At 55.1% G+C, this 57,032-nt stretch carries 56 protein-coding genes (2 of these 56 only partly in view); 16 read left to right on the forward strand and 40 right to left on the reverse strand.

Annotated elements, in window-relative coordinates; genetic code table 11:
* The 3 genes in view from LJN55_RS20155 to LJN55_RS20165 are tightly spaced (each overlapping or abutting the next) and all read left to right on the forward strand, a layout consistent with a single transcriptional unit that may run on beyond the window.
* Positions 1–1,069, forward strand: partial view of a DNA cytosine methyltransferase gene (locus LJN55_RS20155; protein WP_227535136.1) — the 3' portion only. Its footprint begins 215 nt before the window's first position; 1,069 of the gene's 1,284 nt are visible here — the last part of the coding sequence; the start codon falls outside the window, past its left edge; it ends in the stop codon at positions 1,067–1,069.
* On the forward strand, positions 999–3,968 hold the full coding sequence (locus LJN55_RS20160; RefSeq protein WP_227535137.1) for an ATP-binding protein: 2,970 nt from the start codon (positions 999–1,001) through the stop codon (positions 3,966–3,968). Before LJN55_RS20155 ends, LJN55_RS20160 begins: the two co-directional genes overlap by 71 nt.
* On the forward strand, positions 3,961–5,751 hold the full coding sequence (locus tag LJN55_RS20165) for a response regulator receiver domain (protein WP_227535138.1): 1,791 nt from the start codon (positions 3,961–3,963) through the stop codon (positions 5,749–5,751). Before LJN55_RS20160 ends, LJN55_RS20165 begins: the two co-directional genes overlap by 8 nt.
* 108 nt (positions 5,752–5,859) lie before the next feature.
* On the opposite strand, the gene LJN55_RS20170 is transcribed toward LJN55_RS20165, so the two are convergent.
* The gene (locus tag LJN55_RS20170) at positions 5,860–6,861 is read right to left on the reverse strand and encodes an NADP-dependent oxidoreductase (protein WP_227535139.1); all 1,002 of its coding nucleotides are present in this window, start codon (positions 6,859–6,861) and stop codon (positions 5,860–5,862) included.
* A 178-nt stretch (positions 6,862–7,039) separates the two neighbouring features.
* Here LJN55_RS20170 and LJN55_RS20175 point away from each other — a divergent pair, with 178 nt between their 5' ends.
* From LJN55_RS20175 to LJN55_RS20185, 3 genes are all read left to right on the forward strand, one after another.
* A complete protein-coding gene (locus tag LJN55_RS20175) occupies positions 7,040–8,080 on the forward strand; it encodes an aldo/keto reductase (protein ID WP_227535140.1) in 1,041 nt (346 codons plus the stop codon).
* Positions 8,081–8,164: 84 nt separating this feature from the next.
* On the forward strand, positions 8,165–8,749 hold the full coding sequence (locus LJN55_RS20180; RefSeq protein ID WP_227535141.1) for a TetR/AcrR family transcriptional regulator: 585 nt from the start codon (positions 8,165–8,167) through the stop codon (positions 8,747–8,749).
* A gap of 181 nt (positions 8,750–8,930) precedes the next feature.
* The gene (locus tag LJN55_RS20185; RefSeq protein WP_227535142.1) at positions 8,931–9,296 is read left to right on the forward strand and encodes a hypothetical protein; all 366 of its coding nucleotides are present in this window, start codon (positions 8,931–8,933) and stop codon (positions 9,294–9,296) included.
* A gap of 53 nt (positions 9,297–9,349) precedes the next feature.
* On the opposite strand, the gene pqqF is transcribed toward LJN55_RS20185, so the two are convergent.
* From pqqF to LJN55_RS20315, 26 genes are all read right to left on the reverse strand, one after another.
* On the reverse strand, positions 9,350–11,728 hold the full coding sequence (gene pqqF, locus LJN55_RS20190; protein ID WP_227535143.1) for a pyrroloquinoline quinone biosynthesis protein PqqF: 2,379 nt from the start codon (positions 11,726–11,728) through the stop codon (positions 9,350–9,352).
* 3 nt (positions 11,729–11,731) lie between these two features.
* The gene (gene pqqE / locus LJN55_RS20195) at positions 11,732–12,880 is read right to left on the reverse strand and encodes a pyrroloquinoline quinone biosynthesis protein PqqE (RefSeq protein WP_159336838.1); all 1,149 of its coding nucleotides are present in this window, start codon (positions 12,878–12,880) and stop codon (positions 11,732–11,734) included.
* Positions 12,867–13,124: a pyrroloquinoline quinone biosynthesis peptide chaperone PqqD gene (gene pqqD, locus LJN55_RS20200; protein WP_238337039.1), complete on the reverse strand. Its 258-nt coding sequence runs from the start codon at positions 13,122–13,124 to the stop codon at positions 12,867–12,869. Before pqqD ends, pqqE begins: the two co-directional genes overlap by 14 nt.
* Positions 13,125–13,144: 20 nt before the next feature.
* Entirely contained in the window at positions 13,145–13,900 is a 756-nt protein-coding gene (gene pqqC / locus LJN55_RS20205) for a pyrroloquinoline-quinone synthase PqqC (RefSeq protein WP_227535144.1), read from the reverse strand.
* Positions 13,897–14,808, reverse strand: coding sequence for a pyrroloquinoline quinone biosynthesis protein PqqB (gene pqqB / locus LJN55_RS20210; protein WP_200641782.1), 912 nt, complete (start codon positions 14,806–14,808; stop codon positions 13,897–13,899). Before pqqB ends, pqqC begins: the two co-directional genes overlap by 4 nt.
* Positions 14,809–15,040: 232 nt before the next feature.
* Positions 15,041–15,112: a pyrroloquinoline quinone precursor peptide PqqA gene (gene pqqA, locus LJN55_RS20215; protein ID WP_072166356.1), complete on the reverse strand. Its 72-nt coding sequence runs from the start codon at positions 15,110–15,112 to the stop codon at positions 15,041–15,043.
* A 180-nt stretch (positions 15,113–15,292) separates the two neighbouring features.
* Complete coding sequence (locus LJN55_RS20220) at positions 15,293–16,327, reverse strand: dipeptidase (RefSeq protein ID WP_227535145.1); 1,035 nt, start codon at positions 16,325–16,327, stop codon at positions 15,293–15,295.
* Between the two features lie 99 nt (positions 16,328–16,426).
* A complete protein-coding gene (locus LJN55_RS20225; protein WP_133842455.1) occupies positions 16,427–16,645 on the reverse strand; it encodes an ogr/Delta-like zinc finger family protein in 219 nt (72 codons plus the stop codon).
* Positions 16,646–16,720: 75 nt separating this feature from the next.
* Positions 16,721–17,860 carry a contractile injection system protein, VgrG/Pvc8 family gene (locus LJN55_RS20230; protein WP_227535146.1) on the reverse strand — a complete coding sequence of 380 codons (1,140 nt, stop codon included), beginning with the start codon at positions 17,858–17,860 and terminating at the stop codon, positions 16,721–16,723.
* Entirely contained in the window at positions 17,857–18,330 is a 474-nt protein-coding gene (locus LJN55_RS20235) for a phage tail protein (RefSeq protein WP_167863324.1), read from the reverse strand. Before LJN55_RS20235 ends, LJN55_RS20230 begins: the two co-directional genes overlap by 4 nt.
* Before the next feature lie 3 nt (positions 18,331–18,333).
* Entirely contained in the window at positions 18,334–19,821 is a 1,488-nt protein-coding gene (locus tag LJN55_RS20240; protein ID WP_227535147.1) for a phage tail tape measure protein, read from the reverse strand.
* A 2-nt stretch (positions 19,822–19,823) separates the two neighbouring features.
* Complete coding sequence (locus tag LJN55_RS20245) at positions 19,824–19,946, reverse strand: GpE family phage tail protein (protein ID WP_197931249.1); 123 nt, start codon at positions 19,944–19,946, stop codon at positions 19,824–19,826.
* A gap of 14 nt (positions 19,947–19,960) precedes the next feature.
* A complete protein-coding gene (locus LJN55_RS20250; RefSeq protein WP_133842460.1) occupies positions 19,961–20,257 on the reverse strand; it encodes a phage tail assembly protein in 297 nt (98 codons plus the stop codon).
* Between the two features lie 168 nt (positions 20,258–20,425).
* Complete coding sequence (locus LJN55_RS20255) at positions 20,426–20,935, reverse strand: phage major tail tube protein (protein ID WP_133842461.1); 510 nt, start codon at positions 20,933–20,935, stop codon at positions 20,426–20,428.
* 12 nt (positions 20,936–20,947) lie between these two features.
* Positions 20,948–22,117: a phage tail sheath protein gene (locus LJN55_RS20260; RefSeq protein ID WP_159336832.1), complete on the reverse strand. Its 1,170-nt coding sequence runs from the start codon at positions 22,115–22,117 to the stop codon at positions 20,948–20,950.
* A 240-nt stretch (positions 22,118–22,357) separates the two neighbouring features.
* The gene (locus LJN55_RS20265) at positions 22,358–23,386 is read right to left on the reverse strand and encodes a phage tail protein (RefSeq protein ID WP_227535148.1); all 1,029 of its coding nucleotides are present in this window, start codon (positions 23,384–23,386) and stop codon (positions 22,358–22,360) included.
* 10 nt (positions 23,387–23,396) lie between these two features.
* Positions 23,397–23,924: a phage tail protein I gene (locus LJN55_RS20270; protein ID WP_167863320.1), complete on the reverse strand. Its 528-nt coding sequence runs from the start codon at positions 23,922–23,924 to the stop codon at positions 23,397–23,399.
* A complete protein-coding gene (locus tag LJN55_RS20275; protein WP_227535149.1) occupies positions 23,917–24,825 on the reverse strand; it encodes a baseplate assembly protein in 909 nt (302 codons plus the stop codon). The genes LJN55_RS20270 and LJN55_RS20275 overlap by 8 nt, the downstream gene beginning before the upstream one ends.
* Positions 24,826–24,827: 2 nt before the next feature.
* On the reverse strand, positions 24,828–25,175 hold the full coding sequence (locus tag LJN55_RS20280; protein WP_133842469.1) for a GPW/gp25 family protein: 348 nt from the start codon (positions 25,173–25,175) through the stop codon (positions 24,828–24,830).
* Positions 25,172–25,762 carry a phage baseplate assembly protein V gene (locus tag LJN55_RS20285; RefSeq protein ID WP_227535150.1) on the reverse strand — a complete coding sequence of 197 codons (591 nt, stop codon included), beginning with the start codon at positions 25,760–25,762 and terminating at the stop codon, positions 25,172–25,174. Before LJN55_RS20285 ends, LJN55_RS20280 begins: the two co-directional genes overlap by 4 nt.
* A gap of 19 nt (positions 25,763–25,781) precedes the next feature.
* Entirely contained in the window at positions 25,782–26,240 is a 459-nt protein-coding gene (locus LJN55_RS20290; protein WP_227536420.1) for a phage tail protein, read from the reverse strand.
* The gene (gene lysC / locus LJN55_RS20295) at positions 26,173–26,487 is read right to left on the reverse strand and encodes an Rz1-like lysis system protein LysC (protein ID WP_133842471.1); all 315 of its coding nucleotides are present in this window, start codon (positions 26,485–26,487) and stop codon (positions 26,173–26,175) included. The genes LJN55_RS20290 and lysC overlap by 68 nt, the downstream gene beginning before the upstream one ends.
* A 273-nt stretch (positions 26,488–26,760) precedes the next feature.
* Entirely contained in the window at positions 26,761–27,270 is a 510-nt protein-coding gene (locus LJN55_RS20300) for a lysozyme (protein WP_133842472.1), read from the reverse strand.
* On the reverse strand, positions 27,254–27,481 hold the full coding sequence (locus LJN55_RS20305) for a phage holin family protein (RefSeq protein WP_133842473.1): 228 nt from the start codon (positions 27,479–27,481) through the stop codon (positions 27,254–27,256). The genes LJN55_RS20300 and LJN55_RS20305 overlap by 17 nt, the downstream gene beginning before the upstream one ends.
* A 3-nt stretch (positions 27,482–27,484) precedes the next feature.
* Complete coding sequence (locus tag LJN55_RS20310; protein ID WP_133842474.1) at positions 27,485–27,688, reverse strand: tail protein X; 204 nt, start codon at positions 27,686–27,688, stop codon at positions 27,485–27,487.
* A 334-nt stretch (positions 27,689–28,022) separates the two neighbouring features.
* Entirely contained in the window at positions 28,023–28,211 is a 189-nt protein-coding gene (locus tag LJN55_RS20315; protein ID WP_133842475.1) for a hypothetical protein, read from the reverse strand.
* A gap of 467 nt (positions 28,212–28,678) precedes the next feature.
* Between LJN55_RS20315 and LJN55_RS20320 the strand changes: the two genes are divergently transcribed.
* The gene (locus LJN55_RS20320; protein WP_227535151.1) at positions 28,679–29,287 is read left to right on the forward strand and encodes a phage repressor protein CI; all 609 of its coding nucleotides are present in this window, start codon (positions 28,679–28,681) and stop codon (positions 29,285–29,287) included.
* 57 nt (positions 29,288–29,344) lie between these two features.
* Here the strand turns inward: LJN55_RS20320 and LJN55_RS20325 are convergent, their stop codons facing one another.
* From LJN55_RS20325 to idnD, 6 genes are all read right to left on the reverse strand, one after another.
* Entirely contained in the window at positions 29,345–30,823 is a 1,479-nt protein-coding gene (locus LJN55_RS20325; protein WP_167863315.1) for a SulP family inorganic anion transporter, read from the reverse strand.
* Positions 30,820–31,488 carry a carbonic anhydrase gene (locus LJN55_RS20330; protein WP_213202145.1) on the reverse strand — a complete coding sequence of 223 codons (669 nt, stop codon included), beginning with the start codon at positions 31,486–31,488 and terminating at the stop codon, positions 30,820–30,822. The genes LJN55_RS20325 and LJN55_RS20330 overlap by 4 nt, the downstream gene beginning before the upstream one ends.
* Before the next feature lie 394 nt (positions 31,489–31,882).
* A complete protein-coding gene (idnR, locus tag LJN55_RS20335; protein WP_200641801.1) occupies positions 31,883–32,878 on the reverse strand; it encodes a DNA-binding transcriptional regulator IdnR in 996 nt (331 codons plus the stop codon).
* Between the two features lie 88 nt (positions 32,879–32,966).
* Positions 32,967–34,286 (reverse strand): gluconate:H+ symporter, encoded by a 1,320-nt coding sequence (locus LJN55_RS20340; protein ID WP_062745501.1) that lies wholly within the window; start codon positions 34,284–34,286, stop codon positions 32,967–32,969.
* Between the two features lie 173 nt (positions 34,287–34,459).
* Entirely contained in the window at positions 34,460–35,224 is a 765-nt protein-coding gene (gene idnO, locus LJN55_RS20345; RefSeq protein ID WP_227535152.1) for a gluconate 5-dehydrogenase, read from the reverse strand.
* A 9-nt stretch (positions 35,225–35,233) separates the two neighbouring features.
* Positions 35,234–36,265: an L-idonate 5-dehydrogenase gene (gene idnD, locus LJN55_RS20350; protein ID WP_227535153.1), complete on the reverse strand. Its 1,032-nt coding sequence runs from the start codon at positions 36,263–36,265 to the stop codon at positions 35,234–35,236.
* Positions 36,266–36,505: 240 nt separating this feature from the next.
* Between idnD and LJN55_RS20355 the strand changes: the two genes are divergently transcribed.
* Positions 36,506–38,503 carry an NADPH-dependent 2,4-dienoyl-CoA reductase gene (locus LJN55_RS20355; RefSeq protein WP_227535154.1) on the forward strand — a complete coding sequence of 666 codons (1,998 nt, stop codon included), beginning with the start codon at positions 36,506–36,508 and terminating at the stop codon, positions 38,501–38,503.
* 115 nt (positions 38,504–38,618) lie between these two features.
* Entirely contained in the window at positions 38,619–39,332 is a 714-nt protein-coding gene (locus LJN55_RS20360) for a polyphenol oxidase family protein (protein WP_227535155.1), read from the forward strand.
* A gap of 902 nt (positions 39,333–40,234) precedes the next feature.
* On the opposite strand, the gene rlmG is transcribed toward LJN55_RS20360, so the two are convergent.
* Positions 40,235–41,362 carry a 23S rRNA (guanine(1835)-N(2))-methyltransferase RlmG gene (gene rlmG, locus LJN55_RS20365; protein ID WP_171149270.1) on the reverse strand — a complete coding sequence of 376 codons (1,128 nt, stop codon included), beginning with the start codon at positions 41,360–41,362 and terminating at the stop codon, positions 40,235–40,237.
* A gap of 82 nt (positions 41,363–41,444) precedes the next feature.
* Here rlmG and LJN55_RS20370 point away from each other — a divergent pair, with 82 nt between their 5' ends.
* A complete protein-coding gene (locus tag LJN55_RS20370) occupies positions 41,445–41,948 on the forward strand; it encodes a M48 metallopeptidase family protein (RefSeq protein ID WP_159336820.1) in 504 nt (167 codons plus the stop codon).
* A 19-nt stretch (positions 41,949–41,967) separates the two neighbouring features.
* Here the strand turns inward: LJN55_RS20370 and LJN55_RS20375 are convergent, their stop codons facing one another.
* The 3 genes from LJN55_RS20375 to LJN55_RS20385 form a co-directional block, all read right to left on the reverse strand.
* The gene (locus LJN55_RS20375; RefSeq protein WP_159336819.1) at positions 41,968–42,900 is read right to left on the reverse strand and encodes a TPM domain-containing protein; all 933 of its coding nucleotides are present in this window, start codon (positions 42,898–42,900) and stop codon (positions 41,968–41,970) included.
* A 9-nt stretch (positions 42,901–42,909) separates the two neighbouring features.
* Positions 42,910–43,524 (reverse strand): LemA family protein, encoded by a 615-nt coding sequence (locus LJN55_RS20380; protein ID WP_227535156.1) that lies wholly within the window; start codon positions 43,522–43,524, stop codon positions 42,910–42,912.
* 72 nt (positions 43,525–43,596) lie between these two features.
* Positions 43,597–45,297, reverse strand: a complete 1,701-nt coding sequence (locus tag LJN55_RS20385; protein WP_133842489.1) for a chloride channel protein — start codon at positions 45,295–45,297, stop codon at positions 43,597–43,599.
* A gap of 133 nt (positions 45,298–45,430) precedes the next feature.
* Here LJN55_RS20385 and LJN55_RS20390 point away from each other — a divergent pair, with 133 nt between their 5' ends.
* From LJN55_RS20390 to sstT, 3 genes are all read left to right on the forward strand, one after another.
* Positions 45,431–46,414, forward strand: a complete 984-nt coding sequence (locus tag LJN55_RS20390) for a Gfo/Idh/MocA family protein (RefSeq protein ID WP_133842490.1) — start codon at positions 45,431–45,433, stop codon at positions 46,412–46,414.
* 374 nt (positions 46,415–46,788) lie between these two features.
* Complete coding sequence (locus tag LJN55_RS20395) at positions 46,789–47,751, forward strand: TerC family protein (RefSeq protein WP_227535157.1); 963 nt, start codon at positions 46,789–46,791, stop codon at positions 47,749–47,751.
* A gap of 163 nt (positions 47,752–47,914) precedes the next feature.
* On the forward strand, positions 47,915–49,153 hold the full coding sequence (gene sstT, locus LJN55_RS20400; RefSeq protein WP_133842492.1) for a serine/threonine transporter SstT: 1,239 nt from the start codon (positions 47,915–47,917) through the stop codon (positions 49,151–49,153).
* Between the two features lie 417 nt (positions 49,154–49,570).
* On the opposite strand, the gene LJN55_RS20405 is transcribed toward sstT, so the two are convergent.
* From LJN55_RS20405 to uxaC, 3 genes are read right to left on the reverse strand one after another with little or no spacing between them, the layout of a single operon-like run.
* Positions 49,571–51,061, reverse strand: coding sequence for a UxaA family hydrolase (locus LJN55_RS20405; protein ID WP_227535158.1), 1,491 nt, complete (start codon positions 51,059–51,061; stop codon positions 49,571–49,573).
* The gene (locus LJN55_RS20410) at positions 51,045–52,520 is read right to left on the reverse strand and encodes a tagaturonate reductase (protein ID WP_227535159.1); all 1,476 of its coding nucleotides are present in this window, start codon (positions 52,518–52,520) and stop codon (positions 51,045–51,047) included. The genes LJN55_RS20405 and LJN55_RS20410 overlap by 17 nt, the downstream gene beginning before the upstream one ends.
* 11 nt (positions 52,521–52,531) lie before the next feature.
* A complete protein-coding gene (gene uxaC / locus LJN55_RS20415) occupies positions 52,532–53,941 on the reverse strand; it encodes a glucuronate isomerase (protein WP_167864335.1) in 1,410 nt (469 codons plus the stop codon).
* Positions 53,942–54,310: 369 nt separating this feature from the next.
* Here uxaC and LJN55_RS20420 point away from each other — a divergent pair, with 369 nt between their 5' ends.
* The 3 genes from LJN55_RS20420 to LJN55_RS20430 form a co-directional block, all read left to right on the forward strand.
* On the forward strand, positions 54,311–55,618 hold the full coding sequence (locus tag LJN55_RS20420) for an MFS transporter (RefSeq protein WP_133842496.1): 1,308 nt from the start codon (positions 54,311–54,313) through the stop codon (positions 55,616–55,618).
* Positions 55,619–55,781: 163 nt separating this feature from the next.
* The gene (exuR, locus tag LJN55_RS20425; RefSeq protein WP_133842497.1) at positions 55,782–56,558 is read left to right on the forward strand and encodes a transcriptional regulator ExuR; all 777 of its coding nucleotides are present in this window, start codon (positions 55,782–55,784) and stop codon (positions 56,556–56,558) included.
* A gap of 317 nt (positions 56,559–56,875) precedes the next feature.
* Positions 56,876–57,032 carry the 5' end (the start) of a DedA family protein gene (locus LJN55_RS20430; protein WP_133842498.1) on the forward strand. It continues 518 nt past the right edge of the window, so 157 of the gene's 675 nt are visible here — the first part of the coding sequence; the start codon lies at positions 56,876–56,878; the stop codon falls past the right edge of the window.

Raw genomic sequence — 57,032 nt, forward strand, 5'->3', positions numbered from 1 at the left:
AGGTTTAAAACAAGATGAACTCGATCTTTTGCTCGGTGGCCCGCCATGCCAGGGATTTTCCTCACACAGAATCAATGATGCAGGCATAAACGATCCAAGAAATTCCTTATTACTCCGCTACTTTGATTTCGTCAGGAAGCTAAGGCCCAAAGTTTTTTTGGTTGAAAATGTACCAGGGCTACTTTGGCCTCGCCATGCTGAATATCTTGACAATTTTATCAGCCTGACAAGAGAGCACGGCTACCAAGTCATTGGTGATAAACCTTACGTCTTAAATGCCAGAGACTATGGTGTACCACAGAACCGCAAACGAGCATTTATTCTGGCAGTCAGAGACGATATTCAGACTAATGACTTATTATGGCCACCAGAAGCAACGTACACCAAGACTGGCCAGCAAATTTGGCCCACGGCGTCCTCTGTTTTTGAACGCCCTGCTCAGTCAATATTGATTGAATTTAAAGAACGGTTAGTTGAAAAATTTAATTTCACGGCTGAAATGGCAGAAAGTTGTATAGATCAACTGCAATGGGGGTCACCGATAGCACAAGATGATTCTTGTGCTATTCACATGATACATTCAAAAGAAATGACTACTCTTTTCGAAAACACCCCACTAATGGGAGATAGAATCGAGTCCGGTAGGCAACTAAATTGCCATAAAAATTATGGTGGTCATTTGGATGTATATGGCAGGATTTATCCTCACTTTCCATCAAATACTATAACAACAGGATGTAACAATCCATCTAAGGGGCGTTTCGTTCATCCCTGGCTACCACACGGTATTTCATTGCGTCATGCTGCCCGCTTACAAACATTTCCTGATGATTATACTTTTGTGGGCGGAACGATGGCGATAGCAAAACAAATTGGTAATGCGGTTCCGGTAAAGCTTGGTGAAGCATTACTCGGTGCGATAATAAAGCTGTTATCAAAACAGCCCTCCCTAAGCAGCAAAGATGCCAGGGAGGTCAATTGTAATAAGGATTATACATATGACGAGGCACGTCACGTTTCAGACTCGGGCAAGGACAATCGATCATCTTGGGCGGGAACAAATAGCTGACTGTCCGACGGCAATCTCCGAACTATGGAAGAATGCTTATGATGCTTATGCTCGGCAAGTAGGACTTCACATTTTTGACGACGAGCTGAAAATCGCCGCTATTGTGGATGATGGTCATGGTATGAACCGGACTGAGTTTGAGTCTAAGTGGCTAATCGTAGGCACTGAGTCTAAAACCAATGGTTTTGACATCCCTGAGGATGACCGCGACGGTTTACCTAAACGCCCCAAGCAAGGCCAGAAAGGTATTGGTCGTTTATCCTCTGCGGCACTTGGCCCCCTATTGTTATTGATTTCTAAACGTAGGAATAGTGATTTTGTTGCAGCATTAATTGACTGGCGGTTATTTGAAAACCCTTTTCTTTATCTCAATGATATCCGGATACCCGTCAGGGAATTTAGCAAAAAAAACGATCTATCTGAGGTGTTGCCACAGTTATTTGACCAGATGATGGGAAATATCTGGGGAGAATCTGATGATCCAGCACGTACTATTCGTATAGCTGATGCATGGCATGCTTTTAGTCAGCAAGAAAAAGAAGATGGACAGGAAAACACCACACAAGAAAAAATTGAAAAAACTCTAATTGAAGAAATCTTCCTAGATAAACACTTTAACAAGTGGCCAGTATGGTCAGGTGAGTCTTCGCATGGCACAGCTATGTTTATGGCTGATGTACAGTATGATTTATATGTACAGCTATCAAACACTCCCCTTGAGCAAGCAGAGGATACTGAAAAAAGTACTCGGGAACGATTTTTTCAGACATTATCTAACTTCACCGATCCATTTTCACGTGACAACGAACCATTAATTAACGATTTTAACTACAATGTGTTCGGATGGATAAGCAATGTTCCGCGTACAATTATTGGACAAGATAGAGAATTTGACATTCGTAATCTTGAAAACCTTGAACATATTATTGAGGGGACAGTTGACGGCAATGGATATTTTAGGGGTAGAATTCGAGTTTTTGGGGATTGGATTGAAGACTATGTAATCAAGCCTAAACAAATTTACAAGACCCGTAAGGATAGTGCCTTTGGTATTTTTCATCTGCGCATTGGATCATTCGAACATAATTTCAACAGTTCATCATTAAATGAAGGACAACATGCCAGTTTTAAAGAACAAACCGAAAAATATGGTGGATTAAGAATTTATCGAGATGGGTTGCGTGTGATGCCTTATGGGCGAGCAGATAGTGATTATTTTTCTATTGAAGAACGCCGCTCAAAAAACGCCGGTCAATTCTTCTGGTCCGGCCGCCGAATGTTCGGACGTATTGCTATTAGTCGAGAGCACAATCCAAATCTGAAAGATAAAGCGGGCCGCGAAGGATTCATAGAGAACCGAGCATCAAAATTATTTCGTGAAATAGTTGAAAAAATACTTATCGACTCTGCCGAAAAGCACTTTGGTCGAAAAGCTAAAGACAGAAAAACAACAATTGAAGACTTAAAAGAAAGCAAAGCCTTATTAAAAGCAGAGGAAGATAGAAGTAAATTACTCACTAAAGAAAGAAACCGTATCCGCACTTCAATAAAACGTAATTCAAGCTCTCTTACATCACTAGTATCTATCATTTCAGAATTTCGCGATAACTTGCAGGGAAGGATAAATTTAAATTCAATTGATGAACTGCACTCATTAAAAAACACAATTGATAAATACTCCGAGACAATTCAGGAATACTCCCTCAGTCCTATACCAACAAGCTTAGGACGCCTTGAAGACGATTACCGTGCTTATAGGAAAGAAGAACTTTATTGTAGAGAAGTAATAAAATCACTAACTTTTGTAATCAATAAAGCGATTACTGACTCTACACAGAAAAGTGATTATGAAAAAGCTTATGAAGTGTACCGTAGTAAACTTTCAACGATAAACAATGCAATTACTCGCTATGCTGGACGTGGTAAAGAGATGCTCCTTAAACAGCAGGTAGAGTTAGAGGAACTTATCAAGTATTGTCGAGAGCAATATAAATTGGTGATGGAAGATAGCCTTGAGGATCTCAAACTTTCTCGGGCCGCATTACCTCAGGTTCTTGACAAACTAGATTCGGAACAGCAACGCATAGAAATTGAGAATGCTCAGAAGCTTTCACCTTATATCACTGCACTTGAACGTATTAACGAACAAATCGATCTGGAAAGTTTGGCCATACATAGTATGAATGAGACAACAAGGCACCGTGAGGAACTTGCACGTCTCCACTCACTGGCTCAGCTTGGAATAACAGTTGAAATTATAGGCCATGAGCTTGAAGGGTTAGATCAAGAACTGACTCATTCTTTGAAATCTATTAATAACGGGCAACTTTCTCAATCCCAACAAAGAAACATTGACACTGCGATAACATGTCACAATTCATTAATGGAAAAATTAAAATTCCTATCACCTCTAAAATTATCGGGTAAGAAAGAGATAAGGAAAATAACTGGGCATGAAATTGAGAAATATACCTCTACATATTTCTCAAAACAGTTAGATAATGCAGATATAAAACTATCATTTACACCTGAGTTCAGAAAAATAAGCATCATTGATCTCCCATCAAGAATACTACCAGTATTTATAAATACAATAAATAATGCAATGTACTGGGTTCAACGTAGAGATGACAATAAAAAGGAGATATTACTATCCTTCGTTAACAATGAAGTCCTTATTAGCGATGATGGGCCTGGTGTTGACAAAGACGATCTTGATAGCTTATTTACTTTATTTTTCACACGAAAGCAGAAGGGTGGAAGAGGTGTAGGCCTGTATCTCTGCAAACAAAACCTCATGGCAAGCGGACATAGTATCCGTTACGAAGTAAGAGATGATTTTAAAGCACTTAATGGTGCAAATTTCGCTATTAAATTTAAAGGATTAACTCATGACTGAAATGACACAGGCATATTCAAATCTGATAAAAGAAGCTTTTATAACACCGATCCGAACGGTCACAGTCATTGATGACGAATATCCTACTTTTTTATCCTTACTAGATTCACAAAAGCAAGTATCTTTGGATGTAAAATCAGCCTCCTCAAATACTGATCGCTTAAAAAAAATCATCGCCATGTGTCATTATAAACGCCATTGGAGTATTGATGTTTTAGACGGGAGCACTCCTAATGTTGGTGGAAAAGTTCCTGTTCCTTCTCACATCCGTCACAGCGACTTAGTCATACTTGATTATCATCTTGATGGTGATGGTTCCGTCGATGGTGGTAAACGCGCCCGCAGAATCATTCAGCAATTGGACCAAAGTAACCACTACAACCTCACTTTGGTACATACAAAAGGTCAAGACGATGACATAAAAATAGTTTTCACTGAAATCCTTAAAGATTTCATTTGCATTAGCAATGACAACCAAACAATTCCATCTGAAGCTACCATTGAAAAAATCAACAACTGGCTTGATGAAAATGAAGATGGCATTAAATATCAGTGGATCACTGAAAGCATAAACTTAGTAAAAGTTCTTAAGATATTTTTATCACCTGAGTCTTTGCGCTGTATTAACCCACGAGTAAAATCTCACCCGCTACATGCATTTTCATCGGAAATAAACCACGTAGCAAAACAAGCGGGATTATCAGACGTTGAGTTGATGCAATGGCTCTTCACAGATATCCTGACCAAAAATGAAATTGTTTTTGGTCAGGATACACGTATGGATCTACAGTTTGATTGGAGTGAGGAAACAAATTTCATCAGCACTGGTAAAATATTTATTTCTGTAATCAGAAAAGAAAATACAGAAGACCTTGAAGAAGAACTGATTGGTTCGCTGAGCAGAGCACTGACAAAACATAATGCATCTCCAATGCAACTGCTAATGGCAAAAATTCGTTTTGAACTTGATGAAAAAGGAATTGAACAAGCATCTAAAATAATTAGCAATCGATATGCCCAAGCTGGATGGCTCTATAATCTTCTCAAAAATTCCAATGACGATTCAGCTCATGACAAAGCAATAAATCTTCATTGGGAACAGCTTGCAACTGCATCACGTTTAGAATTAAGAGATTTCTCTAAGAAAATAATGAATATTGCCAGAGAAACTTTCCCCTCTGATGAGAAAAAATTTGTTAAACATTTCTTTAATGAATGCATGACCGAGCAAGATATTACCTTAGGCCATCTGAATGCATTTTCATGCTCAATGCCAGTATGTAATAGCCACTTGATGACAGGAACTGTACTTGATATTGAGGGTGAGAAATGGGTTTGTATAACTCCTGCATGTGATTTAGTCCCCGGCCAGAAAAAAACACAATGGGAATCTCGCATTGGTGAGTCTTATTTGGTTTTTAAAGCCGTAAGGTTTGAAAAGGCAAATCTTAACACCGCAAATAAAAAAGCGAACTTTAATGACTATATTTACCTTAACGTAGATGATAAGCCTGAAGCTTACTGTCTTGGTGGAGAGAATCCATGCTGGGACACATTCTATGCTGTTAACCAAGGTCGTTATGTTAATAGTTCGCAACTATGCATTCTCTCTGTAAGGGAAAACAACAACCCTGACGCCAAATTTCCTCTTGAGATGAAGGAGTTGCAAGTTAATGTAATTGCTGAGTTACGCTATGAATATGCCTTAAATCTATTACACAAATTCGGCTCTTCACAAACAAGAGTTGGGCTAGACTTTCAAAATAAAGAAAGCATGTGGTAGTTTATAACATTATAAATAGCTGCTTAATCAAAAAATATTAAGCAGCTTCATTTCTGATGAATAATATAAAGAGTATAATCCCCCCTCACGACTAACAAATCCAGGTAGCTACTCCACCCGCACCACCACCTTCCCTTTCGCTCGCCCGGTCTCAATATAGGCCAGCGCGTCTTTGATCCCGGCAAAGGGAAATACCCGGTCCACCACTGGCTTAATCACCCCGGCCTCCACCAGTGCGCTAATCTCACTGAGCTGCGCCCCGCTGGCGCGCATAAAGACAAACGAATAGCGTATGCCGCGCCGTTTAGCCTGCCTCCGGATGCGGTAACTCAGCAGGCGCATCACCTGCTTCAGCCCCCAGGAGAGCCCCTGTTCCGTGGCAAATGCCGGGGTTGGCGGGCCGGAGATGGAGATCAGCTGGCCGCCGGGTTTCAGCACCTGCAGCGATTTTGCCAGCACATCACTGCCCAGGCTGTTCAGCACCACATCATAGTCATGCAGAAGGGTGGAAAAATCCTGCGTTTTATAGTCGATAACCACATCAGCCCCCAGCGCTTTCACCCATGCCACATTGGCTGTGCTGGTGGTGGTGGCAACGAAAGCGCCAAGATGTTTGGCAAGCTGGATGGCAATGGTGCCCACGCCGCCGGAACCGGCATGAATCAACACCTTCTGCCCTTTTTTCAGTTTTGCGGTCTCCACCAGCACCTGCCAGGCCGTCAGGCTGACCAGCGGAAGCGAAGCCGCTTCTTCCCGACTGAGATTGTCAGGTATTAACGCCAGGTCGTTCTCGTTAACCGCAATGTACTGCGCGAAGGTGCCAATTCGCTGCTGGGCAGGCCGCGCATAAACAGGATCGCCAGAGCGAAATCGGGTCACCTCAGGCCCGACACTCACCACCACGCCCGCCACGTCGTTACCCAGAATCAACGGCAGTTTATACGGCAGAATCAACCTGAACTCGCCTTTACGAATTTTGGCATCCAGCAGATTCACGCTGGTTGCCTGCACCCGGATCAGCACGTCATCCGCCCGCAGTTCGGGTTCAGGTCTCTCAGTGAGGCGCCCGATGTTTTTGCTGCTGTAACCCTCAATAATAAAGGCTTTCATCACTGTTCAGACCTCGATGTCGCAGGGGGCAACGGTGATCAGAACGGCAGGGATCGTGTTCATCGTTGCTCTCTTCTGTGGAATTTATAGATGACGATTATCATCATTGTGTTTTTAGATGATGTATGACATATATAATAAATGTCAAACAACATTTAAAACCCACAAGGGCAATAGCATGAACTACACCACGTTTGGTCGTAACAGCGGTTTACGCGTTTCTGCACTGGCACTGGGCACCGGAAACTTCGGCACTGGCTGGGGTTATGGTTCGGAGAGAGAAGAAGCAAAACAGGTCTTTGACCGCTACGTCGAAGCCGGTGGAAACTTTATTGATACCGCAGACGCTTACCAGTTTGGGCAGTCTGAGGAGATAGTCGGGGAGTTTATCGCCGCAGAGCGCGACCGCTTCGTTGTCGCCACAAAATACAGCTTAAGCGCCTCACCAGAACCGGGGATCTCGCGTACCGGCAACAGTCGTAAAAATATGATCCAGTCGGTCGAAAACAGCCTTAAGCGACTGAACACCGATCGTATTGATCTGCTGTGGGCACATTTTGACGACCAGCTAACGCCACTTGAGGAGATCGTGCGTGCCTTCGACGATCTGGTGCGCGCAGGCAAGATCCAGTACGCCGGATTGTCTAATTTCCCCGCCTGGCGTATTGCCAGGGCAGACACAATCGCGGAACTGCGCGGCTGGTCGCGCATTGTCGGCATTCAGGTGGAATACAGCCTGGTGCAGCGCACCGCCGAGCGAGAGCTGCTGCCAATGGCTGAAGCACTTGGGCTGGCAGCGACACTCTGGTCACCCCTTGGCGGCGGCCTGCTCACAGGAAAATACCGTCAAAGTAACGAAGGACGCCTCACCGGATTCGGCGGGCGGCTGGTGCATACCGAGCAGGACACCACGCTGCTGGATACCGTTTTTGCCGTCGCCGGGGAGCTGAATATCCTGCCGCTTCAGGTGGCCATCGCCTGGCTGCAAGACAAAGCCGCACATTCCACAACCAGTCTGATCCCCATCCTTGGTTCCCGTAATCTGGCACAGTTAAACGATACGTTGCAGGCGCTGGATGTGAGGTTAGAGAAAGATCAGATCGCCCGGCTGGATGCTGTCAGCGCCATTTCAGCAGGCACACCACATGACCAGATTGCCAGCACTCTGCCGAGAGCCCAGGGCGGCGGCGAGTTTGTCAAAGCCTGGCCGCGGGCCTGAATGAAGTATTGATGAAGGGCATCATCTATTGATGGTGCGAGACGCATCCCCTAAGATGATGCCCTCAAAAAGAAGGAGAAGACGATGGCCCGTGTATCGAAACAGCAGATGGAGCGTCACCGCGAGGAGATTATCAACGCCTCTTCGCAGCTCTTCCGTGAGCGGGGATTAAACGGCGTCAGCGTCAATGATTTGATGGCCGCAGCCGGGTTAACGCACGGCGGTTTTTACGGCCACTTTGAGTCAAAAGATGAGCTGGCCGCCATCGCCAGCCGCAAGGCCTTTGACGACTCTGCGGCGCGCTGGCAGGCGATCAATCAGCAGCCGAGCCATCACACGTTGCGCACACTGGCCGAACATTATCTTTCTCCCGCTCATCGGGATGGCGTACAGGATGGCTGTGCCATTACGGCATTAGCCAGTGATGTCGCCAGGGAAAGCGCGGATAAACCGGTGCGTGATGTCTATCTCGACGGCGTGAAAGGAATGCTGGGAATGCTGGAGTCGCTTTCGGATGTGGAAGATGACGCGCAGCGCCGTCAGCATGCGCTGATGCAGTTTTCCCTGCTTATCGGCGCACTGACGCTGGCACGCGCCACGTCCGGGGACAGCCTGTCCGATGAATTCCTGACGGCCGCTAAAACAGCGTTGCTGGCAGAGAAGGAATAGCCTCTGCGCGTCTGGGGGTTCAAAAAAACCTCAGCCAACGCTGACGGCCACATCGACCTCATCGATAGCCATAGGTAAAAATCTGAGAGAGCCCCCCCCCTCTCCCGGTCAGTGATCGGCACTCATTTTGATGTTAAAATTCCGCCGCACAGCTAATAATTTAATGACATGGAAGATTTAAATGAAAAAGATTCTGGGCCTTGCCCTGCTTGCGGCCACGTTTACCACTCACGCCGCGTTCGTTAATCCTCTGGATTTCGATGGTTCCGCCGCGCAGCAAAAAACCGTTATCGAATACATTCAGGGCAAAGTGAAGAAAGAGTACTGTGAAGGTCCTGTTGATATGTGCCAGCCAACCACCCTACGCATGATGGAAAAACAGAACCTGAGTGCTTTTAAGACACTGACAAAGGCAGAAAATCGCCCGGTGTTAGATAAGGTGATTGCGGATTACTGGCACGGACCGATTGATATGTGTAATTACAGCACCCTCAATATGATGTACCAGCAGAACCTGAAAGCCAGCGGTGAAAAACTGACCTGGTAACGATAATGAGCGGGCTGCCAGCAGGTGGCCCGTTTTGCATGAAGCCTTTTCCATCAGGATAGCCGTTGGTTAACCAGATAGAAGGCGTGCCGCCCGTCGGCCAGCAGGCGCTGATGGAACGCCAATACGCTGTCAGGCGTCAGCGCCCGCAGGTCATTGATATCAGGCTGAGGAATCATCTGCTGTGCCCGCAGCCAGCGATAGCGGCTGGCCTCCAGCGCCCCGGTTGGCACCTGCTGCTGTTCCTTCAGCACTATCTGGCATGTTTCCCACAGCGCCTGCGGGCTGAGCGCCGCCAGCTCGGTATTCATCTGCACTAAGAAGTGGTCAATGCGTGCCACCAGCTCCGCCGTCGTGAGATGCGGGGATTGCAGCGCAAACAGGATGCCCGAACGCCCCGCCGCCTGATAAAAACGACAGCTCACCACATAGCCAATGTTCTGTTCCACACGCAGGCGCTGGAAAAACAGCGGCTGATAAATCATCGCCAGCAGCTGCCAGGCGGCCAGGCACGCGGTACTCTCCTCCACCAGCGGGCAGAAGCGCAGCAGTGCGGCCTCCGGGCTGCGTGTCGCCACCTGGTATTCAGGCTGTGGGGGTAAAGCATCAGGCAGCGCACGTACCGCCGGGTTAATGGCAGCCGGAAAGGCACTCAGCAGGCAGGCGAGTTGCCGGTGCAGCTCGTGGTCGCCGCCATCCAGTACTGCACGCCAGGGGAGGTTGAGCGGCGTCTGGCCGCCTGCGGGATTGTGCAGCGCCTGCAACGTTTCCGGCAGTGCACCGAGTAATGCCCGCACGGCAATATCATCGTGCAGCGCCTGACGCTGGCGCAGAGACTCACGCTCACCGCGTGCGATCACCCCAGGCGGGATATCCGCCAGCAGCGCATTTAGCGATGCCAGCGTGCTGACCATCAGCGCCGCCTCCCCCTGTAACTGGATCAGCCAGTGTCCCTGCGGGCAACCGATCGCCAGTTCGCCCCCGCGATGAGCGCAGCTCGCCGCCAGCGCACGCAGACGGGCCTGCACGATCTGCCCCCAGGGCGCTGGCAGGTTGTTTTCAGGGCTGAGCAGCAGCACAGCGGGCGATTCATCGCGGCGATGATGGGCCAGTGTTGCCTGACGCGCAGGCAACGTGGGGATGGCAGGCGGCAGGGGTTGCGGGAAGAACACGAACGCCTCACCTGATGTATCAGGCTGAACCGGTGCCCGCACGCCCGGCTGGCAGGCCAGCGTCCAGCCCTGCACGTCGAGCTGATCCAACGGGGGGCTGTCAGCAATCCACAGCCGTAATAATGGCGCGGCAGACAGCAGTGAGAACAGTATTGCGCCCTCATCATCCCCGGCCGGAGCAAACCCAAAGGCACTTTCACGCAACTGATCCATCACGGGTAACTGCACGAAGTGGCGGCTGGCCAGCTGCGCGTAATGAGCACGCTGCGTTGTCGTCAGTCGAGCCAGCTGTGCCAGCCAGTGATGTACGCGCGCTTCAGCCCGGTCGGCATCCCCGGCTTCCACCAGTACCAGTTCAAGGGTGATCACCGTCTGCTGTGCGCTGCGATACGGTAACAACAAGCGGGCACCGTCGCACAGTTCCTGCTCGCGCAGCGAGGCCATCAGGCTGCCCGCCGCTTCGTCCAGCAGCAGCTGGCGCAGCAACGCCAGCCCGCCGTCGATCCGTTGATTCAGCAAAAAGGAGAGACGCAGGCGCGGTGCACCGTTCAGTTGCAGGGCGATATCACACTCAGCAGCAGCCGCTAATGCAGGCAGCGCGGGGGGGAGCACCGCGCCCACCGGGAAAGCGTCGGCGACCTGTTGGGCCAGTTGCCATAGCACCTCGATCGGCGGCGGCCCCTGCAGCCACAGCGTCACCGTATCCGCATGGTAATAGCGCTGATGGAACTGTTGCAGCGCCGCACGCAACTCGGTTGTGTCGTTACCAAAAACCGCCGCATTGCCCGTCTGGAAGCGCTGCCACGGATGGGCAGCAAAGGCGGCACTCAGCGCCGCGTCACACAAGGTGTCCTGATGATCCGCCAGCAGGCGGCACTCGGCATCAATGGTTGCCACTTCCTGGCGGATGGCGGTGGCAGACAACAGCGGCGCCGCCAGCATATCCGTCAGACGGGGCAGCGTTTCTGGCAGTTGTTCAGGGGCGCACTCGAAAAAATAGGCGGTGCTGCTGCCGAGGGTGGTGGCGTTCAGCCGTCCTCCCCTGGCGGGCAGCCAGGCCATCAGTCGTTGATCATCCTGAAACCCCTGGCTGCCTGCAAACAGCAGGTGCTCAAGCAGATGCGCCAGCCCCGGCCAGGCATCCGGCTCATGATGGCTTCCCACATCCACCTGCATCAACGCGGCGGCACGCGTGGCCTGCGGGTCTGAGATCAACTCAACCCGTAAACCGTTGTGCAAGCGCCGCTGTTGATGCTGCATGCGTCAGACCTTGAAGATCAGCTGAGCATTCACCCGCTCAGAGTTAGCGCGGTTGCGGAACTGCAGCTGGCTGACCTGAATATTGGTGCAGTTGGCCTGTTCACGCGCTTCCAGGATCATATGGTGATGCTCTGATTTGCTGCACACCGGGTCGGCATTATCCGCATCGCCAGTCAGCATAAACGCCTGGCAGCGGCAGCCGCCGAAATCCTTCTCTTTTTCCGAGCAGGAGCGGCAAGGCTCCGGCATCCAGTCAAAGCCGCGATAGCGGTTGAAGCCAAACGAGTTAAACCAGATGTCCTGTAAGCTCTGCTCCAGCACCGACGGGAACTGCACCGGCAGCTGACGCGCACTGTGGCACGGCAGCGCCATCCCTTCCGGCGTCACGCTGAGGAAGATCGCTCCCCAGCCGCCCATGCAGCCTTTCGGGCGTTCTTCGTAATAATCAGGCGTGACAAACAGCAGGTTGGCGAGGTTATCGCTGGCGGCCATTTTCTCGCGATAGCGGTGCACCACGGCTTCCGCCCGCTCAATCTGATCACGCGTGGGCAGCAACCCTTCACGGTTGAGCTGCGCCCAGCCGTAAAACTGGCAGGTCGCCAGCTCAACGTCGTCCGCTTCCAGCTCAATGCAGAGTTCGATAATCCGGTCGATCTGGTCAATATTGTGGCGATGCAACACAAAGTTCAGCACCATCGGATAGCCGTGCGCTTTCACCGCGCGCGCCATCTCCAGCTTCTGCTGGAAGGCTTTCTTCGATCCGGCCAGCGCCGCATTCAGCACTTCATCGCTGGCCTGGAAGCTGATCTGAATATGATCCAGCCCGGCTTCGGCAAAGGCATCGATCTTCTTCTGCGTCAAGCCGATCCCGGAGGTGATCAGGTTGGTGTAAAAACCCAGATCGCGGGCGGCTTTGATCAACTCGGGCAGATCTTTACGCACCAGCGGTTCCCCGCCGGAGAAGCCGATCTGCACGGCACCCATCGCCCGCGCCTGTTTAAACACCTCGATCCACTGCGCGGTGGTCAGCTCTTTTTCCTGCTGCGCAAAGTCCAGCGGGTTAGAGCAGTACGGGCACTGCAACGGGCAGCGATAGGTCAGCTCGGCCAGCAGCCACAGCGGCGGTTTTACAGCAGGATTAAGCGGGTTCACGGAAAATAATCCACTTCTGTTCACGCGCGGCGGCGAAGAAATCTTTCACATCATCATCCACGCCGCCCGCTTCCGGGAAACGGGTGTTCAGCGCCTGGATAATCTCTGCCAGCGTACGTTGCCCATCCACCAGCTCGAGGATCATCGTGGCGCTGTCGTTCAGTTTTGCCATGCCTTCCGGGTAGAGGATCACATGGCAGCCCTGCACTTCTTCCCACTGCAGGCGGTAACCGCGACGAAACATCGGGGTAGTTTGTTCATTGATCACAGCAGTTTTCCTTTGTGCCAGACCGGCTGATCCGTGACGGTATGGTACGGCGGGCGGTTAAGGGCGTAAGCCATGGTCATGGCGTCCAGCATGCTCCACAGAATATCGAGTTTGAACTGCAGGATTTCCAGCATACGTTGCTGTTTTTCTACCGTGTCGCAGTATTCCAGCGCCAGTTGCAGACCATGCTCCACGTCGCGGCGTGCCTGGCTGAGACGACCACGGAAATAACCGTAACCCTCTTCTTCAATCCAGGTGTAGTGCTGCGGCCAGCTATCCAGGCGCGACTGGTGGATCTGTGGGGCAAAGAGTTCGGTCAGTGAGCTACAGGCGGCTTCCTGCCAAACGGCGCGGCGGGCGAAACTCACATAGGCATCAACGGCAAAGCGCACGCCCGGCAACACCATTTGTTCAGACAGCAGCACCTCGCGATCAAGACCGACCGCCTCACCCAAGCGCAGCCAGGCTTCGATACCGCCATCGCTGTCACCCTGACCATCATGGTCAAGGATGCGCTGTACCCATTTACGCCGGGTTAGCGGGTCCGGGCAGTTCGCCATAATCGCCGCATCTTTCAGCGGAATGCTGGTCTGGTAGTAAAAGCGGTTCGCTACCCAGCCCTGGATCTGCTCACGCGTTGCTTCGCCGTTATGCATGGCGATATGGAACGGGTGGTGGATATGGTAATAAGCACCGCGATCGCGCAGCGCCTGTTCAAACTGTTCCGGGGTCATCAACGTCGGATTGGTCATAGGTCAATACTCATGCCGTCATAACTGACCTCAATGCCACGCCGGGTCAGCGCCTGGCGCTCAGCGGAGGACTCATCAAGGATCGGGTTGGTGTTGTTAATATGGATCAGGATTTTACGCTTCGCAGGCAGCTCGCTGAGTACCGCCATCAGCCCCTGCTCTTCGCCCAGCGCCAGATGGCCCATATCACGGCCGGTATTACGCCCGACGCCGGTGGTAGCCAGCTCGTTGTCCTGCCACAGCGTGCCGTCGATCAGCAGGCAGTCGGCCTGCGCCATCAACGCCAGCAGCGCAGCATCCGGTTCACCCAGGCCTGGCGCATACAGCAGTTTGCTGCCAGTGGTGGTGTTTTCAATCATCAGCGCAATATTGTGGCCGGGCAGCGGTCGCCCGCGATACGGCGAATACGGCGGCGCATTGCTGAGGATCGGGATCGCGGTAAAACGCAGTGCCGGGCAGACGGCCACGGAAAAGGGTTCCGCGGGCTGGATGGCGTGATGCACTAATCCACCGTTCCAGTGCTTCAGCATGGTAAAGATCGGGAAGCCACTGGTCAGATCCGCATGCACTTCCGGGGTACACCACACGGAATGCGGGCAGCCTTCACGCAGGTTCAGCAAGCCGGTGCAGTGATCGATCTGGCTGTCGGTAAGGATAATCGAGCCGATCGCCGTACCGCGCAATACGCCCTGTTTATGCAGCTCAGGGTTGGCCGCAATCTGGTGGCAGATATCAGGCGAGGCATTACACAGCACCCAGTCGGTGCCGTTATCACTGACCGCAATCGAGGATTGGGTACGTGCGGTGGCCGGAACGCTACCGTCACGGACACCCTGGCAGTTGGGACAATGACAGTTCCACTGCGGGAAACCGCCGCCTGCCGCAGAGCCGAGGACTTTGATTTTCATGGGTAAACCGGAAGAAGGAATAAAAATGCCTGCTACAGCGCAGGCATCCACATTACTTGCCTGAATCGTTCGAGTTACAGTTGCAGCTCAAGGTATGATGACCAGGCATTAGCCTAAATAATTCGAGTTGCAGCAAGGCGGCAAGTGTGAGAATCCCGGGAGCTTACTCAGGTAAGTGACCGGGGTGAGCACACGCAGCCAACGCAGTTGCAGCTTGAAGTATGACGGCGAATTAGCGGTTGGAGATGTACAGAGTTACTTCTAAGCCCAGACGCATATCGATAAAGGTCGGTTTAGTCCACATAGTAATATCCTCAAGGTGTTTAAAAAACAGGCGATATACTCCAGTTTCGTAGAGTAATCGGCATGTTGTCAAATTACAGGAATTTGGCGGCACAGATGTTGCGCCTATGATAAATCGATATCAACCCTAAAATCTGCACGGTTTATGCTGTTTTGAACTATTTGGTTCAAAAATCAGGCGTTATTCTTTCCAGGTTTTTCGCAATACCCGCAGCCAGTTAGCGCGACACAGCTTGTTCAGCAGCGCATCGTCATAGCCCGCCTGACGTAGTGCGGCCAGCAGACGGGGCAGCCCGGTGACGTCACCCAGATCATCGGCCAGGTTGATACCGTCAAAATCAGAACCAAAGGCGACACGGTCCTCCCCCAGTTTCTCCAGCAGGTAATCCAGATGCTGCACCATGACGCTGAGCGGCATATCGCCGTCACGTTTGCCATCGCTGCGCAGAAAAGAGGTACCGAAATTCAGCCCGACCAGTCCGTCGCTGTCGGCAATCGCGACCAGCTGCGCATCCGTCAGATTACGTGGCTGAGGGCATAAGGCGTGCACGTTGGAATGGCTGGCGACCAGCGGTGCTGTACTCAGCCGCGCCGTTTGCCAGAAGGCTTTTTCGTTCATATGCGACAGATCGATCATCAGCCCACGCTGGTTGCAGGCCCGGATCAACCGCTCTCCGGCGTCAGTCAGCCCTGCTCCGGTATCCGGCGAGCCAGGGAAGCTGCCGTTAATGCCCACGCCAAAACGGTTAGGCAGATTCCAGAACGGCCCGATGCTGCGCAATCCGGCCTGCTGCCAGCGATCCAACTGGCTTAAGTCATCATCCAGCGCTTCCGCCCCTTCAATATGCATCACCATCGCCAGCACGCCGCTGGCGATACAGTGTTCAATCTCGCTGACGCTGCGGCAGATTTTTGCCTGGCCTGCCGACTGTGCTTCCAGCTGCTGCAAAATCGCCATCTGCTGTTCGGTGATCGCCAGCGGATCATGCACCTCCGCCTGGCGCGTGGGAAATTTCGCCACGTAGTCAGCGGGGGGCACAAAGACGGCAAACAGCCCACCCGCAAAACCGCCCTCACGCATCCGCGCCAGGTCGAGATGCCCGCTCAGACGCCGATGCAGAAACGCCGCAACCGGGTTTTCAGGATGATGCAGCCACAGGTGCAGCAGTAGATCGTTATGGCCGTCAAAGATGGGAGTCGGAGAAGTGTGTGTCATGGGGGCGCCAGCGATGTCAGGAAGACAGATGATGATAGCGCAGATTAGGCGGAACAGGGGAATGCAAAACCAGGGCGGGCGCGAACCCGCCGCTGGCGGTTAACTTCCAAGACGGCTGGTGCGGGTTTTCACCGGCGCCACAGGCGGCGGCGTAGCCTCCAGCGGGCGGGCAACAATCCCGGTGATACTCTCCATCGACTTGAAGGTACAACTACAGTTCAGGTTCTGGCACTGATGATAACGCTCCTTGGTTTCGCTGCTGAGAATACGGCTGGAACGGGCATGGCTGTTATGTTGGCAAATCGGGCATGGCATCATGGTTGACCTCCAATGGTCATCAGTTAAACTCACACATTGTGAATAAAACTAATTATATTCACTTTAAGTGAATCATCAAGTGGTTTTTTCACTTCCTGTGACTTTACGCGGTTTAACGTCAATGTCCCAGGTTTCACCACCCACCGATTTTTCCAGGTTCACCGTTGTACGAAATCCATTATTATCAATCACATGATTCACTTTGATTACTGTCCACTGTTGGGCATCAATCATCGTTTTGAACCCGCTCAACCGTATCGGTGTTTCCGGTATCAACACCGGCATTCCTTGAGCAATCACAAAACTCATGCTGGCGGTCATCGCCTGGCGTTTCTTCCAGTCAGCCTTCGCGGCTTCCATCGCCTCTTCCTGGGTTTTAAATACCCCAGGTATCAGAGCATAACGTTCATAAAGCGGCTGCGGGATGTCCTGCCTGGCCGCGCCGGGAAAACGATCGGGTTGGTTTTCAGGAATGACTCGGAACACTCTCACCGTGCCACTGCTGGCTTTATCGAGCTGCATCCATTTGGCCTTAACGCCACTAAAATGCATCTGTGATACCACCTGATAATCATGCTTATCACCGTCTTTACGTGTGAGCAGAAGTTGTGGGATCGCCTGCCCGCTGACGGTTTTGTTCGCCCCCCGTACCAGCATCAACACTTTGTCCTTCTTGATCGTGACCGTTGCACCATATTTTGTCGCCATCGTGGTCAGAAATTGCGCATCGGTAAGACCACTCTGATCTTCATGATCAATCTCAATTGAGGCCAGTTCATCAGCCACTTCTGCCCCAAGTTCATTGCGTTTCGCAATCTGCAATACCATGGCCCCCAGCGTGGTCTTATCGTATGAATGGTTTCCCTTTTCCATTAACGAATCACTCAGATTGGCGCTGCGCCCGACCAGCTTCAACTGATCGGGAGCACCGCTGTGATGCAACTCTTCAATAACAAAATCCCCTTTGCAGAACAGTGGCCTGCCCTGCCAGCCGATATACACCCGCAGGATAGCGCCACGCTGCGGCATCATGATCCTGCCATCACTGTCATCCAGTAACAGCGTCAGCGCGTCAGCTTCTAAACCGCGAGCATCATCAATGGTCATACTCAGCAGGCGTGGCCGCAGGTTCTCAGTAATATCCAGATTATTCAGTAGGATCAGATAATCAGGTGCCAACGGCGCACCGATATCCACCGGTAAACTGTTATTCATAAGATGCTCCCTGCCAGGGTTGAGACCTGGGAACTCACATTGCCGTAAATTCGCTCCGCCTGCTGTTTGAGATCACCAAACATGGCACTTCTCGATTCATCGACTCGTTTCAGTTTTAGCGTAAAATTGATCTTCCGGGCCGTGCCGTTTTCCAGTAAGTCAGCATGCACACCGTTGATATTTTCAATGACAAACATGCCATAAAGAAATCCTTCACCATTGAGTAAAGGCCATGCCTGCCCCGCTTCTGCTATATCCATCAGCGCCGCCAACGCAGGAGCTCCCCCGGTGATTTCCGGGCGTAACTCGCCCTGCAACGTGATGTTTTCATCGCCGACACCGAGAAACTGTTGTGCCGGGCGAGTACCAATACGGCTGCCCGCTGCCCAACGATACGCACTTTCCTGCGTCATCGTCTGAAATGGCAAAGTGCGACGTTTAAAAATAAACATGCCGAGTATCATCATCATGGTTTATTGCCCCCAGAAGCTGCTGCGTTGGTTGATAGCGGCACGCGCCTGCGTTTGCTGCTGATGGTTGTCGATCATCGTGCGAACCTCCGCTTCCCCCATGCTTGTAGGAACGTTGATCACATAGCTGCTGTTAAAGGTGTTCTGCTGGCTGTTGCTGGCGCTGCCCGCAGTGACGGGTTGATAGCGGGCACCGCCAAAGGCGACAGGCGCGGGAGTATCCGGCGCAGCAAAGTCTGCGCCCCCCAAGGCGACCGAGGGACGTTGTGCTGACGGATCGTCATTCAGCGAGATTTTGGCATCGGACGATTTTTTATCGATGACTCCGAGTTTTTCCAGCAGCCAGCTGACTTTCCCACCGAGCGTACGTAAAATCGTCAGGGGTAAACTCAATCCATTTACCAGAGCCTCACCGACAAAACGCCCAAGATTCCCCAACTGCTCCAGCTTCTGCGCCGTCATTTCAATCGGTGAGAAAAACGCCTTTATACTGTCAAAAGCACTGTCAATCTGCTTACCTGCCTCATCAAAAATGACCGTTAACGGTTTAAATGCCTCGAATAGTGGCGTCAGCACAGCACTGATCCCTTCAACCACCCCGCCAAAGAACGCGCTGAGCGGCTCCCAGTACTGGTAAATCAACGCAGCAGCGCCGACGATAGCAGCAATCACAATCCCTATGGGCAACGTGATCGCCCCCAGCGCCGCAACAATCGCCCCGCCAGCAAAAGTAAACACGCTACTTAGAATCCCGGCACCCGCCATCAACAGATTCAGGCCACTGAGTACCGGCACCACCACGGAACCGATCCCGCCGAGTGCGGCAATCAGCAGCCCGCCCCCCGCCACCAGTTGGGTGATCCCGCCTGCCAGCGTAGGGTTGTCCTGGATCCATTGATCAACGCCGGTTAACAGCCCGGTGGCGGTCTGCGTCAGGGAACGCAGCGTACCGTCCAGTTGGGTGAACACCGTCAGGCTGATGCCGTCAATGGCTGCATTGAGCTGACCGATGTCCCCTGCCAGGTTATCAGCCTGCGGTACTACAGCGGCTCCTGACGCTGCACTCACCGGTGCAGTACCGGCAGTCGCCTGTTCATAGCCCGGTTTCAGCAGCTTTGCACCAAAGGAGGCAACGCCCATTGCCCGGCTGCTGACGCTGCTGACTTTGTCCACGACCGCCTGCCCGGCCTGATAGCGCTGGCCGACATTATCCATACCCTTACTTAGCGTCTGCCGCCGCTCGCTGGCCTGCTGACGCCGTTCGTCTGTCCGCTGACGGGCGATCTGCTGCAACCGCTCCTCACTCAGCTTCAGCCCCTCTTTACGATGGCGCTGGTTGACCTCATCACTTAACGTGGCCGCCTTCAGGGCGATACGCTGCTGAAACATCGCATTACCGAGGGATTTGGTCTCCCCCGGCAGATCATTGAGGAACAAATTCGACCGGATCACCGCTTTGCGCAGGCCGTCCAGACCAAGGTTAATACTCATCGCTATTCTCCACTCTGCATGCCGCTGCGCACGATCGCCTTATGCCGCCAGTCGATCAGTTCCGCCAGCGACATGGGGTTCATTTCTGATGGCGGCCAGTGAAAAACGGTCGCAATGTCGGCCATCAGATCATCCACCGTCAGGTCGTCGGGCCAGCGGACGTGTCCGGCTTCGCGGATAAAAAACCGATCACCCGGCCACCGAGTTCGATCAGATCGACCGGGTCCAGATTCAGGCATTCTGATTTGGTCAGGTTCGGCAGGGTGATGCGTGGCAGCACGGTGATCAGTGCCTCAACGTCCGATCCGGCCAGATCCACCAGCCGGGTTCCGCGCAGTGCACCGGCGTTGGGTTTGGTCACCTCTACGCTGGTAATCAGGGTTTCACCACGGGCAATGGGGGTCACCAGGGTGACCAGGTTGTCTTGCTGTTGCATGGACTTTCCTTACGTTTAGAGAGAATGCGGGTCGGGCATGCCCAACCCCTACGAATTGCCGATGTGGGGCGGGCAGGCCCACCCCCTGCGGGTTAACCAATGTGGAGCGGGTATGCCCGACCCCTGTGGGTTGGCCAATGCGGGTCGGGCATGCCCGACCCCTGCGGATTACGCCAGACCGATGTTCTGACGGTGCTGCGCCAGACGATCGACGCCGTTCACGATCTCAACCATGTTGATGGTGTCAATTTCGATCAGCGCCTTACCGTTCCAGGTCAGCTTGTAGTAAGTGCATTTGGTGGTGATTTTGGTTTCACTCTCTTCACCCTGCTTGCTCTCACCGAAGTCGAACTGCTGGTGCTTACCGCGCAGCTCTACTTCAACCGCCACCGTCTCATCGGTGTCGTCACGCTGATAAGAGCCCATAAAACGCAGCGGCACCGTTGCTCCCCCCCACTGGCTGAGAATGCGGTCATCCAGCCCGGCAATGGTCCATTCCAGATCCAGCGCATCGTCTTCCAGACCGTTATCAATGTGCGCCACGCCGTTCATACCGCCGCCGCGATAAGGGTCGAGTTTGCGTGCCAGTTTTGGCAGCGTCAGCGAGGTCACAACGCCCTGGTAGCTGTTGGCATCGTTAAACAAATTCAGGTATTTCAGTTTTTTTGGCAGTGCCATAAGAGTGTCTCCTTAGCTGTTGACGGAAGCGGCAAAGTTCGCCAGATAGCTGTCAGTAATGCGCTGGCGCAGCGTCATATCTTCCAGCGGCGGCACCGGGGTGTAGTCGTAGTCGATAAACAGTTTGCCCGCCTTCAGGGTTTCCTGAGTGTTGGCGCTTTCGTCGTACCAGCAGTTGGCGCCCAGCAGATAGCCAGCGTTGATCAGCTCGCGGAATTTGGCATTGATGCCGGCGATAATGTCGCGCACCAGCGTCGGTGACAGCGGTTTATCGTTGGCCCACATGTGCGCATCGGCCATCGTGTCAGCAATCACCTGCGCCGAGCGGGTGTAGTTTTCAAAGGCAAACAGCGGGTCATCGCTACAGGTGCGGTTGCCCCAGAAGCGGAAACCGTCTTTGCGGATCAGCGTGGTGACGCAGGCTTCGTTCAGCAGATCGGCATCGGTCCCTTCCTGTTGCAGGTCCCAGAATACCGAGGCGGAGACGCCCGTTACGCCGTTAACGCCAACGTTGGACAGGGTTTTATGCCAGCCGGTGTCGTTGTCGATTTTGGCGCGCAGGCCCAGCGCACGTGCGGTGGCATAAGCGGTATCTGCCGCGCTGGTCGTGGTGTTCCAGGCCACAAAGTCCGGCCAGATCACCATCAGCTCACGCTGGCTGAAGTTCTCGCGGTAAGCGATTGCCTCGGTAATGGTTTTGCAGCCATACGCCGAGATATAGCCGAAGGCGCGCAGCTGCTGGCAGACCGCTGCCAGTGCGGTAGACACTTCAAGAGAGTCATGGCCCGGTACACCGAGGATGCGCGGCTTAACGCCGAGATCGGTCTGCGCACTGAGCAGGGCTTTCATACCGGTATAGCGGCCGTTGGCATCGCTGCCGCCGATGATATTGCTGGTGGTTTCGGCAGCGTCTTGACCTTCCGCGACACGAACGACCACGGTGACCGGTTTGCTCTGGTCAGCAATGGCACGCAGCGACTGTGCCAGCGTACCTTTGGTACCGGCTTTGCCCACGGCGGCCAGTACATCGGTGATCAACACCGCGGTATTCAGCGGGAAGGTGGTGGCATCGGCATCTTCTGCGGTACAGATCATGCCGACAATGGAAGTGGAAACCGTTGAGATACTGCGGGTTCCGTCATTCACTTCTACGACGCGGACGCCGTGGTGATAATTAGCCATCTTTATTGCACTCCGTTGTTGGGGTGAGGTCATGATGACAAGAATTTAATATGCAGGCATGCGATGGGCGTTGTGGGGAGTAAGGGACAACGTGGAATTTAAAAGTCATTTAAAAACAGAAATTTATATGGATAAGAAAATAAATAAAGATCTGCTTTTACACGCATGGAACCAATAAAAAGGCTCCCCTGAGTTGCCAGCAGGGGAGCCGTATTGAAATAACACGTTTTAGGTAAGAGATTACGCGCTGCGATACCAGCCCATCAGTTTAATAAAACTGTTAGTAACATTAAACTCTAGTCCCGAACCCATAATTTCTGTATTACCCGAAAATGTGTGATCATGAACACCACTATTTGACGTATTTCCTGTCCATGATTTAGATGCATCAAAATTAAAGCCATCAGAATTACTCGACATACTTGCAACGCCATCCAATCCTGATCTGTAAGAGCTAAATGCCCCTGTAGCCCTCCCACCACCAACTTTAGTTAGCTGATTTGCTTCAATATTCCCCGTAATATTCATTGTGCCGCGTGTATGAGTATGCCCCCCGTTTGATGACGTTCTGCCGGATAAGCCCAATGAAAGTGACGGTAAATGATTCTTTTCAATCTGATAAATATCCTTACCCCCGATTGTCATCACATCACTGCCGTCCGCTTTCGCTAACCGGATAGTTTTATTCTCACCGATAGAGTTCCAGGTCGTATTGGGGAACAGGGTGTTCGGGTTTTTATTATGCGCAAACCAGGTGACGATGCCGACAGGATAAATCTCATCAACAACATTTCGTGCAGCAACCTGCTGATTCACATACTCTTCTGTCGCGAACACCAGGCTGTCATCCAGCGTCAGCGCTATCGCCTCGCTCCCGCTAACGGCGATCACCATGCGCAGGGTTTGCGTACGGCCAGATCCCTCTTCCAGCGCAGGCTTATAGGTTTCTGCCATATTACACACCGCCAGCAGCGTACCGTCTCCCGCCAACAGCCCCAGCTCACGCATCCAGAAACCACCTGCGCTGGCAGGGATGATCACCTCCGTCACCAGCCAGTTTTTGTGCGTCTTATCGACTTTGACCGAGTTAACCGCCTTGCGATATACCTCATGGACCAGAGTCGTCTGGCTGGAGCTCGGTGTGGTGGGCTGGCCGTTGCCGTCCCCCACGACCATGGTTTTGATATCAACCTGAGTACCGCCCTGCATCGCAGCGGCGATGCGTGCCTGCCCTGCCGTTGTTACGACAGACTTATATTTTACAGCCATTTAAAACCTCTCAAGCGGGAAAAATAGTGACCGTTTCAGCGTCATACTGAACGGCGCCTGTCCAGACGATGCCCTGAATATCCTGGGTGATCGTCAGGGCGGTTAAGTGACGGCTGACTGCTTTTGCATCTGCGATCAGTCGTTCCATCTCGTTAAACATGGCTTCATCAATGCCGGAATCCAGCACGCCGATATCCAGGCGAAACGTGCCAGGTGGCTCACTGGTTTGCCACCATTCATGCACATTGATCACATACCCCAGCGGTTCCACCACGCGTCGGATCGCAGCAATAGTGCCTTTACGGCGGTGAACGAACTGCGAGGAGGCAACCACCGCGCGCTTCGTCTCCTCCGGCCAGGTTTGATCCCAGCGATCAACTGACCAGGCCCAGGCCAGGTAGGGCAACAGCGCGACCGGGCAGGTTTGCGGATTCCACAACGTGCGCAGCGGCACCGGCAGCTGCTGGAGGCTGGCGCAGGCTTCTGCGGCCGCGACTTCCAGCGCAGACGACCCGACAGGCAGCAGACGATCACTCATCGGAACCTCCCACGCTGATCGCACGCCCGGTGCACCAGCCCGCCTGAGTTTTATCCAGCACCACATCCTGCGCGGGCTGGGCCAGTTCCACGCGCTGCACCCCTTCCACATGCAGGGCGGCGAACAGGGCTGAGCGGCGGATATCACGTCCCAGCCGGCTTTGTGCGGTGACAAAGGCGGCAAGCCGTGCTTCCGCTGCGGCGCGGATCGGCTCGGCCTCCGGGCCGGGGTAGAGGAACAGCGTGGCATCAACGCTGTACTCAACGATGTTGGCGGACTGCACGCTGACGCGATCGGCCACCGGGCGCACATTTTCATCGTTAAGAGCAATATTGACCGCGGACAGCAGCGCGGCACTGGCCTCCCCACGCCCTTCACGTGACAGCACGGTGATCAGCACTTCCGCCGGAGCCGGGCTGGTGGCGCTGACGTCAGCAATACGTCCATCGGCACTGCGGGCATGGTATTCATAAGCCCCCGCCGGCCCCGCCACGCTCAACCCTTCAAAAGCCTGAGCAATGCGCAAACGGAAGTCCTCATCCTTTTCCATCACCGCAGCGGTCGGCGGCAGCGTGCTGCTGTCAGCCGGGGTCAGCACCAGGCGGGTCACGCCGTTGTTCATTCCCAGCTGATCGAGATCGCCTCCGGTAGCCCAGGCCACCATCGTGGCTTTGGCGGCTTCATTGATGCGCTGTCGCAGGATCAGCTCGCGGTAGGTGTTCTCCTGCAACAGCTTGACGATGGGCTCTGACTCAAGCTCAAGGGTCCGGGTTATCGCCGCCTGCTGGTCGGCCGGATATAGCGCCACCAGCGCGGCCTTGCGCGCCTGCAACAACGTTTCAAAATCGAGCGCCTCAACAACGTTCGGCGCAGGTAGCTGACTTAAATCAATCGTGGCCATAATCATTCACTCACTGGAATGGAAAGAGAAAAAGGGGACTGGCTGAGGCTGCCCTGCAGCGCCACCACCATGCTGCCGTCGAATCCGGGCTGGTAGCTGATGCTGTCCAGCGCAATGCGCGGCTCCCACTGCAATAACGCCACATAGCAGGCCGACATAATTTGCAGGCGCAGTGCCTCGTTTTGTGGCTGGTCGATCAACATCGACAACAACGATCCATAGTTGCGGCGCATCACCCTGCTGCCCTGAGGCGTGAGCAAAATGTCGCGTACCGACTGACGGATATGATCCCGATCCGTCAGGGCCAGACCGCTGTCACGTTGCATACCGAGATAGTTTTCTGTACTCATTGCGGCCCCGCTGTTTTGCTGCCGCCACTTTCCACACCCGCGTGGACGTGACTGTGAACGACAATGCCGTTAGACGACAGGCTGCCCCCGCTGTGGCTGATATTGCCCTTCAGGGTGCCTCCCCCGGTCAGTTCAAACGTCGCGGCTTTCAGCTGCTGCGTGCACTCCACCAGCGGCGCATCAAGGGTGATGCTGACCGCCGCCGTGATACGCGCAGACTGAATGCCACTGGCCGTCAGTGCCCCGCTTTCCGGTTCATAGGCCAGTTGCGCGCCATCGGGAAACGTCCAGTGCACCGCATTCTGTGAGGCCGAAGGGGCCGGAAAGGCATCCGAAAAAATGCCCGCCAGCACAAAGGCGGTGTTCAGCTCTCCCCCCAGAGCGAGCAGAAGTACCTGCTCCCCTGGAGAGGGGGCATGCCAACTGCGGACCTGCCCTGCACTCCCGCTTAACCAGGGCAGCCAGGCGGTGAGGTTGCCTTCACTTTGCACCCGACAGCGTGCCCGGACGGTATCCACCTCGCTGACGGTGCCAATGCGCAGCAGGTTGTGCAGCTGGCGCCGGGTTTCACTGACAAATTCATTCATAACGCTCTCCTCCGTCATCTCAGATAGCGGGCCATTCACTGACCAGTTGTTGGTTGATATAAAGTTTCCAGGGGCGGGAAACGGCTTCCGGCGGCAGCGGTTCCGGGACGTGCGTGACGTGCAGCGCCCCGTCGTCTTCGCTGACCAGCACCCGCTCGGTCAGCAGGGTCACCACGGTGAAATCGCCGTTGGTAGTGCTGCTGAACACCATGCCGTTCTCGCGCCTCGCAGGGGTGGTCATCAGGTCAGGCTGGTTCTCCCGCAGCCACAGCAGCAGGGCTACCACCAGAGGGTCGATGTCACCACCGGACTCGCTGAGGGTGATGCGTAACGGGTACTGATATTCAAAACTCAGTGAGGCGGCGGGCGTGCAGGCCACTACGCCCTGTTCCAGCGCGATTGTCAGCCGTTCAGGGTGATCCTTGAGTTGCGGTACGCGGGCCAGTAACGCCTCGCGTAGCTGGTTGGGCTTTAACATCATGTTGCTCCTGACACTGTTTAAGGGTTTCGACTTGCAGGCCGCACGTCAGCAGTGCCTGCTCCAGCTGGCGGATCGTGTTCAGCAGATCCCCCTGTGTTTCCGGCTGACTGGCCGGGATCGAACAGCTGCTGACGATCGGACAACCACGCCAGATAATCGTTGGGGGTGGCGAAAGCGGGGTGCTGCTGCAACCGGATAATGCCGTCAGGCAAAGCAGCATCGCTCCAGCGTTGAAGTGCTTCATTGCTGCGTATGATCCTTTGATCGTTAAGTTGTTGTTTCATTGTGAGATCGCGTGCGCTCAGGAGTGACTGACGCAGCGTGCGTTCTGCCTCGGCCTGGCGGGCGATCTCGCCCTGTAGCTGTGTGATCACCTCATCGCGTTGGATCATTCCTGTGGTGAGCTGCGCATTCGTCCGTTGCAGCGCAATCTGCTCGCTGTGCAGGTGCGCCATATAAAGGGCTGCGCCGCCCAGCATCCCCATCAGTAGCAGGAGCAAAACAATCCACAGGCGATTCATTGCGCCCCCTTCAGGCACAGGGCGCGCTCTGCCGTTCGCCGCGTCTCAATCCCCTTATTGCGCACCCCCTTCACATAGACCCAGCGCATCAGTTGATCGCAGGCCGCCGCCCACTGTTGTTGATTGATCAGCCGGGCGTAAGTCGAGCGGCAAACGGCACCCACTCCGACGTTAAACGCGAAAGAGACCGTGGCGTCATACACCCCCTGCGGCATGGCAACGGGCATACAGCGTGCAATACCGCTTTCCACTCGCTGTACGTCATCAATCAGATTTACCGCGATCTGCCGTTCATTCACCTCCGTGGTCGGTATAACGCCCCGGGTATGTCCAATCCCGTTAGTCCAGACGCCGGCGCTGCACTGATACGGCGAGGTACGGCAACCTTCGGCGTTGGCCAGCAGCAGCAATCCTTCGCTGGAGATGGTTAGCGTGGAAAAGGAAGGCAGTGAGATCGCCAGTGCCATCACCACCAGCACCGCACACTTCTTAGCTGTTGAATTCATCCACATTCCTGCCCGTTTGCCGCTGTTGCATCAGCCGCCAGGCCTTACGGCGGTAATGCCAGTTGATAAAGAAATTCGCGATGTTGATGCCCAGCGTGATGACCGCCACCAGCGCGCCCACCATAAAAGCGATGTCCTGCACCGTGTGGCGCCCTGACCACATCATGATCGCGCTGACCAGGTACCCAATCAGGGAGCTGTTTTTTTCCATCAGTCAGCTCCACAGATTCAGCGTTTCATGCGTGGCTGACAGTGAAAGCGTTGGAAGTTCTACCGGATAGCCATGAGGCAGCAGTGCCCCCCGTTCAGCCAGCCCGGGGTTGGCAGCGTAAACCTGTTCCACGACCTGCCGCGTACGGCCATAGTGGCGAAAACAGATCTCATCGACGCTGTCGTCCTGCAGGGCATAAATTTTCATGTTTCACTCCCCCGTAACGGGTATTGCGATAATAGAAACGGCAAAGCGTGGGAACGGTCACCTCACCGCAATCTCACTCTGCCGGGTAAGCACAATCAGTGTGCGTTTTCGACGATCGCGGCTCAATCCGGGGCTGTTGTAGGGAGGGTGTGACAACGCAAGGGCATCAGACAGATGAGATGAGTCGCCTCTGAACGGCAAAAAAAAGGCAAAAAAAACCCCCAAACGGGGGCATCAGCAGAACATCGCGCAGAGGGGGTGGGATCCGTTCCGGGTACGCGAGGGCCTGCACCCGCGGGGAACAATGTGTACCCGCCAGGCTGTCAGGAAGGCGTTAGCACTCAGGCGGTGGAGAAAAGACGACCGAAAACTGCGTGTTTTTGAGCTCGACGCCACGGGCAATATCGGCAATCAAATGCAGTGCTATCTCGCGGTCACGCTCCCGGCAGGTGCCTTCAGAGGTTAATCTTGCTATCAGTTCTACGCGTTCCAGAATGACGCGTTCAGCTAATTCTTTGTCCACAACTCCCCCTCCGTATCACTGTACATACATACAGTATCATAGCGCTTAACAATAAGAAAAGTTTTTTGCTTGTACCGCAGACAATCTTTATCACCATGATAATTATCAAATTATTAATATTGCTCTAAAGAAGAAACATACCATCGCCTGCCGTGTTTATTTCAGGCCTGAACGCCCGCCATGGGGGTTTCAGCGTATGAAAATGAGATTCATACGGGTGAAATAAATTAGCGTTGCTCACGTTATACGGGGGCGAACGGGCTGTTCACTCCCGGATGAACTCGCCTATTCACTAAAGATGAATGTGAGAGCCGTACTGACAAAGACAGCGGGTTTACAGGTTGTAAAAACACCCATCATCGGGCAAAATCTTTTATAATTGATGTGCTCGCCGTCCTGATGTGCCCATAAAGCTACAATTCAAATTGCACACTCCCCAAAAAATGAAATAAACCAGGAGTTTGAGCGTGAGCCTAAAAATCGATTTTCAAAGCGGTGCAAAAGAGGTGCTGGATCGCGTGCTCCAGGCCTACGGCTTTACCACGAAACTGGCGCTGGCTGAGCATTTAGGGATTGCCAGCAGCAGCCTGGCGAATCGCTATTCGCGCGGTTATTTCCCCTCAGATATCGTCATCCGCTGCATGGCCGATACGCAGGCCTCATTGCAGTGGCTGGCAACCGGAGAGGGTGAGCAGCCAGGCCCGGCAGAAAACCGCACGCCGCCCTCGCAAAACGGAAATACCCAGACGCTTGCCCGTCAACGCCTGGACGCCGGAAAGCTGACAACGCTCACCAGCATTGCCGTCGACGCGGCGTTCTTTGAGGCCTGGCCCAGCGCCATTGAACAGCCGCTGGTGATTGTTGAAGGCAACCAGCAGTTTATTGCTGAGCAGGCATTCAGTGAGGTCCTGGATGGTGACTGGCTGGTGTCGCTGGAAGGCCAGGTGAGTATTCGCAGCCTGACGCGTATTCCTCCCGGACGCGTGCGCGTTGCTAGCGGTCAGCAGCAGTTTGAATGCGCCCTGAATGAGCTGGTCCCGCTGGCCCGTATCGTGATTGCCTGCACCCCGTTGTAAGCAGGCCAGCCGCAAAAAAGGCCACCCCCTGTGGCCTTGTCAGCTAAGTGACGCGGATTACGCCAGTTTCACCGGCCACTGATTCAGCTGGATCCCCCGTTTTTTCGCCCCCTCGCCGAAGTCCTGTAATATCGCTTCCACATCAGGATCGATGTATTCGGCATTATCGTGGTCCACAATCACCACGCTGTTCTCCGGGATCTGCGCCAGCAGGCCTTTGAGGCGCGGATTATGCATAAAGGTCAGGTTCTGCTGAAAACGCAGCACATAATGATCGTCATAGCGCGTCAGCAACATCGCATTACGATGGCTTTTATAGATGCTGAACAGGATCTGCGTCGCCAGACCAATGCCAATCCCCGCCAGCATTCCGAAAATCAGAATACCGCCGATGGTCGCCATAAACGGCACCCACTGCGGCGCTCCCTGGCGGATTTGTGACACAAACAGCCCCGGCGTAGCCAGCTTATAGCCTGTATACAGCAGCACCGCCGCAAGGCTCGCCAGCGGGATCGCATTCAGCAATCCGCTGAACCACAAGCCGCACACCAGCAGCAGCACACCGTGAATCAATATGGAAAGTTTACTGCGAGCGCCCGCGCTGACGTTGACCGAACTGCGCACGATAACGGCAGTGATCGGCAGCCCCCCCATAAAGCCGGACAGCAGGTTACCGATACCCTGAGCGCGCATCTCCTTATCAGGAGAGGGGGCCGGGGTTTGCGTACGCAGTTTCTTCAGCGCTTCCTGACTAAGCAGGGTTTCCAGGCTGGCGACAATCGCCAACGTGGCGGCAACGATATAGACCGCCGGGTTCTGCCACGCCAGCCAGTCCGGCCGCTCCAGCTCCCCGGTTAACGTGGCAATACTGTCAAAAGCGGGCAGCGAGATGCGCGGCAGATGGCTGGCGATATCCGGGAAAAAACGCCCTCCAAGCACCGTCGCCAGACAGCCGAGCAGCACCGCCACCAGCGGGCCGGGCATCCATCCCAGCCAACGATTCCGCTTGATAGCAGGCGTGGTCCACAGCCCGAGCACCAGTAGCCCGGCAAATGCTACCGCTACCGCAGGAAGTGACACATTGATTGCCCCCTCATGCAGCAGTGATGACCAGCCCTCTTCACCCGCAGCACCCAGCGCCACCGGTATTTGCTGAATAATCAGCAGGATACCAATCGCGGCCAGCATCCCTTTGATCACGCTTCCCGGCACCAGCGAGATAAAACGCCCGGCACGCAATGCGCCCAGCAAAAACTGCAATACGCCAGCGATCATCAATGCCATCAGCAGTGCGGAGAACGATCCCAGGGTCTCGATAGCCCCCGTCACAATGGTCACCAGGCCCGCCGCAGGGCCACTGACCGCAAATTTCGACGGGCTGAAGGTGGTGACCACCAGGCCACCGATGACGCCCGTCAGCAGCCCGACGAAGGGTGGCAATCCGCTGGCCTGAGCAATCCCGAGGCACAGCGGTAGCGCCACGAGGAAGACCACCAGCCCCGCTGGAATATCCTGACGTAAGGTATTCAGATTCATACGCTGCCCTCTTCTGCCTGCTGGATTAGTTCCTTCAAATGCCCGCTGTGCAGATCGTACACACAGCCGAACACATCCAGCGCCACGCCGTCACGCCAGGCTTTCAGCACCGGGGCGGTTTTCACTAACTGGCTGAACTGTGTCAGAACATTGGCTTCCACCAGCCGGTTCAGATGATCCCCCGGCAGTTCTTCTGTACTCAGCGGCGCAAGTTCGGAGGCGATGCCGTGGCGCAGCTGAGTGATGCGCCGCGCCAGCGCTGAGTTTTCATCCCCCAGCGGAATATCCGGCAGCGTCAGCGCCGCCTGCACGCCGCCGCAGCCGTAATGACCACAGAGAACAATGTGTGAAACCTTCAGATATTCAATCGCATACTGCAATACGCTCATAAAGTTGTCGTCATTGCTGACCACCATATTGGCAATGTTGCGATGGACGAAAAGCTCGCCCGGGTGGGCGCCGGTCAGCACCTCCGCCGGTACACGACTGTCAGAGCAGCCGATCCACAAAGAGTGAGGCTGCTGCCCGTCCACATTTTGCCGGAAATAGTGCGGATCACGTTGGCGTCGCTGTAAAGCCCAACTGCGGTTTTTAGCTAACAGGGGTTTGAGGGTCGTCAAAATAGAATCTCTCTTCCGGGGAAAATGTGAAATAAGTTCTAACATCTTAGTTAACCGGAAGTGATTAAGATTAATCTTAAGTGATAATAAATAACCGAAATGTAATGTTAATTAAATGTGCTTTATTAAATTGAGTTAAACAGGCATGGAAATAAAATAAGATAAACTTATTGATGAATGAAATCATTGATAATAAAAAAAATATAGCCATTTATCATATAGATGATACGAACAATAAAGGAGCGAAATAAAATAAATCAGGAAACACGCGTCTAATATAAAAACGTAAATCTCTTTATGTAACTAATAAAAGTGACACTAACTCAGAAGAGGATAAGAAGGAATAATTATCTCTCTGCTTCTGCTCGATTTATTAATTAGTGACGTGATTTATCAATTACTGTCAGCAAAGTTGATTTTATTTAATCAGATTTACACTTCAGATCGTTTCACCCATAAATATCTGGTAACTCAGGTCCACCGAGTCGGCCGAAAAGCGGCTGTCGCCAATCTTTTTCAACAGCAGCTCGGCCGCGGTATACCCAATGGCGTAACGCGGGGTAATCACACTGGCCATTGTCGGGTACATTTCGCGGCTGATATCCAGCCCATGGAATCCGGCAATCGCAATGCGGCCCGGAACGGCGATGCCGTGGCGCTGGCAGTGCAGTAATGCACCGAGTGAAAGGTCGTCGTTAGTACAGAAAATCGCATCGAGGTCAGGGAACTGCTCCAGCGCGCTGGCCAGCATCGCCGCGCCCAGTTTCTGCGATGAGATAGCCTTCGGGTTGACCCGATTCCCGCTGCCACCGCGCTCCTCCATCGCCTGACAGTAGCCGCGATAGCGAAACTCATCACGCCGATCGTCCTGGGAACCGAAGTAGATCACCCGTTTACGCCCCTGATCGAGCAGCGTGCGCGTCATATCGTAGCCTGCGCTAAAGTTGTTAAATCCCACCTGCATATCCAGGCAACTACCCTGGGTATCCATCACTTCGACAATCGGGATCTGCGCCGCCCGCAGGTACTTCACCGCACGCAGGGTATGGTCCTTTTCACTGAGGATAATGCCATCAATGTTGTACGAGAGCAGATTGATGATCTGCTCCTCTTCGGCCTGTTTGTCGTAGTTGTAGTTAGCGATCAGCGTCTGGTAACGCCCTTCTTTGGTGGCTGCCTCTATCCCGCTGAGGAGATCGGCGAAAATCTGGTTTTTAAACGATGGGATCAGTACACCGAGCGTGTAGCTCTTCGAGCTGAGGAGCATCTCCGGCGCACGGTTGGGAATGTAGTTAATCTCTTCGATAATTTGCGCGATTTTCGCCCCGGTTTCTGGCGACACGCGATCGGGCGTACGCAGATAACGGCTGACCGTCATTTTCGTGACGCCCGCCAGTGTGGCGATGTCCTGGAGCGAGATACGGTGCGCGCGCATTGGAGGTTCCATTTAAACGTGAAAAAGGGCCAGGCATGCCTGGCCCCTGATAAGGGTAACGGGGTAGTCGGGCACGCCCGGCCTGATATTAATGAATAATCGCGTTCAGGATCAACACACCTGCCAGGCCGAGGAAGGAGATCAGCGTTTCCATCACCGTCCAGGTTTTCAGCGTCTCAATCACGCTCAGGTTGAAGTAACCTTTAAACAGCCAGAAGCCTGGGTCATTGACGTGGGAAGCGATCACGCTGCCGGAACCTACCGCCAGCACCATCAGCGCCGGATCGGCGTGGGTAATGGCGATGATTGGCGTAACGATACCGGCAGTGGTAATCGCCGCGACGGTCGCAGAGCCGAGCGCGATACGCAGCATAGCCGCCACGGTCCAGCACATCAGCAACGGAGAAAGCGATGAGCCTTTCATCATGTTAGCGATGTAGTCACCCACGCCGCTGTCCACCAGCACCTGCTTGAAGGCACCGCCACCGGCAATGATAAAGACGATCATGGCGATAGCCGCAATGGAGGAGCTGCACATCTCCATCACTTCTTCCATTTTACGCCCGTTGCGCAGGCCCAGCGTGAACACGGCGATCACCACAGAGATAAACAGCGCGACCGCCGGGTTACCGACAAATTCGAAGAACTGGCGCAGCACATTCTCTTTTGGCGTGGTCAGCTCAAACACCGCCGCGACTGCCATCAGGATCACCGGGATAACCGCCGCGAAGATACTGGTCCAGAAGCCTGGCATTTCATGATCTTCAAAGATTTTCGGGTTATACAGCCCTTCCGGTGGCGATTTTTCAAAACCTTTCAGGAATTTCGAGAAAATCGGACCGGCGATAATCACCGTTGGAATGGTGATAATCATGCCGTACAGCAGCGTGGTCCCCAGGTTCGCACCAAAGATGGTGGCAATGGCTGTCGGGCCCGGATGCGGTGGCAGGAAGCAGTGGGTGACCGACAGTGCGGCCACCATTGGCAGACCCACATACAGCATCGGCATCCCTGAAGCAGCTACCACGGTAAATACCAGCGGCAGCAGCAGTACGAAGCCAATCTCGTAGAACATCGCCAGACCAACGATCAGCCCGGTCACCATCAGCGCCCACTGCACGCGCTGCTTACCAAAGGAGGCAATCAGTGTGGTTGCCACGCGTTGCGCCGCCCCGGTGTCCGACACCAGTTTACCGAGCATCGCCCCGAATCCGAGAATTAACGCCAGGCTGCCGAGCGTGCCACCCACGCCTTTCTGAATCGAGGCGATAACGGCCAGCGGTGTCATCCCTTCGGCAACCCCGACCACGGCAGAAACAAAAATTAAGGCGATAAAGCCGTTGACCTTGAAGACGATCATCAGCACCAGCAGCAGGATTACGCCAATAGCTATTATTGTAATGGGCATAAAGCACTTCCTTTAAAAAGTAGAGGTACAGGGTTTGATAAGCGTGCTTATCCGAAAGATTTCTGGTTGCAGCAAGGCGGCGACGAAGCAAATCCCCGGGAGCTTAGTCAACTACGTGACCGGGGTGAGCGCAGGAAGCCAACACAGCTGCAGCCTGAAAGATAAAGGATAAACTAAACGGCGACGCGCATCCCGCCGTCTACAAAAAGAAGATGTCCGTTAACAAAATCAGAGGCTTTAGAGGCCAGAAACACCGCCGCCCCAATCAACTCCTCAGGATTACCCCAGCGCGCCGCAGGCGTGCGTTTGCATAACCAGGAGGTGAAGGCTTCATCATCGGCCAGTGCCTGGGTCATTTCGGTTTTGAAATAGCCCGGTGCAATGCCGTTGACCTGAATATTATGGCGAGCCAGTTCGACGCACATGCCGCGCGTCAGCATCGTCACCGCCCCTTTTGAGGCCGCGTACGGGGTAATGGTGTCGCGCCCCAGCTCGCTCTGCATCGAACCGATATTGATGATTTTGCCTTTCTGGCGCGTCACCATCTGGCGGGCCACCGCCTGAGAGACGAGGAACACTGCTGTCTGGTTGACGGCGATCACATCGTTCCAGTCCTGCTCCGGGAACTCCAGGAATGGGCGACGACGCTGAATACCGGCGTTATTGACCAGCACATCGATAGGACCGATTTCACGTTCAATCTTCTCAACGGCGGCATTCACCTCCGCTGACTGCGTGACGTTAAAGGCCACGGCATGGGCCTTAAACCCCTGCTGTTGCAGGTCTGCTGCGGCTTTTTCAGCCCCTTCCTGGGTGGTGGCGTTGATGATCACTTCAGCACCGGCCTGTGCCAGCCCTTTCGCCATCAGAAAACCAATGCCGCGGCCAGAGCCGGTGATCAGTACACGTTTGTTATTGAGCGAGAAAAGCGTCGTCATGGTCATCCCTTAAAAAGTCAGTTGCACTTTGGCGGCCTGGGTTTTGTCACCGGCAAATTGCAGCGCAGCGTCAATGTTCTGGTAGTCGTATTCCCCGCTGAACAGCGGCAGCGGGTTGACGGTGCCGTTGCCCAGCCACTCCACGGCGGTGTTGAACTCGAAGGTGAAGCGGAACGATCCGACCAGTTTGATCTCTTTAGCAATCAGCATCATGATCGGGAAACCCGGGACATCGCCGCCCATGCCCACCTGCACTAACGTGCCTTTTGCACGGGTCACTTCCAGGCAGCGCGTCAGTGAAGACGGATGACCGGAGGCTTCAAACGCCACGTCGAAGTAACCTTTGTTGGCCAGATACGGGGTGAAATCGCCGTTGGCCGCGTGGATCGTGTGGGTGGCGCCCATCGCCGTTGCCATCGCCAGCGAACGCTCACTGACATCCGCACAGACCACTTCTGCTGCGCCTTTCGCTATGGCTGCCGCCGCAATCAGGCAACCGATTGGGCCCACGCCAGAGATAAAGACTTTTTTGCCCTGCAAATCGCCGCCCTGGTTAGCCGCATGAATGCAGACCGCCAGAGGTTCAGCAAAGACCATCACTTTATCGTCAGCGGCATTGTCGAAAGGAATGCACTGGCTGCTATCCACCACTTTGTACTGGGTGAAACCGCCGTCCACATGCGGGTAATACATCGCGCTGCCGAAGAAACGCATGGTGGTGCACTGGTTCTCTTCATCCGCCAGGCAGTATTTGCAGTGGCCACAGGGTTTTGACGGGTTAACCGCCACCTTTTGGTTCTCTTTAAGCGCTGGGTTGTCGCTTTTCACCACATGACCGATCACTTCATGACCGAGGATCATCGGCATTTTTACCGCAAAGCTGCCCACTTTACCGTGCTGATAGTAGTGCAGATCCGAACCGCAGATACCGCCGCGCGTAATGCGCACCAGCGTGCCTTCACCCTGGTAATTGACCTGCTGGCTGATGACTTCAACCTGCTCTTTGCCGTTAATCATGCAGGACTGTGTGGTGGTGCTCATGGTGTTCTCCAGTACGTGTCAGTTCATGGCGCCTATCAAATCGATGTTTAACATGCAAAACTGTGAATCAGATCACTAAAATTCATGTTACTAAATCAATGTTACGCATAACGTGAACCACGTTGCCCTTTCTCCCCGATGTATTCAGTGGCATTCATCACAAACCGATTAACTGCACTTTCATCACGGTCATTTGATCGCTACAGTTAACTCATCCGACCACTTCAGAGATCGCTTGCGATGAGCCTGTCACTGTTCACCCCGCTGGACCTGGGTTTTACCCAACTCAAAAATCGTTTTCTGATGGGTTCCATGCATACCGGGCTGGAAGAGCATCCGGATGGCGCGGCCCGGCTGGCGGCGTTTTATGCCGAGCGGGCACGCGCCGGGGTGGCGCTGATTGTCACCGGCGGCATTGCCCCTTCACCGGAAGGCGTGGTGAGCCAGGGGGCCTCGGTGCTGAATGATGCATCACAGCTGGCGCATCATCGTCAGGTGACGGATGCCGTCCACCAGGCGGGTGGAAAAATTGCCATGCAGATCCTGCACGCGGGCCGCTACAGCTACCAGCCCGCACTGGTCGCGCCCTCGGCCATTCAGGCGCCGATCAATCCCTTCTGCCCCCGCGAACTGTCGCATGACGAGATCCTGCAACTGATTGCCGACTACGCGCACTGCGCCCGTCTGGCACAGCAGGCGGGCTACGATGGCGTTGAGATTATGGCCTCTGAAGGCTATCTGATTAATCAGTTCCTGGTGGCGCACACCAACCAGCGCAGCGATGAATGGGGCGGCAGTGAGGCGCATCGCCAGCGCTTTGCCCTTGCCATTCTGCGGGCAGTGCGTGAAGCGGTGGGCCACGAGTTTATTATTATTTTCCGCCTGTCGATGCTCGACCTGGTGGAACAGGGCAGCACGCTGGAGCAGACCATTCGTCTGGCGCAGGCGGTCGAACAGGCTGGTGCCACGCTGATCAATACCGGCATCGGCTGGCATGAAGCGCGCATCCCCACCATTGCAACGGCGGTGCCACGCGCTGCTTTTGCCTGGGTCACCCAGGCACTCAAAAAACACGTCAGCATTCCGCTGATTGCCACCAACCGGATTAACCATCCGGATGTGGCCCAGCGCGTACTGGATGAAGGCTGTGCCGATATGGTGTCAATGGCCCGCCCGTTCCTCGCCGATGCCGAGTTTGTGCTGAAAGCGCAGCAGGATCGCAGCGATGAGATCAATACCTGCATCGGCTGCAATCAGGCCTGCCTCGATCAGATTTTCGCGGGCAAGCTCACTTCCTGCCTCGTCAATCCGCGCGCCTGCCATGAAACCGAAATGACGCTGACGCCCGCCGCACAGGTGAAGACGCTGGCGGTGGTCGGTGCCGGCCCTGCCGGACTGGCCTTTGCAGTCAATGCCGCCCAACGCGGTCACCGGGTGACGCTGTTTGATGCAGGGCCTGAGGTGGGCGGACAGTTCAATATTGCCCGCCAGATCCCCGGTAAAGAGGAGTTCAGTGAAACGCTGCGCTACTTCAGACGCCAGCTTGAGCTGCATCACGTCACGCTGCGGCTGGATCATCGCGCCAGCGCAGACGATCTCACCGCCTTTGATGAGGTGGTGCTGGCAACGGGTATTTTACCGCGCACTCCGCCGATTCCGGGCATCGACCATCCGTCGGTACTGAGCTATCTGGAGGTCATCCGCGATAAAAAACCCGTCGGCAAACGCGTGGCCATTATTGGTGCAGGCGGCATCGGGTTTGATACCGCCGAATATCTGGTCGCTCACGGGCAGGATCTCACTGCGTTCTGTCGGGAGTGGGGCATTGACCGCACCCTCACCCAACCGGGAGGGCTGGTGCCGCCAGAGCTTCCGGTGAGCGAGCGTCAGGTCTGGCTGTTACAGCGCACACCGGGCAAACCGGGCGCCGGGCTGGCAAAAACCACCGGATGGATCCATCGCGCCAGCCTGCAAATGCACGGCGTGCAGATGTGGGGAGGCGTTGAGTATCAGCGGATTGATGATGAAGGCCTGCACCTGCGGGTCAATGGTGAAGCACACCTGCTGGCCGTGGATAACGTGGTGATTTGCGCCGGGCAAGAGCCGGACCGTTCACTGGCTGATGCGCTGTCAGCGCGGGGGAAAGTGCCGCATATTATTGGCGGTGCGGATGTCGCCCGCGAGTTGGATGCACGCCGGGCGATTGCTCAGGGGACGGCGCTGGGGCTGGCGATTTAAATGATGCTGCCGGGCGGACCAGAAAAGCGCTCCGCCCCCAGGATGACATCCATGGTCTAAATACCGTTTTCGCGCTAGCATCAATGACGCCACACTGACTGACCAGGAGCTCTTGATGTCATCCCCCTATTTCTCTCCGCTACTCTCGCGCTTTGACTGGCTTGATCACGCCTTTATGGCCGCAGGCGAACGCCCTGCGGCAGGCACGCGTTACAATCAGCAGCGCCACAGCGCCCGGGTCATCCTCGATGTTGATGCCCTGCCGGTAAAAAGCCAGGACGCGGATGGACTGATTGGGACGGGTCAGGATGCCGTGGCGATTTACACCGCTGACTGCCTGCCGATCCTGTTAGCCGATAGCCGTCAGCAGCAGGTTGCAGCGGTACACGGTGGTTTAAAAGGGATTCTGGGCGGGGTACTGATTAACGCAATAACGCATCTGTGTGAACGCGGAGCAACGCCGGACAGTCTGTTTATTGCCATCGGCCCGGCGATTGGTCCCTGCTGTTATGAGCTGGGACAGGATGTGATAGACCGGGCAGAACAAGATGATCCGCATCAGCTGGCCGCACTGATGTCCTGGTCTGCCCACCCCTGGCCTAATCCGGCATCGGTACGTCCACAGGCGCAGGGAACCACCGCAGGCGTGTGGTTTGACCTGCCGTTGCTGGCAAAACGTATTGCGTTGCGTGCGGGTGTGCCGGAAGAGCAGATTGAGCTGTCGCAGATCTGTACCTACTGCATGGCGGAGGAGCAGGCCAGCTATCGCCGCAACAGCCATGTTCAGCACGGTTATCAGCAGCGATTTTCGTGGATTGCCAGACGATGAAGGCGCGGGCGAGGCATGCCTCACCCCTACGGAGTACAGTTTACGGAATGCGGTGTGCGTAGGGGGCGGGCATGCCCGACCCGCAGGCTGACGCGGATTGAGGGCGCAGGCGAGGCGTGCCTCACCCCTACGGAGTACAGTTTACGGAATGCGGTGTGCGTAGGGGTCGGGCATGCCCGACCCGCAGGCTGACGCGGATTGAGGGCGCAGGCGAGGCGTGCCTCACCCCTACGGAGTACAGTTTACGGAATGCGGTGTGCGTAGGGGGCGGGCATGCCCGACCCGCAGGCTGACGCGGATTGAGGGCGCAGGCGAGGCGTGCCTCACCCCTACGGAGTACAGTTTACGGAATGCGGTGTGCGTAGGGGTCGGGCATGCCCGACCCGCAGGCTGACGCGGATTGAGGGCGCGGGCGAGGCATGCCTCACCCCTACGGAGTACAGTTTACGGAATGCGGTGTGCGTAGGGGGCGGGCATGCCCGACCCGCAGGCTGACGCGGATTGAGGGCGCAGGCGAGGCGTGCCTCACCCCACGGAGTACAGTTTACGGAATACGGTGTGCGTAGGGGTCGGGCATGCCCGACCCGCAGGCCGACGCGGATTGAGGGCGCAGGCGAGGCGTGCCTCACCCCTACGGAGTACAGTTTACGGAATGCGGTGTGCGTAGGGGGCGGGCATGCCCGACCCGCAGGCTGACGCGGATTGAGGGCGCGGGCGAGGCGTGCCTCACCCCCACGGAGTACAGTTTACGGAATGCGGTGTGCGTAGGGGTCGGGCATGCCCGACCCGCAGGCCGACGCGGATTGAGGGCGCGGGCAAGGCGTGCCTCGCCCCTACGGAATACAGTTTACGGAATGCGGTGTGCGTAGGGGGCGGGCATGCCCGACCCGCAGACTGACGGGTTAAGGCATTTTCACCGAACGTAACACCACAAATTTCTGGTTGCTTGCCACGGTGGTGCAGTTACCAAATAGCTTTTTCATTTTGTGGTAATTGTCGAGATGACGGTTACCGACAATACGCAGTTCGCCGCCATCTTGCAGGCAACGGCGTGCATCACGCAGCATCTGCCAGGCAATATGGTCGGTGACCGCACTCTGCTGGTGGAACGGCGGGTTGCACAGCACCGCATGCAGGCGGTCTGACGGGTAGCCCGCCAGCGAATTGTTAACGTGGAACGTCGTGCGATCCCGATCCTGCGGAGAGTTCACTTCAATGTTCATCCGGCTGGAAGCGACCGCCATATAGGATTCATCAATGAAATGGACCTGCGCCAGCGGGTTCTGTTGTAACGCCATCAGGCCAATGACACCATTGCCACAGCCCAGGTCGGCAATCTCACCTTCCAGATCGGAGGGCAGATGCTGTAAGAAGAAGCGCGCCCCCACATCCAGCCCGCCACGGGAAAAGACGTTGGCATGGTTGTGGATCTCGTAGGGCGTACCGTCCAGCGACCAGGTGGTAATCACATCGCTTTCTTTCAGCTCCGGCGCGCTAAAAGTACCGAAGATCAGGCGTGCTTTTTTACGTGCCAGCGAGGTGGTGGTGGGGCCCAGCACCTTTTCAAACAGCTGCAACGTCGAGGTATGGATATCTTTCGCTTTACCGGCGGCAATAATCTGGGTTTCCGGGGTCACGACCTCACGCAACGCACGCAGCTGGTATTCCAGCAGGGCGAGGGTTTTCGGGACTTTAATCAGAACACGCGCCGGGGCCGCAGGAAGCGGGCTCAAACTGTCGAGCAGCTGTACATCGGCTTCATCGAGGTGATTCAGCGCCAGATTCTGGCGTGTCGCCTGCTGGTTCAGCCAGGAGTCGCTGATGCTGTAAACCCCCTCACCCGCCAGCGCACAGGCCAGCGCGCCAAAGGTGTCATTGAAGATCAGCGTTGGGCCGCTGACCGGGGCATCGCCCAGATGCTGCAACACATATTCGTCGGCCGCATCCCAGGCCTGCAACGGGCTTTCTTCGCGCATTTGGGGAAAACGATGCAGCGTCAGCATGCGGTTGCTTAGTTCGAGTTGGCTCATGGGATCACCTTAGTGGTAAAATTCCCGCGTTTTATCCCCTAAAACGGGCGCACAGTAAACGTTTTTCTTCACCGGAGTCCGCATGTCGTCGCTTATTTATCTACAAGGTTACCCTGAATCGCTGCTGTCACAGGTCCGCACGCTGATTGAGCAACAGCGCCTGTCAGAGGTGCTGAACCAGCGTTATCCCTCTATGCACAGCATCACCAGCGACAAAGCGCTCTATGACTACGCACTGGATTTAAAGAACCAGTCGCTGCGCAATGCGCCGCCGCTCAACAAGGTGATTTATGACAGTAAGATTAAGGTCATGAAACATGCGCTGGGGTTACATACGGCGATATCTCGCGTGCAGGGCGGCAAGCTGAAAGCCAAAGCGGAGATCCGCGTGGCGACGATTTTTAAACAGGCCCCGGAAGCATTTCTGCGTATGATCGTGGTCCATGAGCTGGCGCATATCAAAGAGAAAGACCACAACAAGGCGTTTTACCAGCTCTGCTGCCATATGGAGCCGCAGTATCACCAGCTGGAGTTCGATACGCGCCTGTGGCTGACCGCACAGGCGCTGGAAGGACGTGAGGGGTAAACCCTCACGCGCTAGAGCGTTACCATTTCCCCGATGCGCCGCCGCCGCCGCTGCGACCGCCGCCACCGCTGAAGCCGCCATCACTGCTGTCGGAATCCCGACTGTGACTGGAGCGGGAGTCAGAACTGTCGTCAGAACGGTCGCGGCTGCCGCCACCGCCCAGCAGGGTGCCAATCAGCGATGAGATCAGCATCTGTACCATCAGGCTGCCGCCAAACAGCAGGCCGACATTATCACCGTTTACAGCCTCGATACCTGAGGACAGCAGCGTGCTGATCAACGAAATACCGGTGACAATCCCGCTGACAAAAAGCGCCCTCAGCAGCGGGTTGCGGCGCAGGAAGAAGAACGGCAGTACTATCATGCCCAGTAGCCAGAGACCGACGCTGCCGCCGGACAGGGTAATGGCGTCATTAGATACTGTCGGAGCAGGTTCAGCCAGCGGACGCGGTGGCGTGGCCGGGGCATCGCCCTCTACCGGGACGCCCAACTGGCGTGAAATACTCTGCACACCGGCAACTAATCCGGGGCCCATTTCCCCCTGTTTAAAGTGAGGAATGATGCTGCCATTGATCACCTGTGCGGCCTGCACATCGGTGAAATCCCCTTCCAGCCCGTAGCCGACCTCAATGCGCACCGTGCGGTCGGTTTTCGCCATCACCAGCAGCAGGCCGTCATCGCGCTGTTTGTCACCGAGTTTCCAGGCATCGAATACCCGCGTGGCAAACTGCTCAATGCTGTCATCCCCGGTAGTATCGACGGTCAGCACCGCAAGCTGGTGGCCGGTTTTTTTCTCCAGCGCCACTATCTGAGTCGTGATCTGCTGGACATCCGTGGCGCTCAGTACGCCCGCGTCATCCGTCACGCGCTGCTGTAATGTCGGTACGGCCACTGTCGCGGCCAGACTGGTCAGGGGCAGCACCGCTAGCAGGATCAGGGTGAAAAATCGCATGGTGATCCCTTATTTCGCGCTGGCAGGCTGTGAGAAATCCACTTGAGGGGCGGTGGAAATCTGCGCCACGTTTTCCGGCTGGAAATTTTCTTTACGCTGGTAGCCCATCACTTTGGCGGTCAGTGAACCCGGGAACTGACGGATCATCAGGTTGTAGTCCTGCACCGCACGGACATAGCGCTGGCGCGCCACGGCAATACGGTTTTCCGTACCTTCCAGCTGCACCATCAGGTTGTTAAACATCTGATCCGCTTTCAAATCAGGATAGCGTTCGCTGATCACCAGCAGGCGCGACATTGCGCTACTCAGCTCTGACTGCGACTGCTGGAAAGCCTGCATGGTCTGCGCATCTTCCGGGGCATTTTGTACCTGGGTCAGGCTGCCGATTTTCGCGCGGGCGTCGGCGATGCTTTTAAACACCTCGGCTTCATGGCTGGCGCTGGCTTTTGCCGTTGCCACCAGATTCGGGATCAGGTCGGCACGGCGTTGATACTGGTTCAACACTTCTGACCATTCAGTGGAGATGGCTTCGTCGCGCTGCTGGATTTGGTTATAGTCGCAGCCGGAAAGCCAGAACATCACAGGCAGCAACAGCAGCCAGCGAAAACGTGCAGGGAATGACATGATTTCGTCCTTAAAATAAAGAAAGGGGCAAGGTGAGCATTATACAGGCACCGCCCGATAGCGCTGTTTTACTTATATAAAATCTTTCGCCTGCTGGATCAAACTGGTTTTGGTCAGCGCACCCAGATATTTCCGTTCCAGCGGATTATTCAGCACTGGCAGGCGTTCCAGCGTGACGCGCGCGAACGCTTCCCAGCCTTCTTTGATGGTCTGGTTCTCGTAAACCGTGGGGAATTGGGTGTCGACCACACAGCTGACTGGGGAGGTCAGGGTGATCTCTTTATCCAGTACCTTATGCGAGATATCGTGGATCGATACCGCGCCGATAAACTCCCCTTGCTCGCCAATCACATACACAAAACGTTCGCGCTTGAGTGAGCTGACCGCCAGCGCTTTACCGACAGAATCCTGTGGCGTCAGCGCCGCGCCGGAGACGATAAACTGCGAAATAATGCCGTTATCAAAATCAAACTTGGCGTCAGAGCGGCTGAAGTGGCGGGTCATCACCGAGTAGGTGCTGCTGGAGTGCAGACGGTAGACGGTCATGGAAGCCAGTACGCTGGCGATCATTGCCGGGAACAGCAGGCTGCTGTTGAGCGTCATCTCCAGCACCATCAGCATCGCCATGAGCGGCGCCTGACTGACGGACGCCAGCACCGCGCCCATCCCCACGGCGGCAAACACTTCGGCATTGCCAACCGGTAATCCGGCGGCGGCGGCCAGCAACGCCACCATTTCCCCCATCAGTGCACCAATCAACAGCGCCGGAGTAAACAGGCCGCCCACAGCATTGGAACCGACGGAGATCGCCGTGGCCAGCATCTTTAGCAGCAGCAGCGCCAGCAGCATCGGCAGCAGGAAATCCCCCGCCATAATGCGCACAATCACTTCATAGCCGTTACCGAGGATCTGGGTGCTGCCAATCGCCAGCGCGCCCACCAGCAGTCCGCCAAGGCCGAGGCGCAGCGGCAGGCTGCGAATGGGCGCGAAGCAGCGCTTACTCTGACCAATCAACCACAGCATGCCCCAGCCCAGCAAACCCGCCAGCAACCCGATGGCCACGGTCAGCGCAATACTGCCGGGCGTCAGATCAAACTGGCTGTGGGAAAACGGGTACATTGCCGAACGGTGCCCGAGGGACCACATGGTCAGCACCGCCACGCCGGACGCAATAATCAGGGGGATCAGACGCTGCATGGCAGAGATACCGAAAGCGATTTCCGCGACAAAAATCGCCGACGCCAGCGGCGCATGGTACACCGAGGCCAGCCCGGCGGCAGCTGCCATCGCCACCACGTCACTGTTTTTCAGCGGCAGCGATTTGAACCACCAGCGCCCCATCAGGCTGCCTGCCAGCGCAGACAGCTGCACCATCGGCCCTTCACGCCCGATAGACGCGCCGCTGCTGATACTCGCCAGCGATGACAGCCCGCGAAACAGCGAGGTGCGCGTGGGGACCGCATCCAGCTGGGCGTTAATCACTTCCAGATAATCGGTACGCACCGTCTGCTTTTGCTCAATGGCGGTGGCATAACGCAGCAGGAAACCGGCAATCAGGCCACCCGCCCCGACGATCAGCGGCCAACAGTACCAGGGGTAAACACGCATCGCCTGGGTAATATCGGTTTGTCCGTTAAACACCAGCCCATCAATCAGGTTAATGGCCTCACGAAAACCCAGCGTCACCAGCGATGCCACCAGCCCAACCGGGATCGCGACCAGAATGCTGGTCCAGTTAAGTGCATGTTTACTTTGCGGGCTGCGAACGCTCATCGGGTTCCCTCGTGATGATTTTCCCTATCGTGCGAGAGGCGGGCTGAAAAATCAAATATCCCGCATCAGGCATTGCCCTGCCAGCCTGACATGATAATCTGCTTTTTCCGCTAATCAGCCGAACAGGAACACTATGATTCGCTTTGCCGTCGTTGGAACCAACTGGATCACCCGTCAGTTTGTCGATGCTGCTCATGAAACCGGAAAAATGAAGCTGACTGCCGTTTACTCACGATCGCTGGAGCAGGCAAAGACCTTTGCCAGTGATTATCCGGTGGAAAAGCTGTTTGATTCCCTGGAGGAGATGGCAGCATCCGATGCCATTGATGCCGTCTACATCGCCAGCCCCAACGCTCTGCACTGTCCACAGTCACTGCTGTTCCTACGCCACCGTAAGCACGTCATCTGCGAAAAGCCGCTGGCCTCGAATCTGCGCGAGGTTGAAGCCATGATCGCCTGCGCCGCTGAACATCAGGTGGTGCTGTTTGAAGCCTTTAAAACCGCCAGCGTGCCGAACTTCCTCACGCTGCAACAGGCGCTGCCGAAAGTGGGCACGCTGCGCAAAGCCTTGATCAATTACTGCCAGTACTCCTCCCGCTATCAGCGTTATCTGGATGGCGAGAATCCCAACACCTTTAATCCGGCATGGTCTAACGGCTCGATCATGGATATCGGCTATTACTGCCTCGCTACGGCGGTGAATCTGTGGGGGGAACCTGCCAACGTGATGGCCAGCGCCAGCCTGCTGGAAAGCGGTGTTGATGGGCACGGTACGGTAATTCTCAACTACGGCGATTTCGACGTGACCTTACAGCACTCAAAAATCAGCCAGTCTACGCTGCCAAGCGAAATTCAGGGTGAAGAGGGATCGCTGGTGATTGAGCAGGTGTCTGAGTGCCAGCGCGTCAGCTTTATCCCGCGCGGTGGTAAAGCGCAGGATCTGACGCAGCCGCAGCATATCAATACCATGCTGTATGAAGCGGAGGTTTTTGCCCGCCTGGTGGAGAATAATCAGTGGGATCACCCCGGACTGGAAACGTCACGCATCACCGCGAAGCTGTTGACGGAGATCCGCCGCCAGACCGGGGTGATCTTCCCGGCCGATGCCACTGTGTAAATATTTCTAAATATTACTGAAGAAGATTGACCTTCGGCGGCTGCCCGCCTATCTTTTGCAACAGCAAAGGGGAGTAACTTCTTCGTCAGTTAATCGTCAATACGACATCCACATGATGTCCGGTTACTGAGCAACCAAATCCTGGTTGTAAGTGAGACCTTGCCGGAAGGCGAGGTTTGCTTACAGCATCAATAATATTGTGGCTAATCCCTTCCGATATACCCTATAGATTTCAGGTCGCAGAAAGGCGGCAACTGAGTGAATCTCCATGAGCTTACATCAGTAAGTGACTGGAGTTCGTGAAGGCAGCCAACGCATCTGCGGCATGAAAGATGACGGGTAGTTGGCCATTTTTGTTATTGGGGCAAGAAAAAATGAATACTGTCGGTACGCCGTTACTCTGGGGCAGCTTCGCTGTCGTTGTCGTGATTATGCTGGCGATTGACCTGCTGTTGCAGGGCCGTCGTGGCGCACACACCATGACCATGAAACAAGCGGCCGCCTGGTCGCTGGTCTGGGTCACCCTCTCACTGTTATTTAACGCTGCTTTCTGGTGGTATCTCACCGGCACCGCCGGGCGCGAAGTCGCGGATGCTCAGGCCCTGGCCTTCCTCACGGGTTATCTGATTGAAAAAGCGCTGGCCGTCGACAACGTGTTTGTCTGGCTGATGCTGTTTAGCTATTTTGCCGTTCCGGCTGCGTTGCAGCGCCGGGTGCTGATCTACGGCGTGCTGGGCGCGATTGTGCTGCGTACCATTATGATCTTTGCCGGAAGCTGGCTGGTGACTCAGTTTAGCTGGCTGCTCTATATCTTCGGCGCGTTCCTGCTGTTTACCGGGATCAAAATGGCGCTGGCGAAGGAAGATGACAGCGCCATTGGCGATAAGCCGCTGGTACGCTGGCTACGTAGTCGTATGCGCATGACGGACAAAATCGAAGGTGAACGTTTCTTTGTGCGTAAGAATGGCGTGCTGTTTGCCACTCCGCTGCTGCTGGTGCTGATTATGGTTGAGCTGAGCGACGTTATTTTCGCCGTCGACAGTATTCCGGCCATTTTCGCGGTGACCACCGATCCGTTTATCGTGCTGACGTCTAACCTGTTTGCGATCCTCGGCCTGCGTGCCATGTACTTCCTGCTGGCAAACGTGGCAGAGCGCTTCTCAATGCTGAAATACGGCCTGTCGGTGATCCTGGTGTTTATCGGGGTGAAGATGTTGATTGTCGACTTCTTCCATATTCCCATCGCCATTTCACTCGGCATTGTAGGCGGTATTCTGGCGCTGACGCTGATCATTAATGCCGTGGTCAATTACCGGAACGACCAGAAGACATCCTGACAGATACCGGCAAACATCCAGGGCCGATCGTCTTTTTCGATCGGCCCTTATTGTTGTGAATGGCATAAAAACACGCACTTTTCCCTTTCCCTGTCAGATGATTTCCTTATACTCCCCTGCGCAAACACCCCAGATACATCGATAACGATAGCGATATTAAAATATGCGTACAGAAAACAGTGACCGTGGGCTGGTTCAGCGCCTGCTCCAGGGCAGCCTGGTAACACAAATTATGATTGGGCTGGTGGCCGGTATTGCCCTGGCCTGGTTCTCAAAAAGCAATGCGCTGGCCGTCGGCCTGCTGGGTGAGCTGTTTGTCAGCGCACTGAAAGCCGTGGCCCCCTTGCTGGTCCTGGTGCTGGTGATCGCCTCAATTGCTAACCATCAGCAGGGACAAAAAACCAATATTCGCCCGATTGTGATGCTCTATCTGCTCAGTACTTTCTGTGCCGCCATTGTGGCGGTGGTCGCCAGCCATCTGCTGCCGCAGACGCTGACATTGCAAGCCGCCAGCACCGAGATTGTGCCGCCGTCCGGGATTCTTGAAGTGCTGCGGGGCCTGCTGATGAGCATGGTCACCAACCCGATTGAAGCACTGATGAAAGCCAACTATATCGGCATCCTGGTGTGGGCTATCGGTCTGGGCTTTGCATTCCGCCACAGCAGCGATACCACCCGTGCATTTCTCAATGATGCCTCCGATGCCGTGACGCGTCTGGTGCGTATTGTGATCCGCTTTGCGCCCATCGGGATTTTCGGCCTGGTGGGATCGATTCTCGCCTCGACCGGCTTTGATGCGCTGTGGGAATATGCCAGCCTGCTGATCCTGCTGCTGGGTTGTATGCTGCTGATGGCGCTGGTGTTTAACCCGCTGCTGGTGTGGTGGCAGATCCGCCGTAATCCGTATCCGCTGGTGTTTACCTGCCTGCGTGAAAGCGGCGTAACCGCCTTCTTCACCCGCAGCTCGGCCGCCAATATTCCGGTGAATATGGCGCTGGCGAAAAAGCTGGGTCTGGATGAAGACACTTACTCGGTGTCCATTCCGATTGGCGCCAATATCAGTATGGCGGGCGCATCGATCACCATTACCGTGCTGACGCTGGCAGCGGTGAATACGCTCGGGATCCATGTCGATGTCGGTACCGCTATTCTGTTAAGCCTGGTGGCGTCGATTTGTGCCTGCGGGGCTTCAGGTGTGGCGGGCGGTTCGCTGCTGCTGATCCCGGTCGCCTGTAACATGTTCGGTATTCCGAATGAAGTGGCGATGCAGGTGGTCGCTGTGGGCTTTATTATCGGGGTCTTGCAGGATTCAGCTGAAACCGCGCTGAACTCATCGGCGGATATTCTGTTTACGGCTGCGGCCTGTATGGCGGAAGATCGCCGGGTTGAGCAGAACGCGTAAATTAACCCAGGGCGAGGCGTGCCTCGCCCCTACGCTGTTCAGGTGTAGGGGTCGGGCATACCCGACCCTGCGCAAGCGTGCCTCGCCCCTGCGCCGTTCAGATGTAGGGGTCGGGCATGCCCGACCCTGCGCAAGGCGTGCCTCGCCCCTACGCTGTTCAGGTGTAGGGGCCGGGCATGCCCGACCCTGCGCAAGGCGTGCCTCGCCCCTACGTCGCTCAGGTGTAGGGGCTGGCATGCCCGACTCAGCGCAAGGCGTGCTTCGCCCCTGCGCCGTTCAGGTGTAGGGGGCGGGCATACCCGACCCTGCGCAAGGCGTGCCCCGCCCCTGCGCCGTTCAGATGTAGGGGTCGGGCATGCCCGACCCAGCGCAAGGCATATCCGCCCCTACGCCATTCGCCGTACCCCCCTCCCAGAATTACAACGTTACCCCGCTTTTAAAAATCGCCAGTTCCCGGAAATCATTCACTTCGTTACGCGTCTGTCGCCCGTTGGCAATCGCCACGATGGTATCGACAAACTGCGCCAGCAAGGCGGGCATCTCCACGCCGTGGATCAGCTGCCCGGCATCGAAATCAATCCAGTGTGGCTTCTTCGCCGCCAGTTCGCTGTTGGTCGCTAACTTCACCGTGGGGACAAAACCCCCGTAAGGCGTGCCGCGTCCGGTGCTGAACAACACCATATGGCAACCCGCTCCGGCCAGTGCGCTGGTCGCCACCGCATCGTTTCCCGGGGCGCTGAGCAGATTAAGCCCTGGCTGTGTCAGCCGCTGCCCGTAGTTGAGAACATCGACCACCTGGCTTTGCCCGGCCTTCTGCGTGCAGCCCAGCGACTTCTCTTCCAGTGTGGTTATCCCCCCCGCTTTGTTGCCCGGTGACGGATTTTCATAAATCGGCTGGTTGTGGGCAATAAAATAGGCTTTGAAATCGTTCACCATCTTCACGGTTTTGCTGAAGGTGGCTTCATCGCGGCAGCGGCTCATCAGAATACGTTCTGCCCCGAACATCTCCGGCACCTCCGTCAGCACCGTCGTGCCACCGTTAGCGATCATCTGGTCGGAGAAACGCCCGAGCAACGGATTGGCGGTAATGCCAGATAAACCGTCCGATCCGCCGCACTCCAGCCCGAACTTCAGCTCGCTAAGGCGCCCTGGCTGACGCTGGTCATGGCGCATCGCTTCGTACAGTTCATGCAGCAGTGCCAGCCCGGCTTCCACCTCATCATCCTGCTGCTGGCAAATCATAAACTTCACCCGCTGCTCGTCTGTTTCACCCAGCGTCTCACGGAAAACATCTACCTGATTGTTTTCACAACCAAGACCGATCACCAGCACTGCCCCGGCGTTGGGGTGACGCACCATATTTTGCAGCATGGTGCGGGTGTTTACGTGATCCTGCCCAAGCTGCGAACAGCCGAACGGGTGGCTGAACAGGTGCACGCCGTCGATATCAGCCGCCTCTGCCGTCTCTTTCAGAAAACGTTGCAGGATCTGACGGGCAATGCCATTGACGCAGCCCACGGTCGGCAGGATCCACAATTCATTGCGGATGCCGACTTCACCACTGCGGCGGCGATAAATCTGTACTTCACGGTCAGCAGCCTGCTCAGGGAGCGTGGCAAACTCCGGCTGATACTGGTACTCATCCAGATCGCTGAGATTAGTGCGTGCATTGTTCGAATGAATGATTTCACCGGCACTCACCGGCTGCGTGGCATGGCCGATCGGCAGGCCGTATTTCATCACCAACGCATTCGCTGCCAGCGGGTGCAGAGCAAATTTATGCCCACGCCCCACCGGTTGTTTCAGCACCAGAGCGTGTCCGGCAACGCTGACGCGCTCCCCCTCCTCCAGATCACGCAACGCCACCGCCACGTTATCCAGGCTGTGAATTTTAATGATGCTTTGCATGATTCGCCCCTTCGTTTACCTGCGCCAGTGCCGCACGCATGCCAAGCTGGAGGATCTGTTGCAGCTGTGCCGTGACGCTCGCACTCAGCCCGGCCAGCTGTGTGAGGTCCTGCCCCCAGTGCGCGGCATCACTCAGCACGTCATCCACCAGCTGGCGCAGGGGAATATCATGGCAGTCAACCTGCGGCCACAGCGTGGCAAAACGCGCTAACCAGTGCGCATCATCCTGCAACGGATAACGCTGGCCGTTGCGTTCACCCCGGTAGTACGCCAGCAGCGCTGCCAGTGCAAAGCTCAGGCGCGGCGATGGTGCCCCGTTCTCTGCATGCTGCCACAGCAGCGCGGGCAGCAGACGGGTGCGGAACTTCGTCATGCCATTGAGGGCGATCGCACTCAGTTGATGGCGGATAAACGGGTTGCGAAAACGGTTAAGTACCTCGTCCGCAAACGCATTCAGCGCTGCCTGCGGCTGCGTCAGGGTCGGGATAACTTCCGTACGCAGCGTGTCGTCAACAAACGCCGCTACGTCTGCATCAGCCATCGCGTCACCCACCGACTCCAGCCCGGCCAGAAACGCCACCGGCACCATCGCAGTGTGTGCGCCATTGAGGATCGCCACCTTGCGTTCTTTATAAGGTTTGATGTCATCGACCAGCAGGATATTCAGCGCCAGCTGGTCAAGGCACAGCGCTTGCGCCACAGAGGACGGCCCCTGGATCACCAGCTGGTAATAAACCTCCCCCGCCACCAGATACTCATCCCGGTAACCGAGCTGTTCTTCCAGCTCGCTGGCATCATCGGGGTAACCCGTGACAATGCGGTCCACCAGCGTCGAACAAAAGGTATTGTGCTGCTCAACCCACGTCACAAACGCGGCGGGCAACTGCCAGGCCTGTGCCGTTTGCAGCACACGGGCGCGCAGGGCGTCACCGTTGTCGTCGATCAATTCACAAGGCAGCATCAGCCAGCCTTTATCAGGCGCGCCGTCAAAATGCTGCCAGCGGGCCAGTAACAGGCGGGTCAGTTTGGCCGGGAAGCTGGCCGGAGGCGCGGATTCCAGCGTATCTGCCGGATCAAAATAGATCCCCGCTTCCGTGGTGTTAGAGAACACAAACCGCAGCTGCGGGTCCGTCGCCAGCGCCATAAACGCGGTAAAATCCTGCACGGGCTGGATTTCGCGATTGACGGAGCGGATCAGCCGCGGCTCGCTCACCACCTCACCCTGCGTATTGAGCCCGCGGATCACCGTGGTATACAGCCCATCCTGGCTGTTAAGGCTGCGTGGGCTGCCGCTACTGAGCGGCCGCACCACCACGACGCCAGCGTCCAGGCCGGTGTGCTGGTTCAACTGATCGATCTGCCAGTCGATAAAGGCACGTAGAAAATTACCTTCACCAAACTGAATGATCCGCTCAGGATACTGTGGCCCGGGAAAGTCGTTTCGGTTCAGCTTACGCATCGTAGATCCTCTTACAGCTCAATCGCGAAGTAGTCGCGGGCATTGTTAAAGCAAATGTTCTGCACCATGTCGCCCAGCAGCGCGATATCGCCCGGCGCTTCGCCTTTTTCCACCCAGCGCCCGATCATCTGGCACAGCAGACGACGGAAGTATTCATGGCGGGTATAGGAGAGGAAGCTGCGGCTGTCGGTCAGCATGCCGACAAAGCGGCTTAACAGCCCCATTTGTGCCAGTTGGGTCATCTGGCGCTCCATGCCATCCTTCTGGTCGTTAAACCACCACGCCGAACCGAACTGCATCTTCCCGGGCTGCCCTTCGCCCTGGAAATTTCCGGCCATCGTCGCCAGCACTTCGTTATCGCGCGGGTTCAGGCAGTAGAGGATGGTTTTTGGCAGCGCGTTGTCCCGGTTCTGCGCATCCAGCAAGCGCGACAGCGGTTCAGCCAGCGGACGGTCGTTGATCGAATCAAACCCTACGTCCGGCCCCAGCAGGAGTAACTGACGGCGGTTGTTATTGCGCAGCGCGCCTATGTGATACTGCTGCACCCAGCCACGTTTGGCATATTCCGCGCCCAGCCACACCAGCACCGCGGTTTTAAACTGCGCCACCTCGCTCTCCTGCAGCAGGCTTCCCGTCAGGCGACGTGCCAGGATACCGTCCAGCGTGACGTCATCCGCTTCGCCGTACAGCACCACGTCCAGCGCATGATCCGAGACCTTGCAGCCGTGGGCCGCAAAGTGATCAAGCCGTACTTTCAGCGCACGCCGCAGATCATCAAAACGGGTGATATCGACATTCGCCACCGCAGAGAGCGTTTGCAGATAATCGACAAACCCTTCCGCTTCAATATTGAAGGCTTTATCCGGCCGCCAGCTTGGCAACACTTTTGTTGTGAAGCTGCCCTCCACCGCCAGTGCACGATGATGACGCAGGTCGTCCACCGGATCGTCCGTGGTGCCAACCATTTTGACGTTCATCTGCTGCATGATGCCACGGGCGCTAAACGCATCCTGCGCCAGCATCTCGTTACACTGGTGCCATATCGTGTCGGCCGTGGCGGGTGACAGCAGCGTATCGGTGATGCCAAACGGACGGCGCAGTTCAAGGTGCGTCCAGTGGTACAGAGGGTTACCGATGGTATCCGGCACCGTCCGCGCCCAGGCATCAAATTTTGCACGATCGCTGGCATCGCCGGTACAAAGCGCTTCCGGCACGCCGTTGGCACGCATCGCCCGCCACTTGTAGTGATCGCCTTTCAGCCAGATGTCATACAGATTGTTAAAACGGTAGTTTTCGGCTATCTGCTGCGGAGGCAGATGGCAGTGATAATCGAAGATGGGCTGGTCGGCAGCGTAATCATGGTAAAGCCTGCGGGCAAACTCACTGTCCAGTAAAAAGTCTTCACTCATAAAGCGTGACATACGGTCTCTCCTGCATCGTCTCAATGCCAACAAAGTTATCATACCAATTGTGATTAGCGCTGGAATAATAGTGAGAACTCGATCACAAAAACACCACTATTTATGGGTGAATTATCCTCTCACTCACGTCATTAAGCGTTATCCATCTGTCTTTAAAGCCCTTTTATTATCCCCCATTGCAAAAATGGTTTTTGTGATGGCTCTCAACTTTTAAATCTGTATGACAAGTTATCGTGGCGGCGGTTGAGATTAAGCAGGCAAGGTTATCGTTTGAAGACAGGGCGGGTGAGTCACTATCAAGCCGTTCCGCCGAGACAAGGTGCCCGTCCGTGACGAGGCATCAATAATAATGACGGGAAGAGGTTTTAAATGCGTAAAATTAAAGGGTTACGCTGGTACATGATCGGTCTGGTGACCGTTGGTACCATACTGGGTTACCTGACGCGTAATGCTATTGCAGTTGCCGCCCCCACGCTGGAAACAGAGCTGCATATCACCACGCAGCAGTATTCCTACATCGTGGCGGCCTATTCGGCCTGTTACACCATTATGCAGCCCGTAGCAGGCTACATTCTGGATGTGCTGGGCACCAAAATCGGCTATGCCATGTTTGCCATTCTCTGGGCGATATTCTGTGCCGCGACCGCGCTGGCGGGAAGCTGGGGCGGGCTGGCGATTGCTCGTGGTGCAGTGGGTGCCGCTGAAGCAGCAATGATCCCGGCAGGACTCAAGGCCAGTAGCGAGTGGTTCCCGGCCAAAGAACGCTCGATAGCCGTAGGGTATTTCAATGTGGGGTCGTCGATCGGGGCCATGCTGGCGCCACCGTTGGTGGTGTGGGCGATTGTCGCACACAGCTGGCAGATGGCTTTTATTATCACCGGCATCCTGAGCATGATCTGGGCGCTGTGCTGGCTGGTGTTCTACAAACATCCTAAGGATCAGAAAAAACTCGATCCTGAAGAACGCGAATACATTCTTTCCGGGCAGGAAGCTCAACACCAGACGAATAACGGCAAGAAAATGTCCGCCTGGCAGATCGTCCGTAACCGCCAGTTCTGGGGTATCGCCCTGCCACGCTTTCTGGCGGAGCCCGCCTGGGGCACGTTTAACGCCTGGATCCCGCTGTTTATGTTTAAGGCTTACGGCTTCAATCTGAAAGAGATTGCGATGTTCGCCTGGATGCCGATGCTGTTTGCCGATCTCGGCTGTATTGTCGGCGGTTATCTGCCTCCGTTCTTCCAGCGTGTGTTTGGCGTTAACCTGATTGTCTCCCGCAAGCTGGTGGTGACCATGGGTGCCGTACTGATGATTGGCCCCGGCACCATCGGCCTGTTTACCAGCCCGTATGCGGCCATCGCTCTGCTGTGCGTGGGCGGGTTTGCCCATCAGGCACTGTCCGGCTCTCTGATCACCCTCTCTTCTGACGTTTTCGGCCGTAATGAAGTGGCGACCGCCAACGGCCTGACCGGGATGGCGGCCTGGACAGCCAGTACTATGTTTGCACTGGTGGTTGGGGCGCTGGCCGATACCATGGGCTTCAGCCCACTGTTTGCCGCACTGGCGGTGTTTGATTTGTTAGGCGCGGTGGCTATCTGGACCCTGCTGAAAAACAAACCGATTTCTGAGCTTGAGCAGGAGAAAAAGGAAAAAATGATGGGGGTAGTGACGCAGCATTAGGGGTAATGCTACCTGTGACAGGACGGGCGGACCGTAAAAGAGGGGCCGCCCGGCCAGGCACCGAATAGCGCACGGACTCGACTTTCTTTTCAGTCGACCCGTTACAGGTAAAAGTGGTATAACAAATTCCATTCTCAGAGTGTGCTCAACGGGAGTCTGGAGCATGGAATTAACAGAATCGCGCCGCCTTTATCAACAACTTGCTGCCGAGCTGAAGCGCCGCCTTGAGCAGGATATTTATCAGGTGGGTGATAAGCTGCCCGCGGAACGCTTTATCGCCGAAGAGATGGGCGTCAGCCGCACCGTGGTGCGTGAAGCCATCATCATGCTGGAGGTGGAAGGTTACGTCGAAGTGCGTAAAGGTTCCGGCATTCACGTTATCTCTCAGCGCCAGCAGAACCGCGTTACCACCAGCAGCCAGTTAGAATTCGCCAATTTTGGTCCGTTTGAACTGTTGCAGGCCCGCCAGTTAATTGAAAGCAATGTTGCCGAGTTCGCCGCCACCCAGGTGACACGCCAGGATATCCTGCAATTAATGGAAATCCAGACGCAGGCGCGCAAAGAAGACCGCTTCCGCGATTCCGAGTGGGACATGAAATTCCACGTACAGATCGCACTGTCGACGCAGAACAGCGCACTGGCGGCGATAGTGGAAAAAATGTGGTTGCACCGACTGCATAACCCTTACTGGCTCAAACTGCATGAACATATCGACGATAAATCGATTGAGAGCTGGTGTGAAGACCATGACACCATTCTTAAAGCCCTGATGCGTAAAGATCCGGCCGCCAGCAAACTGGCCATGTGGCAGCATCTTGAAAACACCAAACAGATGTTGTTCCACGCCACAACCGATGACTTTGAATTCAACGTTGACCGCTATATGTTTGCGGAAAATCCTGTCGTGATGCCAGATACCGTCTCGAACGACGAAAAATAGCACTCTTCATTCAGGCTGAAGGAACTCATTGAGTCAAAATACGGTCAATAGTGTCAGCCTGTGTAAAACTCCTTTCAGACAGCCTGTTCCAACGGTAAAACATCGTTGGACTTGTGTTTCTTCCTGTCCAGGCTAACGTAATTTTGTTACAATTGTTTGCTTATTTTTATCCTTCCTGCGTGGGTAAGAACAAGCTGTGATATTCACCCGCGAAGCTGTTCAGCCGCTCGTTAACTGGCTAAAACGCACCGATAAAACAATCAATTAAGTGTGCAAAAAACCGTGAAACGAGCCAACTATGACGTTCAGGACGACTAATGGATATTTTCAAATCCCTGGTGCACGCCCTCTGGCAGCAAGATTACGCCACCCTGGCGGATCCCACGCTGGTATGGGCCATCTATTTTATCTTGTTTATGATTTTGTTCCTGGAAAACGGCCTGCTTCCCGCCGCCTTTCTGCCCGGCGACAGCC

The organism is Erwinia rhapontici (assembly GCF_020683125.1).
GTDB classification, from domain to species: Bacteria; Pseudomonadota; Gammaproteobacteria; order Enterobacterales; family Enterobacteriaceae; genus Erwinia; species Erwinia rhapontici.

Excerpts from the sequence above, each read along its gene's own strand:
- LJN55_RS20285 (WP_227535150.1), bottom strand. The coding sequence starts at position 25,762 with ATGAATGAATTTGTCAGTGAAACCCGGCGCCAGCTGCACAACCTGCTG.
- LJN55_RS20420 (WP_133842496.1), top strand. The coding sequence starts at position 54,311 with ATGCGTAAAATTAAAGGGTTACGCTGGTACATGATCGGTCTGGTGACC.
- rlmG (WP_171149270.1), bottom strand. The coding sequence starts at position 41,362 with ATGAGCCAACTCGAACTAAGCAACCGCATGCTGACGCTGCATCGTTTT.
- LJN55_RS20245 (WP_197931249.1), bottom strand. The coding sequence starts at position 19,946 with ATGGCCGACATTGCGACCGTTTTTCACTGGCCGCCATCAGAAATGAAC.
- pqqF (WP_227535143.1), bottom strand. The coding sequence starts at position 11,728 with ATGCAGCATCAACAGCGGCGCTTGCACAACGGTTTACGGGTTGAGTTG.
- LJN55_RS20380 (WP_227535156.1), bottom strand. The coding sequence starts at position 43,524 with ATGTCATTCCCTGCACGTTTTCGCTGGCTGCTGTTGCTGCCTGTGATG.
- pqqC (WP_227535144.1), bottom strand. The coding sequence starts at position 13,900 with ATGACCAATCCGACGTTGATGACCCCGGAACAGTTTGAACAGGCGCTG.
- LJN55_RS20165 (WP_227535138.1), top strand. The coding sequence starts at position 3,961 with ATGACTGAAATGACACAGGCATATTCAAATCTGATAAAAGAAGCTTTT.
- LJN55_RS20395 (WP_227535157.1), top strand. The coding sequence starts at position 46,789 with ATGAATACTGTCGGTACGCCGTTACTCTGGGGCAGCTTCGCTGTCGTT.
- LJN55_RS20225 (WP_133842455.1), bottom strand. The coding sequence starts at position 16,645 with ATGATGCCATGCCCGATTTGCCAACATAACAGCCATGCCCGTTCCAGC.
- LJN55_RS20300 (WP_133842472.1), bottom strand. The coding sequence starts at position 27,270 with ATGAATTCAACAGCTAAGAAGTGTGCGGTGCTGGTGGTGATGGCACTG.
- sstT (WP_133842492.1), top strand. The coding sequence starts at position 47,915 with ATGCGTACAGAAAACAGTGACCGTGGGCTGGTTCAGCGCCTGCTCCAG.
- LJN55_RS20160 (WP_227535137.1), top strand. The coding sequence starts at position 999 with ATGACGAGGCACGTCACGTTTCAGACTCGGGCAAGGACAATCGATCAT.
- LJN55_RS20355 (WP_227535154.1), top strand. The coding sequence starts at position 36,506 with ATGAGCCTGTCACTGTTCACCCCGCTGGACCTGGGTTTTACCCAACTC.
- LJN55_RS20230 (WP_227535146.1), bottom strand. The coding sequence starts at position 17,860 with ATGAATAACAGTTTACCGGTGGATATCGGTGCGCCGTTGGCACCTGAT.
- LJN55_RS20410 (WP_227535159.1), bottom strand. The coding sequence starts at position 52,520 with ATGCGTAAGCTGAACCGAAACGACTTTCCCGGGCCACAGTATCCTGAG.
- LJN55_RS20255 (WP_133842461.1), bottom strand. The coding sequence starts at position 20,935 with ATGGCACTGCCAAAAAAACTGAAATACCTGAATTTGTTTAACGATGCC.
- LJN55_RS20175 (WP_227535140.1), top strand. The coding sequence starts at position 7,040 with ATGAACTACACCACGTTTGGTCGTAACAGCGGTTTACGCGTTTCTGCA.
- lysC (WP_133842471.1), bottom strand. The coding sequence starts at position 26,487 with ATGAAGCACTTCAACGCTGGAGCGATGCTGCTTTGCCTGACGGCATTA.
- LJN55_RS20390 (WP_133842490.1), top strand. The coding sequence starts at position 45,431 with ATGATTCGCTTTGCCGTCGTTGGAACCAACTGGATCACCCGTCAGTTT.
- idnD (WP_227535153.1), bottom strand. The coding sequence starts at position 36,265 with ATGAGCACCACCACACAGTCCTGCATGATTAACGGCAAAGAGCAGGTT.
- LJN55_RS20305 (WP_133842473.1), bottom strand. The coding sequence starts at position 27,481 with ATGGAAAAAAACAGCTCCCTGATTGGGTACCTGGTCAGCGCGATCATG.
- LJN55_RS20240 (WP_227535147.1), bottom strand. The coding sequence starts at position 19,821 with ATGAGTATTAACCTTGGTCTGGACGGCCTGCGCAAAGCGGTGATCCGG.
- LJN55_RS20180 (WP_227535141.1), top strand. The coding sequence starts at position 8,165 with ATGGCCCGTGTATCGAAACAGCAGATGGAGCGTCACCGCGAGGAGATT.
- LJN55_RS20250 (WP_133842460.1), bottom strand. The coding sequence starts at position 20,257 with ATGCAACAGCAAGACAACCTGGTCACCCTGGTGACCCCCATTGCCCGT.
- LJN55_RS20170 (WP_227535139.1), bottom strand. The coding sequence starts at position 6,861 with ATGAAAGCCTTTATTATTGAGGGTTACAGCAGCAAAAACATCGGGCGC.
- LJN55_RS20260 (WP_159336832.1), bottom strand. The coding sequence starts at position 22,117 with ATGGCTAATTATCACCACGGCGTCCGCGTCGTAGAAGTGAATGACGGA.
- LJN55_RS20220 (WP_227535145.1), bottom strand. The coding sequence starts at position 16,327 with ATGACACACACTTCTCCGACTCCCATCTTTGACGGCCATAACGATCTA.
- LJN55_RS20270 (WP_167863320.1), bottom strand. The coding sequence starts at position 23,924 with ATGAGTGATCGTCTGCTGCCTGTCGGGTCGTCTGCGCTGGAAGTCGCG.
- pqqD (WP_238337039.1), bottom strand. The coding sequence starts at position 13,124 with ATGTTTCGTCGCGGTTACCGCCTGCAGTGGGAAGAAGTGCAGGGCTGC.
- LJN55_RS20330 (WP_213202145.1), bottom strand. The coding sequence starts at position 31,488 with ATGTTAGAACTTATTTCACATTTTCCCCGGAAGAGAGATTCTATTTTG.
- LJN55_RS20385 (WP_133842489.1), bottom strand. The coding sequence starts at position 45,297 with ATGAGCGTTCGCAGCCCGCAAAGTAAACATGCACTTAACTGGACCAGC.
- exuR (WP_133842497.1), top strand. The coding sequence starts at position 55,782 with ATGGAATTAACAGAATCGCGCCGCCTTTATCAACAACTTGCTGCCGAG.
- LJN55_RS20185 (WP_227535142.1), top strand. The coding sequence starts at position 8,931 with ATGAAAAAGATTCTGGGCCTTGCCCTGCTTGCGGCCACGTTTACCACT.
- uxaC (WP_167864335.1), bottom strand. The coding sequence starts at position 53,941 with ATGTCACGCTTTATGAGTGAAGACTTTTTACTGGACAGTGAGTTTGCC.
- LJN55_RS20280 (WP_133842469.1), bottom strand. The coding sequence starts at position 25,175 with ATGAGTACAGAAAACTATCTCGGTATGCAACGTGACAGCGGTCTGGCC.
- LJN55_RS20290 (WP_227536420.1), bottom strand. The coding sequence starts at position 26,240 with ATGTTAAAGCCCAACCAGCTACGCGAGGCGTTACTGGCCCGCGTACCG.
- LJN55_RS20375 (WP_159336819.1), bottom strand. The coding sequence starts at position 42,900 with ATGCGATTTTTCACCCTGATCCTGCTAGCGGTGCTGCCCCTGACCAGT.
- pqqB (WP_200641782.1), bottom strand. The coding sequence starts at position 14,808 with ATGAAAATCAAAGTCCTCGGCTCTGCGGCAGGCGGCGGTTTCCCGCAG.
- LJN55_RS20310 (WP_133842474.1), bottom strand. The coding sequence starts at position 27,688 with ATGAAAATTTATGCCCTGCAGGACGACAGCGTCGATGAGATCTGTTTT.
- LJN55_RS20405 (WP_227535158.1), bottom strand. The coding sequence starts at position 51,061 with ATGCAAAGCATCATTAAAATTCACAGCCTGGATAACGTGGCGGTGGCG.
- idnR (WP_200641801.1), bottom strand. The coding sequence starts at position 32,878 with ATGCGCGCGCACCGTATCTCGCTCCAGGACATCGCCACACTGGCGGGC.
- idnO (WP_227535152.1), bottom strand. The coding sequence starts at position 35,224 with ATGACGACGCTTTTCTCGCTCAATAACAAACGTGTACTGATCACCGGC.
- LJN55_RS20275 (WP_227535149.1), bottom strand. The coding sequence starts at position 24,825 with ATGGCCACGATTGATTTAAGTCAGCTACCTGCGCCGAACGTTGTTGAG.
- LJN55_RS20340 (WP_062745501.1), bottom strand. The coding sequence starts at position 34,286 with ATGCCCATTACAATAATAGCTATTGGCGTAATCCTGCTGCTGGTGCTG.
- LJN55_RS20370 (WP_159336820.1), top strand. The coding sequence starts at position 41,445 with ATGTCGTCGCTTATTTATCTACAAGGTTACCCTGAATCGCTGCTGTCA.
- LJN55_RS20265 (WP_227535148.1), bottom strand. The coding sequence starts at position 23,386 with ATGGCTGTAAAATATAAGTCTGTCGTAACAACGGCAGGGCAGGCACGC.
- LJN55_RS20325 (WP_167863315.1), bottom strand. The coding sequence starts at position 30,823 with ATGAATCTGAATACCTTACGTCAGGATATTCCAGCGGGGCTGGTGGTC.
- LJN55_RS20360 (WP_227535155.1), top strand. The coding sequence starts at position 38,619 with ATGTCATCCCCCTATTTCTCTCCGCTACTCTCGCGCTTTGACTGGCTT.
- LJN55_RS20235 (WP_167863324.1), bottom strand. The coding sequence starts at position 18,330 with ATGATGATGATACTCGGCATGTTTATTTTTAAACGTCGCACTTTGCCA.